The organism is Pseudomonas putida (genome assembly GCA_029953615.1).
Lineage (GTDB): Bacteria > Pseudomonadota > Gammaproteobacteria > Pseudomonadales > Pseudomonadaceae > Aquipseudomonas.
Genome location: CP124529.1, coordinates 1838901 through 1896571, shown reverse-complemented (window position 1 = coordinate 1896571; position 57671 = coordinate 1838901). Strand labels below are relative to the sequence as shown.

The window sequence follows — 57671 nt, the reverse complement described above, 5'->3', positions numbered from 1 at the left end:
CCACCACCGGCCTGTACCCGGCCACGCTGTTCGATGGCGAGCCATTGTTCAAGGACGGGCTGGAGCCGACTGGCGAGGAACACAAGCAGTATCTGGAGCAGATCTGGCGACCCTACCACGACACGATTCGTCGCGAGCTGGCGCGGCTGCGTGAGCAGTTCGGCTACGCCCTGCTGTGGGACGCCCATTCGATCCGCTCGCTGATTCCGCACCTGTTCGACGGCAAGCTGCCGGATTTCAACCTGGGCACTTTCAACGGCGCCAGTTGCGATCCGGAACTGGCCGAGCGGTTGCAAGCGGTATGTGCCCAGGCGCAAGGCTATAGCCATGTGCTCAACGGGCGTTTCAAGGGCGGGCATATCACCCGCCATTACGGCGACCCGGCCAACCATGTTCATGCGGTACAGCTGGAGCTGGCGCAAAGCACCTACATGGAGGAAACCGAGCCGTTCACCTACCGAGAAGACCTGGCCCGGCCGACGCAGCAGGTACTGAGGGGGCTGTTGCAGGCACTGCTGGCGTGGGGCGCGGAGCGGTACGGGCGGTAACCTTCTGCGGTTGAAAGCGGCGACGCGATGCAGGGCATGCGCGTCGCCAGTCAGCCGGCGTCAGTTGCCAGCGTTGCTGTTGATCTGCGCGAGGGTAAGTTCACGCAGCAGCTCGCGCTCTTCCTGTTGCTTGTCTTCCAGCAGACCTTGCTGCAGGTTCAACTCGTCCTGAAGCGGGTGGTCCTTGCTGGCCAGTTCAAGCACGCGCATGCGGTAGCGTGTATCTATTTCGCCAAAACGATCGGCATGTTCGATGCGCAGGCGCGTGGTCCAGTCGCTATTTGCCAGCATATAGTCGATCAGTGCATCGCTCAGTTCACTTTGGCGGACCTTTTCCAGCACGCTGGCCAGCTCACCGGCCGCCAGGTTCGCGGCACCTCGGAAACGCATGCGGTCGGAAATCGGCAGGTCCAGCTCCTTGGCCAGTTCGCGGCGGTAGGCCAGGCTCACCGAGACTTTGTCACCCGAGCCAGTCCTGTGTTTGGCCAGTTCCTCCAGCTGATTGATCCGGAATAGTTGCAACAGCCGTCGGCGCAGCGCTTTCAGCGTATCGCCAGCGTCGATCAGCAGGCGCTGGTTCATCAGGTACAGTTCGATATTGTTGAACGTCTGCAGTGCACCATCATGGCAGGTGGGCACCACTTTGGTCACAGGGTCAGGCAAGGCTTCCACGGCGATCTGCTCCATCGTTGCGCGTTCTATCTCGTTGCTGACTGCTGCTACCAGAATCAGGCGCACCCGCTCGCAGAAGGTGGTTCGGGTTTTGGGATCGGCGTAGGGAGCGGCATTGTGCAACCGGCCCACCAAGCGCAACAGGTCGCTGCCCTCCAGGCGTGCCCAGCAGTCCTGCAAAGCCTCGTTCTGTGCCTCGTTGCCGAGCATCCAGTCCTCCAGCCTGGGCGTATCGTCGCCGAGCAGGGGGAAGTGAGGGTGATCCAGGGAGCCTTCGCTCGAGGAATCGACCAACTGCAGGTTGCCTGGGATATCCAGGGCGAAGGAGTAGCTGTGCTGGCTGTCCGAGAATGCCCGCACGCGCAGGATGGTATCGAGTGGTAAGGGATTGTCGAACAGCGCGATCGACGAAATCGGCATCGGGTTGTTCAGGTTCGACAGGATGTGCTCGGGCAACTGGCTGATATTGTTCGAGCTCAAGTCAAGCAGCTCGAGGGGCAGCAGGCTGTCACACCAGCTTGGCCAAGCCTGGAGGTTCATGTTGGTCAGCGCCAGCGATTGCAGGTTGTGGGATAACTGTGCGGGCACCTGGTTGATGGTCCCCACACGGTTGCCGGACAGGTCTATCGAGGTGAGCTGTTCCAGCCCCGCGAAGACTTCCAGCATGGACTGGTCGATTTCCAGGCCCATGTTGCGAAACTCCAGGAAAGTGAGCTGCGGCAGGCACGCCAGGGCAGAGGCCAGTGCGGGGGTCGCTGCCTGATGGCCATCGATGGTCAAGCGGGTGACATTGGGAAAGCGCCGTAACAGTTCATCGAGCTGCGAAGCGCTGCCACGCAGACGGGTCAGGCTCAGCGCCCGTACGCGCTCGCCGAAGAACGCTGGAAGCCGTCGGGGGAAATGCTCGATGGCCACGTCCTCGAGTTGCAGCCGCAGGTACAGCTGCCCCCGCTCCTGCTGCTGCCAGAAATCACTGATCGCAGTTCCGATGCGCTGCCTGTCCGTCAGTGCTTCCTGGGTCAGCGGGTTGCTCGAGCTGGAGGCGTGGGCCCAGCCATCGATAGCATCACGCATCTGCTGTCGCTCATTGCGGATACGGGTCAGCTGCTCGGTGAGTGCGGCAGACTGGTCGGTGCTGATACCGGACATGTCGATGCGCTCATTGAGCAGCAAGCGCTGCAGGTCGTTTTCATTGATGCTGTTGCCCTGCAGCGAAATTACTGGCGGGGTGGCCATGCTGCCTGCTTCATTGAGCAGGAACGAAGGCAACGACCTGAGGTTGTTGTCGCGCAGGGACAAGTGGGCGATGCGCCCAAGGGCATCGCTGCCAATGCCGATGGGCCATTGGGACAACTGCATCTGGTTAAGGCCCAGGTAATCCAGGGACAGTTCGTGGAAACTCGGGCTGTTGTTCTGTGCCACGCGATTGCCGCTCAAGTCCAGGTAGCGCAATTGGCCGAGCCCCGACAGCAGGCCCAGATCGCTTTCGGACAGCGCGATGTTCTGGTTGGTAAACGTCAGCCGCTGCAAGCCGGGCAGGGCCTCGGTAATGGTAGGAATACTGAACAGGAAGGACGATGGTGTGGCTCTGGGGTCATAGGCCCGGCTGATTTCCAGGGACTCGATCTGTGGCATCTGCCTGAGCAGGCGTTGTAACAGGCGTTCGTTCTGCGCCCAGCCTGCCAGGGCCCCCGAAGGCAGGTCGACCAGGCTGAGGCTGCGCACGCGAGTATTGAAGAAGTCGGGCAATGTCAGAGGAACGTCGGCCAGAGGAACGCGAGTAATGCGTAGCTCGGCGGTATGCCCGGCGCTTTCATCCAGCGCGACGTCGTACCAATGTTGCAGGATCGCTTTGCGCAGGTTGTCGTAGTCGCGTGCTGCCTGATTGGTTGCCGGGGAAATGGCTTCGCTCCAGTCATCCAGCCGGCTTAGCAGTTCGTTGCGTTGTTCAAGCAACGCTTGCAGGTGTTCGAGGATCTGCTGCGGTGTGCGGCCGGTGCCGGTGAGTGCCAGCAGAATCTGGTCTGCCGAGCGGCCGGTATGCGTGACCAGCCCTGTGGCTTCGACGGCTTCGAGCAGGCGTTGACGGGTAACGCTTTGTGCGGCCGCGCCGCCGCCACTGAGCGGGTAGCCCAGGCGACCATCGGCCAGGCGCATGGGCGAGCGGTAGCCGGGGCGCACCGGTTGCATGCCCAGAAGTGCCCGCAGTTCCGGTCGGGGTAGCAACGGGCTTTCCTGGACCAGGCGTTCGAGCGCCTGCTGGTCGGCGATTTGCATTTCGGTCATGGCTGCCGGCAGCGCCTTGTACAAGGCCGCGTAGAGGCTTGGGTATAGGCTGATGGCTGCACCTGGCTGGCTATCGTCGTGAACGATATACCCTGCCTCGGCATGGGTAATGGTCTTGTACGGATACCCGTCCAGCGGGCCCAGCTCATAGTCCTGAGCCGGCCACGACAGGCGCTGCAGCAACCTCACCCGGGTTTCGGCCGGCCAGCCCGGTAGCTGCGCCAGGGTATGCACGATCAGTCGGTCGCTGTCCCAGTTCGGTACGCAGGGCAGGTACAGCCCTTCGTAGGCGCGGGCAAGACGGATTTGTTGCCGGTAGACACGAAGTTCTTCGCTGAGGCGCAGCGGCACCTTGCCGCTTTCGAGCAACTGCAGTTCGCTGGTACCGGCGGCGCGTGTCAGTTCGTTGGCGACCACCGCCGGCAGTTGGGGGTAAACCCGCTGGAGGGCTTCGGCGCCCGGTGCGAGGGTAATCGGCAAGGTGCTGTAAGCCCTGTGGAATTCGGCTGAGCGAGTGCTGGTATCGGGTAGCAGGCGGAGGCTTTCGTCCAGCCTGAAGCGTTGCAGGGTATCCTCGAGCAAGGCTGGCAGCCGCTGGTTCGTCGCCAGGGCCCGGCGCAGTTGGTCTTCATCGCTGCCGCTGAGGGCCACGATGCGTTGCAGGGTCGTCTCGTCGAAATGCGCGTTCAAGTGGCCGATACGACGCAACAACTGCATGCCTGACCAACTCAGCGGTCGATCCGTTCCGAGCAACCAGGCCCCGGCGCCATTGTGCCGTACGGGTGGTTGATAGCGCCGAGGATTTTGCGGGTGCTGCAGGCGATACTCGCCGGTGGCTGCGGCCTGCTCGACGATGTACTGCTCGCCCTGCACAACCAGCCAGTGCCTGCCGTTGTGCTGGCGTAGGCCCAACGCGTCTGCTTCCAGGCCTTCGGGCAGTCTCTCGCTGCTCTGATAGGGCGCCAGGTCGGGTTTCCACAGGCGAACCTGGCCATCGGCTGTTTCCACATCTTCCAGTTCCTCGATGAATGATGGCGTTTCCACCGGAATACGCTCTATTTCTGCTTCCTCATCATCGCTGGCGCCAGTCTCCTGCCCCTCCACGGCAGCGCCGGCTTCACCGCCCTTTGCGCCCCTCAAGGCTTTGGCTGTCGCGCTGAGCGCCGCCATCAGCGCCACGTTCTCGACCACATCGACCAGGTAGCCATAGGCAATGTCGCGCTCGTCGTTTTCCCAGGCCTCTATGCCGTCATACACCTCGAAGGCCAATTGAGTCACGCACACGGCCAGCATGGCCTCACCCAGCCCAGGCACGAAGAACCCGGCGATGTTCAGGGCGGTCAGCACGCGCCCCGCTATCAATTCCCGGTGCGCCTGAGCGGTGCGCCGGTCGACGATCTCGGTTGGTATGGCATGAAACAGCACATCCTGTTCATGGCGCTGGGTTTTCTGGAAGGCCATGACGCCCTGGAACGCATGGCTGAATGGTTTTGCCACCGGATACAGGGCGGCATGCAGGTCCGCAACAGGCTCGTGGATCCCTCGGGTACTCCAGCCCAGAGGCGTGAGCCGATCTTTGAGACGGGCGATGACTGATGGTTTATCGCGGTCGCCGATGTGTTTGTCCAGGTAGTGGATATCGGCCTGCAGCCTTTCGCCGAGCTCGGCTAGCAAGGCTTCCTGGCTGGTGAACTCTTTGAGGGGCAGCGTACCGTCTTCCGGGATATACAGGGCTACCGCCTGTTGATCGGCTGCCTGCAGGGTGACGAGCACGACTCCGGTCAGTTCCGCCTCCCACAAATCGAGCAAGCTGAACGTTACTTCCGAGTTGGCCGATGGCGGCTGGTCAAGGGGCGCGGCAAGGGCGGCGGAGTACAGCGTTTCGCTGATGTCTCCCTTGAGCCGGGCGAAATGCAGCGATTGCCTGAACGCCGAAACCTCGGCGCGCCCCAAGGTTTCATAGACGGCCAGTGCGGCTTGGTCGGCGTCTGCTCGCGGCATGCCCGCTGGGTAGTAGATGGCATGCACCTGCTCATGGTACTTGCCGCCGATATCCAGGGCGCGACACAAGTCGGCAAACGCTTCGGCGGTGATGTCTAGCGTGTTGCTGATCGGCACCGTGCCCATGAAGCGGCGGTGATCGAGCATGACCGACTTTTTCAGCAAGGCGTCAGGCGCATCCATGCCATGCTCCCCAGCGGCGGCCTGGTCGAAGTTGTGCAGCGCGCAGTGGAGCAGCGAACGGGTGGCCCGATCGATCGCCTGACGGCTGTCTATCGCGTTACGGCTATCGATCAGGCGGGCATCGACCAGGTAGGTGTTGCGTACGTCCAGGTCAAGCCCGAAGCGCTGCTTGATCGCCTTGGTCAGCGTTTCGCTGGCGTAGGTTTCCAGGTCTGGTAGCCGCTCGAACAGTTTGTGCACCTGCGCCTGGTGCTCGCGGTGGCGTGCATGTTCTTCCTGCCAAGCCTTGGCGACGTCCGGTTGCTGCTGGATGGCTGCCGGCAACCAGGCGTGGGCCTGCTGCCAGTTGCGCATCGCGCGATGGGTTTCGGGCGTTGCAAGCTTGAGCCAGGCGGGGATCTTGCGTTCGATGGTGGCGTAATGAACGCCAGGCTGGGAAATCGCTGGGTTTGGCATATTGCGGCCTCGCATGATAGGGCAAGGGACTATCAGCGGGTTGTCTGGCCTGTGGGAGGTAGATATGTCTGCCGCTGCGCAGCGGACGTGTCAGAGAGGACGGTGCTGAAAGCGCAATTCAGGTTTATGATGGCCCACGGCCGAATAATCCTCACACGGAGTGCGCAATGCAGACCCTGTACCCGCAGATCAAACCCTACGCCCGGCACGATCTGGCCGTGGAAGCGCCGCATGTGCTGTATGTCGACGAAAGCGGCTCGCCAGAAGGTCTGCCGGTGGTATTCATCCACGGTGGCCCGGGGGCAGGCTGCGATGCCCAGAGCCGCTGCTACTTCGACCCCACGCTGTACCGCATCATCACCTTCGACCAGCGCGGCTGCGGCCGCTCCACGCCGCACGCGAGCCTGGAGAACAACACCACCTGGCACCTGGTCGAGGACCTGGAGCGTATTCGCGAGCACCTTGGCATCGACAAGTGGGTGCTGTTTGGTGGCTCATGGGGCTCCACCCTGGCCCTGGCCTACGCCCAGACGCACCCCGAGCGGGTGCATGGCCTGATCCTGCGCGGCATCTTTCTGTGCAGGCCACAGGAAATCCAGTGGTTCTACCAGGAAGGCGCCAGCCGCCTGTTCCCCGACTACTGGCAGGATTACATCGCGCCGATCCCGCCGGAAGAGCGTGGTGACCTGGTGTCGGCCTTCCACAAGCGCCTGACCGGCACCGACCAGATCGCCCAGATGCACGCGGCCAAGGCCTGGTCCACCTGGGAGGGCCGTACCGCCACCCTGCGCCCCAACCCGCTGGTGGTCGATCGCTTCTCCGAGCCGCAGCGCGCGTTGTCGATCGCCCGCATCGAATGCCACTACTTCATGAACAATGCTTTCCTCGAGCCGGATCAGCTGATTCGCGACCTGCCGAAAATCGCGCATCTGCCGGCGGTGATCGTGCATGGCCGCTATGATGTGATCTGCCCGCTGGACAACGCTTGGGCGCTGCATCAGGCCTGGCCGAACAGCGAACTGAAGGTGATCCGTGACGCTGGCCACGCGGCTTCCGAGCCAGGCATCACCGATGCCCTGGTGCGCGCCGCCGACCAGATGGCCCGGCGCCTGCTCGACCTGCCCCTGGAAGAAGCATGAGGGGCCTGCTGCAACGTGTGCGCGGCGCACGGGTGGAAGTAGCGGGGGAGGTGGTGGGTGCCATTGACCAGGGTTTGCTGGTGCTGGTGGCCGTCGAACCTGAAGATTCCCGTGAGCAGGCCGACAAACTGTTGCACAAGCTGTTGAACTACCGGGTGTTCAGCGACGAACAGGGCAAGATGAACCTGTCGCTCAAGGATGTCGGGGGAGGTTTGTTGCTGGTGTCGCAGTTCACCCTGGCGGCAGACACCCGCAACGGCATGCGCCCGAGCTTTTCGACGGCTGCGCCACCGGCCCTTGGCGCCGTAGTTGTTCGACTATCTTTTGCAGCAGGCGAAGGCCCGGCATACCGACGTGGCCAGCGGCCAATTTGGTGCAGACATGCAGGTGCACCTGGTCAATGATGGCCCCGTGACTTTTATGTTACAAATATGAGGTCGAAAAACCCCTTGTTTATAGGAAAACAAGGGGTTTTGTACGATAAATAGTTGTTCCAGCCTGATGCGTTGTCACGCGACCTGCTGGATAATCGCGCGCTGCATGGACCTGCGTTCGCAGGTTCGTTTCACTCTGACTCGAGTATTGTCTGGATCCGTTTGGGGAATCATTACGCCCTCACGGGGTCCGAACAGTGCTCGCCAACCCGGCATTTGTCGCTGGCCGTTGGTTTCATGATCTGTTTTCGGCGAGGGTTGCTCGTGATTGTTAGTCCCCAAAAAGCATCAAGAATCCCCGGAACCGGGCTGCGCAAGGCCCTGATGGCCAGTGTGGCACTGGTCGGCCTGATGAGCGCGGGCCAGCTGTGGGCATTCAATCTTGACGATGTTGCAGCCAAGGCAAAGGATCTGGCCGGCCAGAAGTACGACGCACCGAAAAGCAACCTGCCGGCCGTATTCCGCGACATGAAGTTCGCGGACTACCAGAAGATTCACTTCCTGCAGGAAAAGGCCGAGTGGGCCAATGACAAGACCCCGTTCAAACTGTCGTTCTATCACCAGGGCATGCACTTCGATACCCCGGTGAAGATCAACCAGGTCACCGCCACCAAGGTCGAGGAAATCAAGTACGACCCGAGCCGTTTCGAGTTCGGTGACGTGCCGCACGATCCGGAAACCACCAAGAACCTGGGTTACGCCGGTTTCCGCGTGCTGTACCCGATCAACAAGGCCGACAAGCAGGACGAGATCATGACCCTGCTTGGCGCCAGTTACTTCCGCGTGGTCGGTAAGGGCCACGTGTACGGCCTGTCGGCCCGTGGCCTGGCCATCGACACTGCGCTGCCGTCGGGCGAAGAGTTCCCGCGCTTCACCGAATTCTGGGTCGAGAAGCCCAAGCCCGCCGACAAGCATCTGGTGATCTACGCCCTGCTGGACTCGCCGCGCTCCACCGGTGCCTACAAGCTGACCCTGCGCCCTGGCAACGACACCGTGGTCGATGTGCAGTCCCGCGTGTTCCTGCGTGACCATGTCAGCCGCCTGGGCATTGCCCCGCTGACCAGCATGTACCTGTTCGGCCCCAACCAGCCGTCCAAGGTCCTCAACTACCGCCCGGCCCTGCACGACTCCGAAGGCCTGTCGATCCATGCCGGCAACGGCGAGTGGCTGTGGCGCCCATTGAACAACCCGAAACACCTGGCCGTGAGCAACTTCAGCGTCGAGAACCCGCGTGGTTTCGGCCTGATGCAGCGCCAGCGCGCCTTCAGCGATTATGAAGACCTCGACGACAACTACCAGAAGCGTCCGAGCGCCTGGATCGAGCCTAAGGGTGACTGGGGCAAGGGCACCGTCGACCTGGTCGAAATCCCGACTGCCGACGAGACCAACGACAACATCGTGGCCTTCTGGAGCCCGGAAAAGCTGCCTGAGCCAGGCAAGCCATTCGAGTATGCCTATCGCCTGCACTGGACCATCGACGAGCCGAAGTTCCAGGCCTCCGAGCTGGGCTGGGTCAAGCAGACCCTGCGCTCCACCGGCGACGTCAAACAGTCCAACCTGATCCGCCAGCCAGACGGCAGCGTGGCCTTCCTGGTCGACTTCGCCGGCCCGGCGCTGGCCGCCCTGCCGGAAGACACCGCCGTGCGCAGCCAGATCAGCGTGGGCGACAACGCCGAGGTGGTCGAGAACAACCTGCGCTATAACCCTGAGACCAAGGGCTGGCGCCTGACCCTGCGTTTGAAGGTCAAGGAAGCCAACAAGTCGACCGAAATGCGTGCCGCGCTGGTGCGTGACGTGCCGGTCGAAGCCGCCAAGCCTGCCAAGGACGCCAAGCAGGACAAGGCTGCAGCCAAGCAAGCCAAGGCCGAGAAAGCCGCCAAGGCCGAACAACCTGCCGCCGATGCGGCGCCCACCAACGGGACCCCGGCCACCACCGAGAAGGTGCTGACCGAGACCTGGAGCTATCAGTTGCCTGCCGATGAGTAACTCAAGCGCAAGGCCGGAATCGCTTCGCGAGTACCTGGCCCACCTACCACTGAGCGACGAGCAACGGGCGGAACTCGCCAGCTGCACGTCATTCAGTGAGCTGCACCAACGCCTGGCGGCCAACCCGGCCGCCAGCTCTGCCGAGGCCGTGCAGGCCTCGGTGGGCCCGCGCCTGACCGTAGGCAGCGCCGCCGAGCTGGAAGACGCCGAAATGCTTGGCGTCGACGGCAGCGGCCGGCTGTGCCTGAAAATCGCCCCGCCGATCAAGCGCACCAAGGTCGTGCCCGAGCCGTGGCGCACCAACGTGCTGATCCGCATGTGGCGGCGCATGACCGGCCGCACCAACGCCCCGCAGCCGCCCAAGCGCGAGCTGCCGCCGGCCCGCTGGCGCACGGTCGGCTCGATCCGCCGTTACATCCTGCTGGCGCTGATGATCGGCCAGACCATTGTTGCCGGCTGGTACATGAAAGGCATCCTGCCGTACCAGGGCTGGTCGTTCGTGGACTTTGACGAAGTCGTCAACCAGCCGCTGTGGGACACCGTGGTGCAGGTTTGGCCGTATGCCTTGCAGACGTCCATCCTGGTTCTGTTCGGTATCCTGTTCTGCTGGGTATCGGCGGGCTTCTGGACCGCGCTGATGGGCTTCCTCGAGTTGCTGACCGGGCGTGACAAATACAAGATTTCGGGTAGCAGTGCAGGCAACGAGCCGATCGCGCCCGAGGCGCGTACCGCGCTGGTGATGCCGATCTGCAACGAAGACGTGCCGCGCGTGTTCGCCGGCCTGCGCGCAACGTTCGAGTCGGTGGCCGCCAGCGGCAACCTCGACCGCTTCGACTTCTTCGTGCTCAGCGACACCAACGACACCGACATCGCCGTGGCCGAACAGCAGGCCTGGCTGGACGTGTGCCGCGAAACCAAAGGTTTTGGCCGCATCTTCTACCGCCGCCGCCGACGCCGGGTGAAGCGCAAGAGCGGCAACCTCGACGACTTCTGCCGTCGTTGGGGCGGCGAATACAAGTACATGGTCGTGCTCGACGCCGACAGCGTAATGAGCGGCGAGTGCCTGAGCAGCCTGGTGCGCCTGATGGAAGCCAACCCGGATGCCGGCATCATCCAGACCGGGCCGAAGGCTTCGGGCATGGACACCCTGTATGCGCGCCTGCAGCAGTTCGCCACTCGCGTGTATGGCCCGCTGTTCACCGCTGGCCTGCACTTCTGGCAGCTGGGCGAATCGCACTACTGGGGCCACAACGCGATCATCCGCATGAAGCCGTTCATCGAGCACTGCGCCCTGGCGCCGTTGCCGGGCAAGGGGGCGTTCGCCGGTGCAATCCTCTCCCACGACTTCGTCGAAGCTGCGCTGATGCGCCGCGCCGGCTGGGGCGTGTGGATTGCCTACGACCTGCCAGGCAGCTATGAAGAACTGCCGCCGAACCTGCTCGACGAGCTCAAGCGCGACCGCCGCTGGTGCCACGGCAACCTGATGAACTTCCGCCTGTTCCTGGTCAAGGGCATGCACCCGGTGCACCGTGCGGTGTTCCTTACCGGGGTGATGTCGTACCTGTCGGCGCCGCTGTGGTTCCTGTTCCTGGTGCTGTCGACCGCGCTGCTGGCGACCAACACGCTGATGGAGCCACAGTACTTCATCGAGCCGTACCAGCTCTACCCGCTGTGGCCGCAGTGGCACCCGGAAAAAGCCGTGGCGCTGTTCTCCACCACCATCGTGCTGCTGTTCCTGCCCAAGCTGCTCAGTGTCATCCTGATCTGGGCCAAGGGCGCGACCGAGTTTGGCGGGCGCATCAAGGTCACCCTGTCGATGCTGATGGAGATGCTGTTCTCCATGCTGCTGGCACCGGTGCGCATGATCTTCCATACCCGTTTCGTACTGGCCGCGTTCCTCGGCTGGGCCGCGACCTGGAACTCGCCGCAGCGTGACGACGACTCCACGCCGTGGAGCGAAGCGGTGCGCCGCCATGGTCCGCAGACCCTGCTGGGCATTGCCTGGGCGGCGCTGGTGGCCTGGCTGAACCCGAGCTTCCTGTGGTGGCTGGCGCCAATCGTCGGTTCGCTGGTACTGTCGATCCCGGTTTCGGTGATCTCCAGCCGCACCCGCCTGGGCCTGGCGGCCAAGGACGAGAAGCTGTTCCTCATCCCCGAGGAATACGCCACCCCGCAAGAGCTGCTGGCCACCGACCAGTACACCCACGAAAACCGCTGGCATGCCCTGCATGACGGTTTCGTGCGGGCTGTGGTCGACCCGCGACAGAACGCCCTGGCCTGCGCCATGGCCACTGCCCGTCATGGTCAGGCGGCACCGATCGAGGCACTGCGTGCCGAGCGCGTGGCCAAGGCGATCGAAGTCGGGCCGAAAGGACTGGACCTCAATACCCGCCTGGCCCTGCTCAGCGACCCGGTGGCGCTGACCCGCCTGCACGAGCAAGTGTGGGCCGAGCACAACGCGGCGTGGATCGATGTGTGGCGTGCGTCGATCAAGAACGACCCGCATTCGCCGCTGTTGCCGCTGCATCCGGAGAATGAAGGCCAACCGGCACTCGTCGGCGCCTGATCGGGCCTCTTCGCGGGCACGCCCGCTCCCACAGGTACAGCGCATGCCTCAACGGCTGTGCAGTACCTGTGGGAGCGGGCGTGCCCGCGAAGCTTTTAGGGCCTTCCCTCTATTTTGGCCAACAAAGTCCCCCCCGGCTCTAGGTCCCCGGGCCGCCATGCGTTAGCATCCCCCTCGATATGACGCATCGGCCGCCAGGGCCATGCCAACAATAAGATTCGCTACTTTTCTTGCTAGGGGACTTGGTGATGATCAAGAAATACCTTTCGCGACTGCTGGTCGGTGTCACCGCCCTGGTCGCCGTGACAGCGGCCCAGGCCGGCGCCATCGATGACGCGGTCAAGCGCGGCACCCTGCGGGTGGGCATGGACCCGACCTACATGCCGTTCCAGATGACCAACAAGCGTGGCGAAATCATCGGCTTCGAGGTCGATATCCTCAAAGCCATGGCCAAGTCCATGGGCGTCAAGTTCGAGGCGGTCTCCACCGCCTATGACGGCATCATCCCGGCCCTGCTGACCGACAAGTTCGACATGATCGGCAGCGGCATGACCCTGACCCAGGAGCGCAACCTGCGCCTGAACTTCAGCGAACCTTTCATCGTGGTTGGCCAGACCCTGCTGATCCGCAAGGAGCTGGCGGGCGAGATCAAGTCGTACAAGGACCTGAACAACGAGAAGTACCGCCTGACTTCCAAGCTCGGTACCACGGGTGAAATGGTTTCCAAGAAGCTGATCGGCAAAGCCAAGTACCACGGCTACGACAACGAGCAGGAAGCGGTGATGGATGTGGTCAACGGCAAGGCTGATGCCTTTGTCTATGACGCGCCCTACAACGTGGTGGCCGTGGAGAAGGCCGGTGCCGGCAAGCTGCTGTTCCTCGAAGAACCCTTCACCTACGAGCCGCTGGCCTTCGGCCTGAAGAAAGGCGACTACGACAGCATCAACTTCATCAACAACTTCCTGCACCAGATCAAGCATGACGGGACCTACGATCGTATTCACGACAAGTGGTTCAAGAACAAGGACTGGCTGAAGGACATGGAATAAGGCCCAGGCCACAAGCCCGGCTTTATGACCCCGACGCGCAGGCAAACCCTGCGCGTTCGCATTTACGGAAGTACCCCACGTGATCAAACACAAGAAAGCCCAGTGGCCCTGGCACGGTTTGACTGCCCTGGTCCTGGTGGGCCTGGCGTTCAGCCTGTACATGGCCACCTCGATGATTTCCTACGAGTGGCGCTGGAACCGCGTACCGCAGTACTTCGCCTACAAGGCCGAGGAAGCACAGCGCGCCGCCGGTTACGGCACCGTGCAGGAGATCGTCATCTCGGGTGACAATGCCCGTGTCACGCTGAAAGACGAGAATGGTGACGAGCAGGTACTCGACGTGGCCAAGGACAGCCTGCAGCTGTCTCGTGGCGATGATGTTTCCGAAGGCGACCAGATTGGCGTCACCCGCCACTGGGCGGCCGGCCCGCTGCTTTGGGGGCTATGGACCACCCTGTGGATTTCGGTGGTGTCCGGTGCCCTGGGCCTGCTGATCGGCCTGTTCGCCGGCCTCTGCCGACTGTCCAGCAACCCCACCCTGCGTGACCTGACGACGGTATATGTCGAACTGGTGCGTGGTACCCCGCTGTTGGTGCAGATCTTCATCTTCTACTTCTTCATCGGTACCGTGCTCAACCTGTCCCGCGAGTTTGCCGGGGTGGCGGCACTGGCGCTGTTCACCGGCGCCTACGTGGCCGAAATCGTGCGTGCCGGCGTGCAGTCCATCGCCAAGGGCCAGAACGAGGCGGCCCGCTCGCTGGGCCTGAACGCGGGCCAGTCGATGCGCCACGTGATCCTGCCGCAGGCCTTCAAGCGTGTGCTGCCGCCTTTGGCCGGCCAGTTCATCAGCCTGGTCAAGGACACCTCGCTGGTCTCGGTGATCGCCATCACCGAACTGACCAAGAGCGGCCGCGAGGCCATTACCACCTCGTTCTCGACCTTCGAGATCTGGTTCTGCGTGGCAGGCCTGTACCTGCTGATCAACCTGCCGCTGTCGCACCTGGCCAGCCGGCTCGAGCGGAGGCTTGCGCAAAGTGATTGAAGTCCGTGACCTGCTGAAAGTCTTCGACACCCGTGGCCACGTGGTACGGGCTGTGGATAATGTCACCACCCAGGTCGCCAAGGGCGAAGTGGTGGTGGTGCTCGGCCCATCGGGTTCGGGCAAGTCGACCTTCCTGCGCTGCCTTAACGGCCTGGAGCATTTCGACGAAGGCCATGTGGCCATCGACGGCCTGCAACTGGCTGACCCGAAGACCGACATCAACGCATACCGCCGCGAAGTCGGCATGGTGTTCCAGCACTTCAACCTGTTCCCGCACATGACCGTGCTGGAGAACCTGTGCCTGGCGCAGAAGGTGGTGCGCAAGCGCAACAAGGCCGACCGCGAAGCCAAGGCCAGGGCTCTGCTGGAGAAGGTGGGCATTGCGCAGAAGGCCAATGAATACCCGTCACGCCTGTCCGGCGGCCAGCAGCAGCGGGTGGCGATCGCCCGTGCTTTGGCCATGGACCCGAAAGTGATGCTGTTCGACGAGCCGACCTCGGCGCTCGACCCGGAAATGGTCGGCGAGGTGCTGGACGTGATGAAGACCCTGGCTCAGGAAGGCATGACCATGGTCTGCGTCACTCACGAAATGGGCTTTGCCCGCGAAGTGGCGGACCGCGTGTTGTTCTTCGACCATGGCAAGTTGCTGGAAGATTCGGCGCCGGCCGCGTTCTTCGCCTCGCCGAAAGACCCGCGTGCGCAGGCGTTCCTGCGCCAGGTGCTGTAACCCGCACTGGCCTCTTCGCGGGCATGCCCGCTCCCACAAGGGTAGCGATATACCTGTGGGAGCGGGCGTGCCCGCGAAGAGGGCGACGCGGTTTCAGATGTTGAACCGCCCGACCATCCCCCGCAGCTGCTGCCCCAACTGCTCCAGCTCGCCACTAGAAGCCGCCGTCTGTTCACTGGCCGCACTGGTCTGATCCGACACATCGCGCACATTCAGCACACTACGGTTGATCTGCTCGGCCACCACACTCTGCTCCTCGCTGGCCGTGGCAATCTGCTGGTTCATGCCCTGGATGCTCGACACCGTGTCGGTGATCTGGCTCAACGCATGCCCGGCCTTGCGGCTCAGCTCGACGCTCTGCTCGGTCAGGTTCTTGCTGCTGTCCAGCAGGCGGGTCACTTCGTCAGTGCCGTTGTGCAAGCTGTCGATCAGTTGGCCAATTTCCTCGGTTGCCGTCGAGGTCCGCTGGGCCAGGCCACGCACTTCATCGGCCACCACGGCAAAGCCACGCCCGGCTTCACCCGCCCGTGCCGCTTCGATCGCCGCGTTCAGGGCCAGCAGGTTGGTCTGCTCGGACACCGACTTGATCACATCGAGGATGCTGCCAATGCGCTGGCTTTCGCCCGCCAGGTGCTGCATGGCGGCCAGGCAATGGTCCATCTGCCCGGCCAGTTGCTCGATACGGCCGATAGCCTCGGCCACCACCTGGTCGCCCATCTGCGCCTGCTGGTCGGCATTGGTCGCGGCCAGCGAGGCCTGTTCGGCGTTCTGCGCCACTTCCTGCACGGTGGCGCTCATCTGATTCATGGCAGTCGCCACCTGGTCGGTTTCCTCGCGCTGCTGGTTGATGCGCAGCTTGGTATCCTCGCTGCTGCCTGCCAGCTCCGAGGCAGCTTGTGACAGTTGGCTGACGCCCTGGTCGATACCCCCGATAAGCTCGCGCAGGCTCAAGGTCATTTCACGCATGCTGGCCTGCAATTGCCCCATCTCGTCGCGGCGTTGCACTGTTTCGACCTGGCTCAGGTCGCCCTTGGCAATGCGTGCGGCCACGGCCAGGGTCTGACGCAAGGGTTGGGTGATCTGCAGGGTGATCAGCCAGGCGGCCAATACGCCCACCACCAGCGCCAGCAGCGCCACGCTGGTCAGCAACGAGCGGGCAGCCAGGGCTTCGCTGTCACGTTGCTCGATCTTGCGCTTGCCAAGCTCCAGGCTTACCGCGCGCAACTCATTGCCCATCTTTTCCAGGCTGTTCTGCAATTGCTCGACGTGCACCGCGGCGCGTCGGTACTGGTCCAGGCTGGCGCGGTATTTGCCCAGCTCGACACCGGGTTGCTCGGTAACGGCACGTGGCAGACGCAGCGGTGCAAGGCTCTTGAGCAGTTGCCCCAAGCTGGCATCGGCAGCGTTCAGGGCGTTGTCGCCAACCTTGGCGAAGTCCTCGACAGGGGTGAAAGTGTAGGCAGGTACCAAGCTCTGCTGGTTGGCGCCATCGACATGCCGGCTGAGGGTATCCATCAGGCCCAGCACAGCGCCTTGCTGACTGTCGGCAGGCATCTCCAGCAAGGCCTGGGTCTGCAGTTTGTCGATCGCCTCGTTGAGCGTCTGCTCCTGCAGCTGCATGGCCTCGCGCAGGGCGACACGGTTGGCGACGCTGCGTTGCAGTTCGCTGAAGTCATCGCGCAAGCGTTGCAGCAGCGTCAGCTTTTCGGTCAGCAATTGCCGCGATTCATCGACGCTGCTGCGTTGTTGCAGGGTGGTCAGCATGTTGTGCAGTTGTTCGAGGATGCTGGCTATCCGCGATTTGCTGGCATCGTCGTTGAGCACGCGGTAGGTAATGCTTTCCGCGCGCAGGTCTTTGGTCAGGTCGTTGATCAGGCCTATTTCACTGAGTTGCTGTGAGCGCACGATGGCGTCATCCAGCGCGCGCCAGCCACTGATGGTGGTGGCCAGGGTGAGCAGCAGAACCACGGCGAAGCCGAGGGCCAGCTTGGCAGCGACACTGATGTTGCCAAGCTTGCGGTTGAGGTAGCCGAGCATGGTGAGCCTCCGGGCGATTGAGAGAGGGGATGCGGGCGGATTGCCGGCATCACACCTCTGCCAATCGGCAGCGGAGCTGTAGGACTTGACCTGATAATCAGGTAGGAAATTTCACTTCAACACGTAGGAATGCTCCGCCTGTGCCGGCCTCTTCGCGGGCTTGCCCGCTCCCACAGATACTGCACAGACTTTGAGAGCTGTGCGGTCCCTGTGGGAGCGGGCAAGCCCGCGAAGAGGCCGGAAAAGGCGGCCCATTCTTCAGATCAGAGCCTGAACCGCCCCACCAACCCCTGCAAATGGGTACCCAGCCGCGCCAGCTCCACGCTGGAGCTGGCCGTCTCTTCACTGGCCGCCGAGGTCTGATCAGAAATATCCCGCACGTTCATCACGCTGCGGTTGATCTCTTCTGCAACGGCCGTCTGTTCTTCCGCCGCAGTGGCAATCTGCTGGTTCATCGCCTGGATCGACGACACGGTGCGAGTGATGGTTTCCAGTGAGCTGCCGGCGCGGCGGGTCAGTTCAACGCTGCTATCGGTCAGCTGGCGGCTGCTGTCCATCACGCTGGCCACGCGCTGGGTGCCGCTCTGCAGGCCGGCAATCAGCTCTTCGATCTCTTCGGTCGATTGCTGGGTGCGCTGCGCCAGGCTGCGTACCTCATCGGCTACCACCGCAAAGCCACGCCCGGCCTCGCCGGCACGGGCCGCTTCGATCGCCGCGTTGAGGGCCAGCAGGTTGGTCTGTTGGGCCACCGACTTGATCACGTCGAGTACGCTGCCGATCTTGTCGCTCTCGGCCTTGAGCTGGTTCATCGCTTCGCTGGAGTTGACCACTTCGCCGGCCAGGCGCTCGATCTGCGCCACCGCCTCGCCCACCACACGGTCGCCTTCACGGGCTTGCTGGTCGGCCATCAACGCGGCTTCGGAGGCCTGCTCGGCATTGCGTGCCACTTCATGCACGGTGGCGGTCATCTGGTTCATGGCGGTCGCTACCTGATCGGTCTCGACCTTCTGGTTGTTGACCCCGGCGCTGGTCTGCTCGGTCACCGCCGACAGCTCCTCGGCAGCGCTGGCGATCTGCGTGACGCCATCACCGATGCCGCCGATCAATTCACGCAGGCCCTGGGTCATGCGCTGCATGCTGGCTTGCAACTGGCCCAGTTCGTCGCGGCGTTGTACCTGCAGGTCCTGGGTCAGGTCGCCACTGGCCACGCGTTCGGCGGCGCGCAAGGTCTGGCGCAGCGGGATGATGATCTGCCGGGTGATGGCCCAGGCCGCCAGCAGGCCGAGGGCCAGAGCCAGAGCGGTGGCCACGGCGAGCAGGGTCTTGGCCTGGGCCGCGCCGGCGTCACGCACCTCGGTCTGCGAGGCGGTCATCGCCTGGCTGGTCTGCAGCAGTACCGTACCTTGCTCGGCCATGTGCTGAAGGGCTTGCTCACTGGCGGCCTGGGCATTGCCGAACTGGGTGACTGCGTCGCGGTAGCCGGCCATGGCAGTGGCGGCATCGTCCAGGCTGGCGGCATGTTCCGCCGGTACTTTGGCCGGCAGCGCGCGCAATTCGGCCAGGGCCTGGTCTATGGCCTTCAGTGCCGTTTGCTGGAAATCGGCATTGCCGCTGTAGGTGTAGCCACGCACCTGGAAGCGCGCCTGTTGCAGCAAGGCGCTCACGTCCACCGCGTGCTGGTACTGGTTGATATCGCCACCTTGCAGCAGCCCTCGCTGTACCCGGCCGATCAGTTCGGCAGCCTTATCGGCGCTGTCGCCCAGCACGTCACGGCTGGCTTCGCGGCGTTGGCCGGCCTGTTTCAGCTCGTTGAACGCCTGCTGGTACGCACGCACGGCCTCGCGTTGTTGCTCCAGGCGCTGGCGGTCGGTGGGTTGTTCGATCTGTCCGAGCATCAGCTGCACCTGGCGGTCGAGGTTGCCCAGGGCCTTTTCCAGCTCAGCCACCGAGGCTTCGTCACGCTGGCGCTGGTAATGCTGGCGGGCGATACGCAGTTCCTGGGTGTACTGCTGGATGACCGAGATGTTTCCCAGCTTGTCGCCACGGTCAATGATGCTGTCCATGCCGTGCCAGCCGGCCAGGGTGATGGCTAGCGTCAACAGCAGCACCAGACCGAAGCCCAGCCCCAGTTTGCGATTGACGCTCACATTACCCAATGATTGGGCGAACCATTGATACATGTACGACTCCCCGGCGGCTTGGCAGCACCATTAATTGTTGTGTTGCCAAGGCAATCGGCCTGGGGAAGGGAAACTTTATGGGTAAAAATTGACTTGTGTGTCAGAAAATCCGTGAAAGCAGCGCCGTTACTGCCGTCTCGACCCGCAGGATACGCTCGCCCAGTTGTACCGGTGCCAAGCCTGCCTTGCCCAGCAGGTCCACTTCATAAGGGATCCAGCCACCCTCGGGGCCGATGGCCAGGGTCACGGGCTGCTCCACGGCGCGCGGGCAGGCAGGGTAGGGGCCGGGGTGGCCGACCAGGCCCAGGGTGCCTGCGGCGATGGCCGGCAAGCGGTCTTCGACGAAGGGCTTGAAGCGCTTCTCGATGATCACCTCGGGCAGCACGGTGTCGCGCGCCTGTTCCAGGCCGAGGATGAGGTTCTCGCGTATGCTGTCCGGGTGCAGGAAGGGGGTTTGCCAGAAGCTTTTCTCGACCTTGTAGCTGTTCACCAGGATCAGCCGCGGCACACCAAGGGTGGCCACGGTCTGGAACAGCCGGCGCAGCATCTTCGGCCGGGGTACGGCGAGCACCAGGGTCAGCGGCAGTTTGGCCGGTGGCTGCTGGTCAAAGGCGACTTCCAGTTCGGCTTCGTGTTGTTCCAGGCGCAGCACCGTGGCTTTGCCCATCAGGCCGTTGATACGGCCCACGCGCAGGTTGTCGCCCACCGCCACACGGTGGATGTCCTGCATGTGGGTGAAACGCCGGTCAGCGAGAACGACGCGGTCGGCCGAGACGAAGTCGGCCTCTTCAAGGAGCAACAAGTTCACGGTTGGGTCGCTGGTGGCTGGTCGTTGTGGTCGTTGGCGGCGCTATCGTCGGCTTCACTGCGTTTGCGGATCAGGCTGCCGCACAGCACGCCGATCTCGAACAGCAGCCACATAGGTACGGCCAGCAGGGTCTGGGAGAAGATGTCCGGTGGGGTAAGGACCATGCCGACCACGAAGCAGCCGATGATCACGTAGGGGCGAATCTTCTTCAGATACTTCACGTCGACCACGCCGATCCATACCAGCAGCACCACCGCCACCGGGATTTCGAAGGCCACGCCAAAGGCGAAGAACAGCGTCATCACGAAGTCGAGGTAGCTGGCGATGTCGGTCATCATCGACACACCTTCCGGCGTGGCGCTGGCGAAGAAGCCGAAGATCAGCGGGAACACCAGGAAATAGGCGAAGGCCATGCCGGCATAGAACAGGAAGATGCTCGACACCAGTAGCGGAATGGCGATGCGCTTTTCATGGCGGTACAGCCCGGGCGCGATGAAGCCCCAGATCTGCTGGAGGATGAACGGGATCGCCAGGAACAGCGAGACGATCATGGTCAGCTTGAACGGCGTGAGGAACGGCGAGGCCACGTCGGTGGCGATCATCGTCGCATTGGCCGGCAAGTGCTCGCGCAGTGGAGCTGAGACCAGGGTGTAGATCTGCTGGGCGAAGGAGAACAGCCCGGCAAAGATCAGGAAAATGACGGCAACGCAGCGCAACAGGCGGGTGCGCAGTTCGGTCAGGTGCGAAACCAGCGGCATTGGCTGGTCGTGTTCCGGATTCTCGCTCATGGGGCTCGCGGCGGTTGAGGCGGTTCAGAAGGCGTGGCCGGGGTGGCAGTGGTTTCGACCGGCCTGGCTTCGAGCCCGGCGGGCGGCTGCACGGTGGCGGTGGTGACAGGCGGCTGCGCCGGTGGCGTCATCGGGTTGAGGATACGCTTGGCTTCCTCTTCCATCTGCAGGATGTGCTCGTTGTGCAGCTGGCGGCGGATTTCGTCGGCGCCGATTTCGCGCTCCACTTCCATCTTGATGCTGTTGAAGCTGCGCTTGAGCCGGCCGATCCACAGGCCTGCCGTGCGCGCGGCACCGGGCAGGCGCTCGGGGCCGAGCACCAGCAGGGCGACCAGGCCGACGAGCAGCAGCTCGCTGAAACTGATGCCGAACATGGGTCAGTCTTTCCGCTGCGGCTCTTGGGCCGGCTGGGCCTGGCCTTCGATGGTGTGGCCCTGGTTCTGCTGGGCAGTGTTCTGCACCGGTGGAACGGGTTGGGCAGGCGGCGGGGCCTGCTCGGCCGGCTTGTTCTCTTCGTCGCTCATGGCCTTGCGGAAGCCCTTGATCGACTCGCCCAGGTCACTGCCGAAGTTCTTCAGCTTCTTGGTGCCGAACACCAGCACCACGACCACCAGCAGGACGATCCAGTGTTTCCAGTCAAAGATACCCATTTCGTACTCCTGAAAAATGTGTGTACAGCAAATCGATCCGGCAACACGGTCCCTGTGGGAGCGGGCAAGCCCGCGAACACCGGCGCAGCCGGTGCCATGCATTGCGTCGCATGCTTCGCGGGCATGCCCGCTCCCACAGGAGGCGAGCAGCACCCGCCTCAAAATACGTCAGGCAGATGGTTGCCGCGCGGCCTTCTCATCATGCCCGGAAAGCCCGAAACGGCGGTCCAGCTCATCCAGCACGGCTTGCGGATGCTGGCCCAGCGCGCTGAGCATTACCAGGCTATGAAACCACAGGTCGGCGGTTTCGTAGATGACATCGCTGTAATCCTTGCTGATCGCGGCATCCTTGGCGGCAATGATCGTCTCGATCGACTCTTCGCCGAGCTTTTCGAGAATCTTGTTCAGGCCCTTGTGGTACAGGCTGGCCACGTAGGAGCTGTCGGGCGCCGCTTGCTTGCGTTGTTCAAGCACTTCGGCCAGGCGGTTGAGGGTGTCGCTCATGTCAGTGTCCTGCGCTGTAGATGGCATCCGGGTCTTTCAGGACCGGGTCGACGGTTTTCCACTGGCCGTCTTCGAAGACGCGGTAGAAGCAGCTTTCACGGCCGGTATGGCAGGCGATATGGCCCAATTGCTCGACCATCAGGATGATCACGTCGGCGTCGCAGTCCAGGCGCATTTCATGCAGCTTCTGCACATGGCCGGATTCCTCGCCCTTGCGCCACAGCTTGCCACGCGAACGCGACCAGTAGATGGCACGCTGTTCGGCGGCGGTCAGAGCCAGCGATTCGCGGTTCATCCAGGCCATCATCAGCACGCGTCCGGTCTTGTGGTCCTGGGCGATCGCCGGTACCAGGCCTTCGCTGTTCCACTTGATCTCGTCCAGCCAGTCTTTCATCGTCGACTCCAAAGCGGGCCCGCTCCTGTGCCGGGCCCTTTGCGCTAGTGTGCCAGCCATGGGCGCGGCTGGCTATTGGCGCACGATCAGGTAAAGGCCGGCGGCCAGCATCAGCCAGGCCGGCCACGCGGTAGGGGCGGCCAGGCTGGCGGCCTCGGCGGCACCAGCGGCCAGTACCGCGCCGCCGCCCAGCAGGCCGGCACCCAGCAGGCGCAGTGGCCAGCGGTCGCCCTGGCGACGGCGTTCGGGCAGTTGCGGGTCGTGCAGGTGCGGTTGTGACAGGCGTTCGAGGACGTCACGGGCCATGTCGGCCAGGTGCGGCAACTGCTCGACCTGGCTGTGGATGTTGCCAAACACGGCTTTGGGGCTCATGCGGTCACGCATCCAGCGTTCGAGGAATGGCTTGGCGGTGCTCCACAAGTCCAGGTCGGGGTACAACTGGCGGCCCAGGCCCTCGATGTTGAGCAGGGTTTTCTGCAGCAGGACCAGCTGCGGCTGCACTTCCATGTTGAAACGCCGTGCCGTCTGGAACAGACGCATCAGCACCTGGCCGAAGGAAATATCCTTTAACGGTTTTTCGAAGATCGGCTCACAGACGGTGCGGATCGCTGCTTCGAATTCATTGACCTTGGTGTGCGCCGGTACCCAGCCCGAGTCGATGTGCAGTTGCGCAACGCGGCGGTAGTCTCGTTTGAAGAAGGCGATCAGGTTACGCGCCAGGTAATCCTGGTCCTCGTCCGTCAGGCTGCCGACGATGCCGCAGTCGATGGCGATGTACTGCGGGCTCCAGGGGCGTACCGTGCTGACGAAGATGTTGCCGGGGTGCATGTCGGCGTGGAAGAAGCTGTCGCGGAACACCTGGGTGAAGAATACTTCCACGCCGCGTTCGGCCAGCATCTTCATGTCGGTGCGCTGATCGGCGAGCGTGGCCATGTCGGTCACCGGGACGCCATAGATGCGTTCCATCACCAGTACTTTCGGCCGGCACCAGTCCCAGTACACCTGTGGCACATACATCAGCTCGGAGCCTTCGAAATTACGGCGTAGCTGGCTGGCATTCGCCGCTTCGCGCAGCAGGTCGAGTTCGTCGTAGATGGTTTTTTCGTAATCGCCGACGATTTCCACCGGGTGCAGGCGGCGAGCGTCGGCGGAGACACGTTCGGCACCTTTGGCTATCAGGAACAGCCAGGCAATATCAGCGGCGATCACCGGTTTCAGGCCTGGCCGGACAACCTTGACCACCACCTCTTCGCCACTTTTCAGGCGGGCAGCGTGAACCTGGGCTACCGATGCGGAGGCCAGAGGCTCGACGTCGAAGCGGCTGAAGACTTCGCCCACCGTGGCTCCGAGCTGTTCTTCGATCAGCGCCACGGCCTGCTGCGGATCGAACGGTGGTACGCGGTCTTGCAGCAACATCAGCTCGTCAGCGATGTCGGTGGGCAGCAGGTCGCGGCGGGTCGACAACAACTGACCGAACTTGATGAAAATGGGACCCAGGTCTTGTAGCGCCAGTCGCAGGCGTGCGCCGCGGCTGAGCGCGGACGGGCTACGGGGTAGCCAACGCCACGGCATCAGCAGGCGCAGGCTCATCAGCCACCAGGGTAGCGGGTAGTCGAACAGCAGGTCATCCAGCCGGTAACGGATGACTACACGCTGGATGCGAAAAAGACGGCGGACGGCGAGCAGCTTCATGCGTTATCGCTGGTATCAAGGGATCGGGAGAGGCGCTTGAGGCGCGCCTCGAGGCGTTCTGTATCGAGTTTCAGGGCGTCGAGTTCGCTGAAGGCGGCTTCGGCTTCACGCTTGCCCACCAGGGTGCGGGACTCTTCGGCCAGGTACTCGGAAAGATTCTGGCTGAAGCGCGCCAGGCCCTGGCGGGTCCAGCGTGCGCGCAGGCGGATGTGGCCGGCCACCAGCGCCGTGGCAACCGGGCCGAGCCAGCGTTGCAGCTCATGCTCCCAGTCAAGTTCCAGGTCCTGCAGCACACCGAACAGGTCGAGCAGCACGGCACTGTCGCCATGCAGCTCGACCTGGGGGCTGTGCAGCACGGCAGTCTTGTCCCTGGCCAAGGCCAGTTGCGCCAGGCTGCCGGCCGGGGCGCGCAGGCTGCAGTCGACCTCGCCCTCCCAGTGGGCAGCCAGCATCAGGCCCTCTTCATCGGGCAGGATGAACACCTGCAGGGCCGGTTGGCGGCAGTCGATCTCGATGACCTTGCCTTCCAGCGCAGCCAGCCGCGGCAGGGCCGTGCTGTCCATGCGCAGGACGCGGTTCAGGCCATGTTCGACGCTGGCGAACAACCCGGCCAGCAACATCAGGGCTTGATTCCCCGGTGCACGGCGACGATGCCGCTGGTCATGTTGTGATAAGTGACGCGGTCGAAACCGGCCTCGACCATCATGGCCTTCAGCGTTTCCTGGTCGGGGTGCATGCGGATCGACTCAGCGAGGTAACGGTAGCTCTCCGAGTCGTTGGTGATCAGCTTGCCGGCCAGCGGCATGAAGGCGAACGAGTAGGCGTCGTAGGCCTTGGACATGAGCTTGTTGGTCGGTTTGGAGAATTCCAGCACCAGCAGGCGACCGCCCGGCTTGAGCACGCGCAGCATCGAGCGGATGGCTTCGTCCTTGTGGGTGACGTTGCGCAGGCCGAAAGCGATGGTCACGCAGTCGAAGTGGTTGTCCGGGAATGGCAGCTTCTCGGCGTCGGCCTGGACGAACTCGATGTTGCCGGCCACGCCACGGTCGAGCAGGCGGTCACGGCCGACCTTGAGCATCGATTCGTTGATGTCGGCCAGCACTACCTGGCCGGTCGGGCCGACCAGCCGCGAGAACTTGGCGGCCAGGTCGCCGGTACCGCCGGCGATGTCCAGTACACGGTTGCCGGCGCGTACGCCCGACAGCTCGATGGTGAAGCGCTTCCACAGGCGGTGCATGCCGCCGGAAAGCACGTCGTTCATCAGGTCGTACTTGGCCGCTACCGAGTGGAACACCTCGGCGACTTTTTTCGCCTTCTGGCTTTCAGGGACGTCCTGGTAACCGAAATGGGTGGTGGGTTCGGCGTGGTCGCCTTTGCGCTGGTCGTTCATATCGCTTCACCGGAAAAAATTACCGCCATTCTAGGGCGAACGGGCGGATTTGTCTTGGCGGGGTGTGCCAGTGGGCAGGGGCGGGCATAATGCCCATTATGTCTTCATCTTCAGGAACACCCGCATGACTCAGATCAGCGTCGAACGCAAACATTCCCTCGGGCGCGATGCCGCCCGTGCCAAGGCCGAAGCGCTGGTCGACAGGCTGACCCGCGAATACGACCTCAAGGCCACCTGGAACGGCGACCGGGTCGACGTGGCGCGCAGCGGTGCCAACGGCAGCGTGCATATCTTCGATGACCGCATCCGGGTCGAATTGAAGCTGGGCATGATGTTGTCGATGATGAGCGGCACCATCAAGGGTGAAATCGAGCGGGCACTGGACAAGGCCCTGGCCTGAGGCCAGGGCGGTCGGCAGCAAGGTGTGGCTGTCACCGGGACGGGAAGGGGATCACACCCTCGACCTGGGCCAGGCGCAAGTCGCTACGATAGATCTGCAAGCGCTCCGCTGCGCTGCTGGCCTCTTCCATTTGCGCGTCGCGGGCCTTGCCCCGCGGCTCCCAGAATTTCAGGTGGCCTTTGACAAAGGCCCGGGCCGGGGCATCTGCGCTGCGGTAGTGGAAATGCGCTTCCCAGAGCACCGCTTGGGGAGCCTGGACGTCCCTGATCTGGTACACGTCGAGATAGTCGTCGGGCTTGCTCAGCGCCTTGCGTGCGGTAGTCCGGGCAATTTGCAGGCGTTGCTGCTCGCTGAGGTAGCGTAACGCCTTGCTGTCCGGATGACGGGTGTTCAGGTAGACATTCGTGAGCAGGCGGCTTTTTTCAAGCGTGACCGTTTCGACGGCCTGGTTCAGTTCACTTGCCAGTTCGAGGTCTTTCGGTTTGCTGCTGCCGGCCAATTGCCGCGAAGCCTCACGCATATCTTCTATCTGCCAGTCCATCAGGTCGGCCAGGCTGTTCGGCTCCTCGGTATAGAGCGCGGCGATTGCCATGCGCTTGTCCTTCTGCGCCAGCAGGCGGGCTGCACGGTGCCGCAGTTGCGCCCGGTCCGGCGCCGCGGGCTGCTGTTGGCCGGGCACCTCGAACCATACGCCGTCACGTTGTTCGTACTCGCCAGCGGGTTGTTGCGTGAGCGGGTTGCGCTGGATGGCCTGGTTGCCTTCGCGCCCAGGCTCGACCAGGAGCGAACGGCCTCGAGAGGTGTGTATCACTGTTCGCCTGCCGGCCCTGACGCGGTGGGTGACACGCGGTACTGCCGGCGGTGCGCTGGTCTCGATACCGGTCAGGGCCGTGTTCAGTTCGAGTTCGGTCAGCTTCACCAGGGCTTGCAGTTGCGCGACGTAATCCGCAAGCATGGCCGCGTCGATGGCTGGGTCTTCATAGGTTTGCAGGTAGCTGGCCTTGCCCAGTACGGCTCGATACTCACGCAGTGCATCGCCGAGAATCTCCGCCTGTTGCGAGTAGGGCAGGTTGGCTGCGGCCAGGCCGTCGTGGCTCCACAGCATCGAAGAAAAATGCTGGTCGCAGAGGGCATCCTGCAATGGCAGCAGTTCGGCGGCTGTTTCAGGGGTGAGCAGGCTCTTGTCCAGTGTGAGGTAGGCCATGTCGCTGAGGGTTTGCGCACGTACGATCAGCGTCGAATAGGGGCGCAGCTCGATGGCTTGCTCGATTTTGGTTTTCTTCTGGGCATAACGGACGCGGTTATCATCGAGTGCCAGGGGCAATGTCTGGTCCAGCCTTTCGCTGACCACCAGAATGCGCCGGGCGACATCGAGAGCATCGCGCGTGGCCTTGCGCAGCTTGGCATAGCGCGACAGTTGCTCCTGCCCCACCGGGAATTTCTGCAAGCCACGGGCAAGCTCCCGAAGCTGCTCATGGTCTGGCAGCTCGAACAGGCGACGGAGCAGCAGCATGTCGTTGTCGATGGCGGTCTCGGTCCACTCGCTGAAGCTGTGTTCGATGCGGCCAGCACGGTCGTATCTGGCAAAGCGCGGTTCCAGCATCTGCCTGAATGCGTCGACGTTCTCTTTCAGCACCGTGGCCTGTTTTTCCAGAAACCAGGCTCACCCCCTTCAGGTCGAGCAAATGATGTTCGCGCAATGCCAACAGTTGCTGACGTTGCGTCTGAAGGGCCTCTGGCAGTGGGCTGCGCTGGGTTTCGGGAAGGGCCTGGTAAGCCACGTTGAACGCTGCTGCCAGGTCATCATAGTCCTGCAGCTTCAGACGGCTTTTCTCCATGAGCGGTTCCAGCCTGGATAATGTCGTTCGGTTCGCCTTGGTGGTTTCCAGCAATTGCTCGTAGGCCTGGTGGTTGTGCGAGCGGACCTGTTCGGTATTGGGCATGCCGCCGGGCCCTGAGACGTTGATCACCCATTCCTCATTCCAGCGGGTCAACCATGGGCCTCGGCTGCGCTCACGGCCGACGATGTGGTAGCCGTCGTCGGCACCACCCCATTGCGCGACCCATTCGCTGCTGCTCTCGTCCGGGCCGATGATTTGCACGCCACCCCAGGTCTGCTGCACCTCGAAGGCGATATCCTTAAGTTTCACGTAGTATCGCTGGTCCACTTCGTACAGGCCGCGCAGCCGCCCCGTGCCCAGTGGCGTATAACCCTGCAGTGACTGCCTGGCCTGCAGCCTGACCAGTGCCCGGATCCCTTCCGGCGTGACGTTGGCCAGGCGCTGGTTGGCACCCCAGCTATCCACGCTGATGGGCCGTGGTCGTGGCTCCGCCGTGGGTCTTGCCCAAGGCCGCTCTTCCATTGGTCCGGCCGAACGCCCTGATGCTGCGTTGCGCTCGACAGGTTCGCTGAAGCGCACTGCCACAGGTGCTTCGGTAGCTGATGTGGCATGCGCCACGCGATGGGCCAGCAGCATCGCCAGGTTGGTCAACAGATCGGTGGCCGCCACGATCCGCTCATCGCGACCGCCATCGGCCAGTATTGCCAGGTCGTCCTTGGCCGCCGACAGCGCCGCCAGCAGCCAGGCGACGTTGGCCAGCAATCCGGACCAGAATACCGTTGCGGTATTGAACACCGCCCATGCAGCCTCTTTCGCCAGGGCCCATCGCTCCTGCGCGTTGGACACGCTGCGGGTGGATGCGACGTGCAGGATGGCTTCGACCCTGGCGTCAAACAGGTGGCTGTCGAGGTTTTCTGTCCAGGCCTCGAACGAGGCATCCACCGGCCGCCTGAGGTTGTCCAGGGCGGTAGCTGTCAGCGCCGAGTTGACGCCGAACAGGTGCGCCAGGCTAGACAGCTTGGGGTGCAGGTGGGGGAAGTTGAAGCCATCATTTTCATACACCTCGCGTACTTCGTCCTTCAGCCAGTGCAGGACGCTGCGCTGCAGCTCGCCCTGTTTGCGGATAGCAACCATCAGCGACGCCAGGCTGGTGAATTCCTGTAGCGTCTGGTCGGCATAGAACGGTCGGTACAAGATCCAGCTGTGCAGGCCCGGCAGTTCGATGACGAACATGCCATGCGCTCGATCGCTTGCCGAGGCGCCGGGCGCGCAGCGAAAGGCCAATGGGGCGATACGCGGCTGTTCGAGGCTATCGCCAATACCTGTGCAGAAGTTCAATAGTGCCCGCCGTGTGTGTTCGCTGAGCTGCTCGCTGATACTGGCCTTGAGCACGCTGAAGCGCAGCCCGGAACGCCATTCCCAGGCGTACTGGCTGATCCGTTGCGCCCTGCGCGGCTGTACCTCGACCTGCTCTCGCAGAAAGCCCGGGTATGAGCCACCGATATCCACCTGGTGAATCAACTTGTGTACCTGATCGATGCTCAACCAGCTGCCAGCCGGGGCGCTGACCCGGGTCATGACTTCGTTCACTGGCAAGCGGGCGACGGCCAGGCTGGTCAGGCTTTCGTGGCGCAGGAACAGGTATTGCGGGTTTTCGGCTGAACTGTTCGGGATCAGTTCCGAAACGGCAATCAGCACCGTGTCAGGATCGTAGACGGCGTTGTCGGGATAGGTGGCCTGGGTCTGCTCACGTAGCCGGCGGTTGGCATATTGCTCGATGGTTTCGATATCGCCAAGCGAGGTCGCGCCCCCGCTGTGGCCTTGGCGGGCGGCGAGATCAAGCAGTGCGGCGTGGTATTCGAAGCGGTCTTCGGGCGTAGCCCCTGCGAGCCAGCCTGGCAGCTGGAGGGTTGGCACGCCTTCGACCAGGTATGGCTGCTGCAAAAAGTGCAGCGATGGATCGCTGACATGTGCATAGGCGTCTTCCATTTCGCTGACTGTCTGCACGTGTGCAAGGCTCAGGCGGCGGATATCGTCGAGGATCACGTTGAGCATTTGCCTGGCTTGGTAGGCAAACGGGTCGCCTTCCAGCGCGGTACGCGACCAGGTCAAGCGGTCGAAGTGATAACGCTCAGCCATTTCGTCCTGTAATGCGGCCGAGAACGCTGCCTGGTCCGGGTAGCTCCGAATGGTGCCGCAGGGTTTGCACCACAGCAGCTGGGAAGCACCGCGTGTCGTGCTCAGCAGCAGGTCTGGCACTGGTCGCTCGAAGGTCTGCCAGCCGACGCCGAACTCAAGCCGCATGGCGCTGATGGTAATGCCGGTTCGAGTGCCATCGAGCATGGCGTACAGCGTGGCTGTCGCATCTGCATCAAGGCCTTGGCGCTGCACATTGCTTAGCATTGCAGCCTTGATCAGCAGCTCAAGCCAATGTAGGCGGGATACCCCCGAAAGTGGGTCCGAGCCGCTCCAGTAACTGATCTGAGCCTGCTGAAACGCCTCTGTCAGGGTATCCAGAAGACCATCGAGATCGCTGGACACCTTGTACATGTCCAAGGTTATCCCTGGCTGGGCAATGCTGTTGGCACCTTGTTCCTGGGCGAGGAACACCTGCGGCGGACTGATGCTCAACGCGTCCGAACCCTTCAGTTGCAGGTGTTTGCCGGTACGCAAGTGTTCCAGTAGTGCATCCAGCAGCAAGGGTTGCCGGGCGGGTTCGCCTTGGCCGGCTGGGGCCTGGAGGATGTGGAAATCATCAAGCGATGCCAGTTGCGGGTGATTGCTGCGGATAAACGGGTAGCGGTCGACAAGGGCATTGAAGCCTTGCAGGGACAATACCTCGCGCAGGCCTGGGCGTTTACCGAAGCAGCTTGCTACCCGTTGTCGGAAAGTGGCTATGGGAGTGGAATCGGTCATGGCATCGGGCTCCAGTCAAGTGAGGCCCGGCAGGCTAGGCGATACGGCCTTCGCTGCTGCGGTATATGTATGGGTACGCCGTGCAGCTTAGGGTGAGGTTTCTAATTTTTATCCCTACCTTGTGCTCAAGCCCAACCTCCATGGGCGGTTACTCCTCCACTCATGAGCATGAGGTACAGAGCATGGCCAAAGTGACTGTGAAGAAAAAGGACGACGCCCCGGGTACGCTGGGCGAGGTGCGCGGCTACGCGCGCAAGATCTGGCTGGCGGGTATCGGCGCCTATGCACGCGTGGGCCAGGAAGGCTCCGACTACTTCAACGAGCTGGTCAAGGCCGGTGAAGGTGTCGAGAAACGCGGCAAGAAGCGTATCGACAAACAACTGGACGCGGCCAACAACCAGATCGATGAAGCGACCCAGGCCGTTAGCCGCGTCCCTGGGCGAGTCGAAATTCAACTCGACAAAATCGAAAAAGCTTTCGACGCACGGGTAGGGCGCGCCTTGAATCGCCTGGGCATTCCGTCTAAACATGACGTTGAGGCGTTGTCCATCAAGCTTGAACAGCTGCATGAGCTGCTTGAGCGCGTCGCGCACAAACCATAAGGAGAGCAGGATGGCTGGCAAGAAGAACACCGAGAAAGAAGGCAGCTCCTGGGTCGGCGGGATCGAGAAGTACTCCCGCAAGATCTGGCTGGCGGGGCTGGGTATCTATTCGAAGATCGACCAGGACGGCCCGAAGCTGTTCGACTCGCTGGTGAAGGATGGCGAGAAGGCCGAGAAGCAGGCGAAGAAGACCGCTGAAGACGTGGCGGAAACCGCCAAGTCGTCGACCACCTCGCGCGTGTCTGGCGTCAAGGACCGTGCGCTGGGCAAGTGGAGCGAACTCGAAGAGGCTTTCGACAAGCGCCTGAACAGCGCCATTTCGCGCCTTGGCGTGCCGAGCCGCAACGAGATCAAGGCCCTGCACCAGCAGGTGGACAGCCTGACCAAGCAGATCGAGAAACTTACCGGTGCTTCGGTTACGCCGGTTTCGTCGCGCGCTGCGGCCAAGCCGGCTGCGAGCAAGGCGGCGGCCAAGCCCCTGGCCAAGACGGCAGCGGCCAAGCCGGCGGCGAAAACCGCGGCGGCCAAGCCGGCGGCTAAAACTGCCGCAGCCAAGACCGCAGCGGCTAAACCTGCTGCCAAGACTGCGGCGGCCAAGCCTGCGGCGAAACCGGCAGCGGCCAAGCCGGCTGTGGCGAAGAAGCCAGCAGTGAAGAAAGCCCCGGCCAAGGCGGCCGCCGCCAAACCGGCGGCTCCAGCGGCCAGCGCCGCTCCGGCACCTACCGCAGCACCGGCACCTGCCGTCGCCCCGGCCAGCAGCACGCCGTCGGCACCGACGGGCACCGGCACTCTGATCTGATACCGCGTCGCCTTATTCGCGGGCTTGCCCGCTCCCACAGGTCCTGTGTGCACTCAAGCACTGCATTTCACCTGTGGGAGCGGGCATGCCCGCGAAAGCCGCGACACCGAAACGACAGGCTTACCCTTCCAGATACCGCACCGCCAACTGCTCCGCTGCCCCCCGCGCCTGGGCCTGCAGATGCGGCGCCACCAGCATCATTACCTGATACACCACAATTCCCACATCCCCTTCGCGCCCCAGCACCCGCTGATAATCCAGCGAGAACATCAGCGTCAATGTGATCTGCTCCACCAGTTGCCCCAGCGCCTGGGTCTCGCTCTCCACCAGCCCCTGGCCCTTGAGGCTGGCCAGCAACGCCGCCAGCGTGCGCTTGAGTGCATTGATCAGGCTGCGCATGCCGCGGGCCAGTTTGGGCAGGCGCCCGGTCAGGTTCGACAGGTCCTGGAACAGGAAGCGGTACTGCGCCATGCGTTCGACGATCAGGTGCAGGAACAGCCAGTAATCCTCGGCATCCAGGCGTACCTCCAGCGGTGGGTCGAGCAAGGGCATCAGCGCTTCTTCAAAACGCTCGAACAGCCCCAGCACCAACGGCTCCTTGCCATGGAAGTGGTAGTAAAGGTTACCGGGGCTGATGCCCAGCTCGTTGGAAATTTCCAGGGTGGATACGTTCGGTTCGCCCTGCTGGTTGAACAGTTGCAGGGCACATTCGAGGATACGGTCGCGAGTCTTCATCCGGTCGGCATGCTCATCGAGTCAGCACATAGGTGCCCGGCGCGGGGCCCAGAGGCGGGTAGGTGGCATTGCCCAGCTCGCTGCGCGGTGCCTTGAGCGGGCCGGAGCGCGGGGTGATCCACTCCAGCCACAACGGCCACCAGCTGCCTTCGCTGCGCTTGGCGTCGTGGAACCAGGCACGCGGGTCGCTGGGCAGCCTGGGGTTGGCCAGGTAATAGGCCTTGGGGTTGCCGGGCGGGTTGATGATGCTCTGGATGTGCCCGCTGTTGGCCAGCACGAAGCGCCGGTCGCCACCCAGCAGCAAGGCCGAGCGGTACACCGCGTCCCACGGGGTGATGTGGTCGTTGCTGCCGGCTACGGTGAAGCTGTCCAGCTCGACCTTCTGCAGGTCGATGGGCGTGCCGCACACCTCCAGGCCGGCGGGGCGGGTCAGCGGGTTGTGCTTGAAGAAGTCCAGCAGGTCGCCGTGCAGCGCGGCGGGCAGGCGCGTGCTGTCGGCGTTCCAGTAAAGGATGTCGAAGGCCGGTGGTGTCTTGCCAAGCAGGTAGTTGTTGACCCAGTAGTTCCAGATCAGGTCGTTGGGCCGCATCCAGGCGAAGATCCGCGCCACCTCGGCGCCATCCAGCACGCCGCGCTGGTAGGAGCGGCGCTTGGCGGCCTCGATGGTCTGCTCGTCGGCGAACAGACTGGCGGGGCTTTCGAACTTGCTGTCCAGCAGGCTGACCAGGTAGGTGGCGCTGCGCACCCGGCGCAGCTGGTGCCTGGCCTGCAGGTGGCCCTGCAGCGCGGCCATGGTCAGGCCGCCCGCGCAGGCGCCCATCAGGTTGGGGTCGCGGTTGCCGCTGATGCTACGGCAAGCGTTGAGCGCTTCTTCCAGAGCCTGCACGTAGCTGGACAGTCCCCATTCGCGGTGGCGCGGGTCGGGGTTGCGCCAGCTGACCATGAACACCTGCAGGCCATTCTTGAGCATGTACTGGACGAAGCTGTTGGTCGAGCTGAGATCGAAGATATAGAACTTGTTGATCTGCGGTGGCACCACCAGCAGTGGCCGGGCGTGTTGCTTTTCGCTCATCGGCTTGTACTGGATCAGCTCCAGCAGTTCGTTGCGAAACACCACCGCGCCGGCGGTCGCGGCCAGGTTGCCGCCCACTTCGAAGGCGCGCTCGTCGACCTGGCGTGGCAGGCCGTCGTTGTGGCGCAGATCATCGAGCAGGTGGGCCACGCCACGTACCAGGCTCAGGCCACCGCTGTTGAACATCTCCTTGACTGCCAGCGGGTTGAGTAGCGAGTTGCTTGGTGCCAGGGCGTCGTTGATCTGGTTGAACAGGAAGTGCGCACGGGCCCGGTCATCGTCGTCCAGGTGGCTTTCCTCGATCCACTGGCGGGTCTGCTTCTGCCAGGCCAGGTAGGCCTGCAGGCCGCGCCGGTAGAACGGGTTCTGGCTCCAGGTCGGGTCGTTGAAGCGCGGATCGCGCGGGTTCGGCTGAAACGGTGTGTCACCCAGCATCACCCGGCCCAGCTGGCCGCCCAGAGCCAACAGGTGGTGGGCGGTGTGCAGCGGGTGGCGCAAGCTTTGGCGGCTGACATTGCGCAGCGTGGAAATCAGGTCACGGCCACGCAGACCGAGGATGGCGTTCTGCACGTTCATGCTGGTGGCGGGAAGCGTTGTCGTTCCTTTGGCCGGTTTGTCTTTCATGGCAACACTCCCTCGTCTAAGCCGTTTCGCTGTCGAGACCTTCGCGGGCATGCCCGCTCCCACAGGTTTACAGCGCCGTCCCTGTGGGAGCGGGCGCGCCCGCGAAGAAGGCCGCATCGATCTACCCGCCCGAAGCCGGGCGAGGGTGCATGACGGCGCGCTGTCGTTCTTGCTGAAGGAACTTCATGATGATCGGAGCGACGGCCTCGGCCCGGGTGATCAGGAACAGATGGCCGTCGTCGATAATGTGTAGCTGGGCATTGGGAATTCGCCAGGCCAGCAGGCGCATGTTGATCAGCGGGATCAGCGGGTCGTCGTCGCCGGCCAGCACCAGGGTTGGCTGCTGGATCTTGTGCAGCCAGTGGATGCTGGTCCAGCCAAGCCCGGCGAACAGCTGCCAGTAGTAGCCCATCTTGCCGCCGGAGCGCACCTTGGCGGCATGCTGCATGGCCAGGTCCGGATCGCGGCGGAAGCCACCACCATAGATCAGCGGCGCAATGCGGATAACGTGCGACGGCTGCACGTAGCGCCGTGGGCTGGCCATCATCCACAGCACCTTGGGCTTGCCTGGCACCATCACGGCACCGGCGGCGGTGGCGGCGAGCACCAGCTTCTTGCAGCGCTCGGGGTAGTCGTGGGCGAACTGCTGGGCCAGGGCACCGCCCCAGGACACGCCGATGACGTTGACCTGGCCGTAATCGAGGTAATCCAGCATCCGTGCCGTGAGCTTGGCCAGCCCGGGGAACCGGTACGGGTGGCGAGGTGTTGACGAACCGCCGACCCCGGGTACATCGAAGGCGATGACTTCCAGGTCCGGATCCAGTGCTTCGATGAACGGGAACACCAGCTCCAGGTTGGCGCCGATACCGTTGAAGATCAGCAACGGCGTCAGGTGCGGCTTGCCCGGGCGGACGGCGGTACGGATGGACTGGTTATCCAGCTCTACAGTCCTGAAGATATAGGGTTGCGGCATGCGCATGACTCTCGGGTGAAATGAACACCGTGGCACCCCGCAGGGGCCACGGCGCTGCAGCTCAACGCTCGTGAACGTAGGTGCCCGGTGCGGCTTCGCCAGCGGCATAGGCTCGATTGCCCAGGCGGGTCGGCGCTTTTTTCAGCTCACCGGCACGTTCGCCCAGCCAGCTCTGCCAGTGCAGCCACCAGGAATCGGCATGCTTGGTGGCATTTTCCTGCCAGGCCAGCGGGTCACCCGGGCGGTCGGCACCGGTCATGAAGCGCGCCTTGGGGTTGCCCGGCGGGTTGAGGATGCTCTGGATATGCCCGCTGTTGGACAACACGAATTCGATCTTGCCGCCGAACAGGTGCGCCGAGCGGTAGCACGACTGCCACGGGGTGATGTGGTCAGCGGTGCCGGCCACGCTGAAGATGTCGCATTGCACCTGCTTCAGGTCGATCGGTGTGCCACACACCTCCAGGGCATTGGGGCGGGTCAGCGGGTTGCTCTTGAACATTTCGATCAGGTCGCCATGGAAGGCGGCCGGCAGGCGCGTGGTGTCGTTGTTCCAGAACAGGATGTCGAATACCGGCGGCTCGTTGCCGAGCAGGTAGTTGTTGACCCAGTAGTTCCAGATCAGGTCGTTGGGGCGCATCCAGGCGAACACCTTGGCCATCTCGCTGCCTTCCAGCACGCCAGCCTGGTAGGAGTGGCGCTTGGCGGCCTCCAGGGTTTGCTCGTCGACGAACAGCGCGACCTGGTTGTCCATGGTGGTGTCCAGCACGCTGACCAGCAGGGTCAGGGCATTGACCTTGTTCTCGCCAAGGGCGGCATAGTGGCCGACCAACGCGGTGCACGTGATGCCGCCGGAGCAGGCACCGAGCATGTTCAGGTCCTTGCTGCCGGTAATTGCCAGCACCGCGTCGACCGCTTCCTTGAGCGCATCGATATAGGTCGACAGGCCCCATTCGCGCTGGGCCTTGGTCGGGTTGCGCCAGCTGATGATGAAGGTTTGCTGCTGTGAGCGCAGGCAGTAACGCGCCAGGCTCTTTTCCGGGCTGAGGTCGAATACGTAGAACTTGTTGATCTGCGGCGGCACCACCAACAGCGGGCGGGCGTGTACCTGCTCGGTGATCGGGCTGTACTGGATCAGCTCCAGCACATCGTTGCGGTACACCACGGCACCTTCGCTGGTGCCCAGGTTCTTGCCCACTTCGAAGGCATCCATGTTCACCTGGCTGGGCATGCCACCGTTGTTGACCAAGTCCTTGGCCAGGTTTGACAGGCCATCGAGCAGGCTCTTGCCGCCGGTTTCGAAGAAGCGCTTGACCGCCGCGGGGTTGGACAGGGTATTGGTCGGCGCCATGGCCTCGGTCATCAGGTTGATGACGAACTGGCCGCGGCTGATGTCCTGGGGCGACAGGTCGCTGCTACCGATCCAGTCCTGCAGCTCCTTGCGCCAGGCCAGGTAGGTTTGCAGGTAGCGGCGGTAGAGCGGGTTGTGGCTCCAGGCCGGGTCGTTGAAGCGACGATCATCGCTTTCCGGGGCCAGGCTGGATTTGCCCAGCAGCACATTCTTCAGCTCCAGGCCGAAGTGGGCCACATGCTTGGCGCTGTGCAGCGGTTGGCGCACGGCCTGGCGCAGCACGGTGCGTGCCGAACTCAACAGGTCCTTGCGACGAATACCGATGACCGGGTTCAGCCCCAGGGTGTTTTCCGAGGCTTGCCGCTGCAGCTCATCGTTGTTCTTGTTACTCATCTACGACGCTCCGTTGTCCTGAGACGAGTACCGGTTTGCTGTGACGGGTGCACAGTGCTGAGCCCGGTACTGCTACTCGGGTGACCAGTGATAAGGAACAGCGGTGCTGCGAGGGTGCTGATTACCTGCAAGGTGATGCAGGGAACTTGCCACTCCCCATTGGTTACCCGACTTTCATGTATTGCGCAAGACAGCCCTTCATTGGGCTGTCTGTAGGGCATTCAAACAGATGATTCTAGAAAATGCGCTCTAAACCCCAGGGCCCTTGCGCTAGAGCATCAGTTTGACCACCGACTCGGCGGGGTCGCGGGATTTGCCGGCCTTGTGCAGCTCGTCGAGGTACTCGGCCCACAGTTGTTCCTGGCGCAGGCATAGCTGTTCGAGGTATTCCCAGGTGAACAGGCCGCTGTCATGGCCGTCGTCGAAGACCAGTTTCAGTGCATATTGGCCGGCAGGTTCAAGGCCGCTCAGGCCGACGTTGATCTTGCCGAACTGCAGGATGGGGTTGCCGTGGCCCTGGACCTCGGCAGAGGGGGAATGCACGCGCAGGAATTCGGCGGGCAGGTGGTAGACCTCGCCGGGGGCATAGGTGAGGCTGAGGGTTTTCGAGGCTTTGTGCAGGTTGATGGCGGTGGGCAGGCGGGCCATGGGCAGAATCTCTCGGGAGCTGATGAAGCAAGCTTCCAGCTTATGATGGAGGGATTCAAGGGCCTCTTCGCGGGCACGCCCGCTCCCACAGGATCATCACATGCTTTGGGTCTGTGGTGATCCTGTGGGAGCGGGCGTGCCCGCGAAGCAGTCGACGCCGTTTTTACAGGATGTAGCGCGACAGGTCTTCGTTCTGCGCCAGCTCACCCAGGTGGCTGTTCACATAGGCCGCGTCGATCTGGATCGGCGCTTCGTCATGGGTGCTGGCCAGGTCGCCGGCACTGAACGACACCTCTTCGAGCAGGCGCTCGAGCAAGGTGTGCAAGCGGCGGGCACCGATGTTCTCGGTCTTCTCGTTGACCTGATAGGCAATCTCGGCCAGGCGCTTGATGCCGTCCGCCAGGAACTCGATGTTCAGCCCTTCGGTCTTCAGCAGGGCCTGGTACTGTTCGGTCAGCGACGCGTGCGGCTCCTGCAGGATACGCTCGAAGTCTTCCGGGGTCAGGGCCTTGAGCTCCACGCGAATCGGCAGGCGGCCTTGCAGCTCGGGCACCAGGTCGCTCGGCTTGCTCAGGTGGAACGCACCCGAGGCAATGAACAGGATGTGGTCGGTCTTGACCATGCCCAGCTTGGTGTTGACGGTGCAGCCTTCGATCAGCGGCAGCAGGTCGCGCTGCACACCTTCGCGGGACACGTCGGCACCGCCAACATTGCCGCGCTTGGCAACTTTGTCGATTTCGTCGATGAACACGATACCGTGCTGCTCGACCGCTTCCAGGGCCTTGGCCTTGAGCTCTTCCTCGTTGACCAGGCGGCTCGCTTCTTCATCACGAACCATCTTCAGGGCTTCTTTAACCTTCAGCTTGCGCGCCTTGCGCTTGCCTTTGCCCATGTTGGCGAACAGGCTCTGCAACTGGTTGGTCATTTCTTCCATGCCGGGCGGCGCGGCAATTTCGACGCCTACGGCATCGGCCACTTCGATCTCGATTTCCTTGTCGTCCAGCTGGCCTTCGCGCAGGCGCTTGCGGAACAGCTGGCGGGTGTTGGAATCGGTGCTGGTCTGCGCGGCTTCTTCGCTGAAGCTGGTCACGCGGGCCTGTGGCAGCAGGGCATCGAGGATACGGTCTTCGGCGGCGTCTTCGGCGCGGTGGCGCACGCGAATGATCTCCTGCTCACGCAGCATCTTCAGCGCGGCATCGGCCAGGTCGCGGATGATCGACTCGACGTCGCGGCCCACGTAGCCCACTTCGGTGAACTTGGTGGCTTCGACCTTGAGGAACGGCGCGTTGGCCAGCTTGGCCAGGCGGCGGGCGATTTCAGTCTTGCCGACGCCGGTGGGGCCGATCATCAGGATGTTCTTCGGGGTCACTTCGGCGCGCAGCTCGGCGGGGAGCTGCATGCGCCGCCAGCGGTTGCGCAGGGCGATGGCCACGGCGCGCTTGGCGTCGTCCTGGCCGATGATGTGGCGGTTGAGTTCGTGGACGATCTCGCGGGGGGTCATGGACATGATCAATTGGGTCCTTGGGCAGATGAGTCAGCGTGGAAAAGCCCCCGCACCGGGCGGGGGCGCCAGAACAGCTGAATCACTCGGCCAGGTCCTGCTCCTCGATGGTCAGGTTGTGGTTGGTGAACACGCAGATGTCGCCGGCAATGTTCAAGGCGGTTTCGGCGATTTCGCGGGCCGAGAGGTCGGTCTTGTTCAGCAGGGCGCGGGCTGCGGCCTGGGCGTAGGCGCCACCGGAACCCATGGCGATCAGGCCGTCTTCGGGTTCGACCACGTCGCCGTTGCCGGTGATGATCAGCGATGCGTCCTTGTTGGCCACGGCCAGCATGGCCTCCAGGCGGCTCAGGGAACGGTCGGTACGCCATTCCTTGGCCAGTTCGACGGCGGCACGGACCAGGTGGCCCTGATGTTTCTCGAGTTGGCCCTCAAAGCGCTCGAACAGGGTGAACGCATCGGCGGTAGCGCCGGCGAAGCCCGCGATGACCTGGCCGTGGTACAGGCGGCGCACTTTCTTGGCGTTGCCTTTCATCACGGTGTTGCCGAGGGATACCTGGCCGTCGCCGCCCATGACGACTTTGCCGTTACGGCGGACAGAAACGATGGTGGTCAAGGGGAGAGTCTCCACGCAGCGGGGCGAAAGTGCCTGATGCAGACTCATATGGGGGTGGGGCGAAGGATTTCAACCGTGGGGGATGAATGGTCGCGCTTGGCAGGGGGAACCGTGCGAGGGCATTCGCGGGCATGCCCGCTCCCACAGGGTTACCACATGCCTTGGAATTGTGGTGATCCTGTGGGAGCGGGCGTGCCCGCGAACAGGGTTAGTCAGGCCTCGTGGCAGACATGCCCATCGACCAAGGTATAACGCACCGCACCCGGCAGGCAGTGACCAATGAACGGGCAGTTCTCGCCACGCGAGAACCACTGCTCGCCGGCCACGGTCGAGGCTTGTGGATCGAACAGCACCAGGTCGGCCGCACCACCCACTTTCAGCTCACCGGCCGGCAGGCGCAGGGCCGCCGCCGGGCCGCTGCTCAGGCGGGCCAGCAGGGTTGGCAGGTCGAGCAGGCCGTCCTGCACCAGGGTCATGGCCAGCGGCAACAGCAATTCGACGCTGCTGATGCCCGGCTCGGTGGCGCCGAACGGGGCCAGCTTGGCGTCGCGCTCGTGCGGCTGGTGGTGGCTGGAAATCGCCTGGATTACCCCCGACTTCACTGCCGCACGCAGGCCGTCGCGGTCTGCGGCGGTGCGCAGCGGTGGTTGCACATGGTACAGGCTGGAGAATTCACGCAGCGATTCGTCGGTAAGAATCAGCTGGTACAGCGCCACGTCGGCGGTCACCGGCAGGCCAAGCTGCTGGGCCTGCTCGATCAGCCGCGCGCCACGGGCGCTGGTGATCTGGGTGAAGTGCGCACGCACGCCGGTCTGTTCCACCAGCAGCAGGTTGCGCGCCAGGGCCACGGTTTCGGCGGTTTCCGGAATGCCCGGCAGGCCGAGGAAGCTGGCCATGGCACCTTCGTGGGCCAGGCCGCCGTGGGCCAGGTCGCGGTCCTGCGAGTGGAACACCACGGTCAGGTCGAAAGTGGCGGCGTATTCCAGGGCGCGGGCCAGGGTACGGTTGTTGGGGATTTCCTTCAGGCCATTGCCGAAGGCCACGCAGCCGGTGTCGCGCAGGGCTACCAGCTCGGCCAGCTGCTCGCCTTCCAGGCCTTTGGTCAGGGCGCCGATCGGGTAGACCTTGCTGTTGGCGGCCTCGCGGGCGCGGTCGAGGATCAGTTCGGCCACCGCCGAGGTGTCCAGCACCGGCTTGGTCTGCGGCGGGCAGCACAGGCTGGTGACGCCGCCGGCGACGGCAGCGCGGGTTTCACTGGCGATATTGCCTTTGCGGCTATAGCCCGGCTCACGCAGGGACACGCCGAGGTCGACCAGGCCGGGCGCGGCGACCAGGCCATCAGCCTGGATCGTGCGGCTGGCGCTGAACCCGGCCGGGGCGGCGCCGATGGCGGCAATGCGGCCGCCGTCCAGGTGCAGGTCGGTGACCTGGTCCAGGCCGCTGTTGGGGTCGATGACCCGGGCGCCGAGAATACTGAGGGTCACTGGGCGTTCTCCTGGTCGAATTGACGTTGCGCGTTTTGCCCGCTCATGGCCATGGACAGCACGGCCATGCGCACGGCGATGCCGTAGGTGACCTGGTTGAGGATCACCGGAGTGCTTGCCGTCGGCCACCGCCGACTCGATTTCCACGCCACGGTTGATCGGGCCCGGGTGCATGACGATGGCGTCGGGCTTGGCCCCGGCCAGGCGCGCGGTGGTCAGGCCGAACAGGCGGTAGAACTCGCCTTCGCTGGGCAGCAGGCCGCCGGCCATGCGCTCACGCTGCAGGCGCAGCATGATCACCACATCAACGTCCTTCAGGCCTTCGGCGAGGTCGGTATACACCTTCACGCCGTATTGCTCGATACCGATCGGGATCAGGGTTTTCGGGCCGACCACGCGGATGTCCGGGCAGCCCAGCGCTTTGAGCGCCAGCATGTCGGAGCGGGCCACCCGCGAATGCAGGATGTCGCCGACGATGGCCACCGACAGGTTCTCGAAGCTGCCCTTGTGGCGGCGGATGGTGAGCATGTCGAGCATGCCCTGGGTCGGGTGCGCGTGGCGGCCGTCCCCGCCGTTGATCACGGCGACTTCCGGGCACACGTGTTCGGCGATGAAGTGCGCGGCCCCGGAGTCGGAGTGGCGCACCACGAACATGTCGGCGGCCATGGCTTCGAGGTTGCGCAGGGTGTCGAACAGGGTCTCGCCCTTGCTGGTCGAGGAGGTCGACACGTTCAGGCTGATCACGTCGGCCGACAGGCGCTGGGCCGCCAGTTCGAAGGTGGTACGGGTACGGGTGGAGTTCTCGAAAAACACGTTGCATACGGTCTTGCCGCGCAGCAACGGGACTTTCTTCACGGCCCGGGCACCGACTTCCAGAAAGGAATCGGCGGTGTCGAGGATCTCGGTGAGCAGTTCGCGGGGCAAACCGTCGAGCGAGAGGAAGTGGCGCAGCTGGCCCTGATCATTGAGCTGCAGCGGGCGCTTGGCGTCGATTGGCGTCATCGCGGGGGACTCTTAAAGGGCGGAAGCGGAGGCGAGGTCCTGGCGCTCGAGGGCGAGCGGTGCGGGTCCGGTCAATTTTACCCGTTCATGGGCGGCCAGTGACAGGGTGGCGCCGAGCACATTCGGGCGGATCGGCAGTTCGCCGGCATCCAGGTCCAGCAGGCAGACCAGGGTGACGCTGGCCGGGCGGCCGTAATCGAACAGTTCGTTGAGCGCAGCGCGCACCGTGCGGCCGCTCATCAGTACGTCATCCACCAGTACCAGGTGCTGGCCCTCGACCTCGAACGGCAGCTCGGACGGGCGCACTTGCGGGTGCAGGCCGTTCTGGCTGAAGTCGTCGCGGTAGAACGAAACGTCCAGGGTGCCCATGGGGCTGGTGTCGCCCATGGCTTCCTGCAGGGCCTGGGCAACCCAGACGCCGCCAGTGCGGATACCGATGTAACGCGGCTCGCTGATTGCCCGGCGGGCCAGGTGGGCGCGAAGGTCGACAGCCATCTGCCGAATCAGCTCGGCGGGATCGGGTAGGCTCATTGCGGGCTCCTCGGGAGGGGGCGCCGGGCGCGCCCGGCGGCAAAAATGATCAGGTATTGGCCTCCAGCCAGCCTTGCAGCAGCAGGGCGGCGGCGATGGCATCGACCGGGTTGTCGCGGTAGCTGCCGCGCTGGCCGCCACGGGCCATGCGCTCACCCTTGGCCTCGAAGGTGGTCAGGCGTTCGTCGTGGGTGTGCACGGGCAGGTTGAAGCGGCCGTTCAGGCGGCGGGCGAACTTTTCCGCACGGGCGCTCATTTCGCTGGGGGTGCCGTCCATGTTCAGCGGCAGGCCGACGACGATGGCATCGGGCTTCCATTCGGCAATCAGCTTTTCAACCTGGGCCCAGTCGGGCACGCCGTTCTGCGCCTTCAGGGTGCACAACTCGCGGGCCTGGCCGGTGACCACCTGGCCGACGGCCACGCCGATCTGTTTGCTGCCGTAGTCGAAGCCCAGCAGCAGACGTGGTTCAGGGTGCAGTTCAGCCATCAGGCGTGGCCCGCCTGGCTGGTCAGCAGGTTCAGGTTGATCCCCAGGCTGGCGGCGGCGGCGTCCAGGCGCAGGTCGCTGGCCTTGCCGAAGATGATTTCCGGGTCGAACGGGCAGTTGAGCCAGGCGTTGTCGGCCAGTTCCTCCTCCAGTTGGCCCGCTTCCCAGCCGGCATAGCCCAGGGTGATCAGGCTCTGTTTTGGGCCGACACCGGCGGCGATGGCCAACAGAATGTCCTGCGAGGTGGTCAGCGACAGCCCTTCCAGCGCCACGGTGGCCTGGAAACTGCACTCGCTGCTGTGCAGCACGAAGCCACGGTCGGTCTGTACCGGGCCACCTTGGTAGATCGGCACCCGCAAGGTGCTGGCCGGTGGCATTTCGTCCGGGCGCAGCTGCTCGAGGATATCGGCCAGGTTCAGCTCCTGCGGCCGGTTGACCACCAGGCCCATGGCGCCATGGGCGTTGTGCTCGACGATGTACGTGAGGGTCTGGGCGAAGTTCGGATCGGCCATGTGCGGCATGGCGATCAGGAACTGATGCTTGAGGTAGCTCGGCGTGAGGGTTTTCATGGGGGATAGTGTGGCGCCAGGTGGCGAGGCTGACAAGGTGCGGATTTGTGTCGTTTGTGCCGGCCTCTTCGCGGGCACGCCCGCTCCCACAGGTACCCCCACAGGCTTCAGGTTCAGTGAAGATCCTGTGGGAGCGGGCGTGCCCGCGAAAGGGCCGGTACAGCCAGCAGATCAGTTACTGGACAAACGGTCCCCACGGGCAAAGCGCCAGGTGCGGATGATCTCCAGCCGGTCGAATTCGGCCAGGTCCCCGGTAAACGGTGCAAACGGCGCCGCCAGCCGCACGATGCGCTGCGCCGCCTGGTCCAGCACTGGCTGCCCGGACGACTCCAGCACCAGCACCTCGTACAGCGAACCATCGCGGTTGATCGACACCATCATGCGCAAGTTGCCGTAGATCTGCTGCCGACGCGCTTCGTCGGGGTAATTCAGGTTGCCCACCCGCTCAACCTTCTTGCGCCACTCTTCCTTGTACCAGGCGCCCTTGTCGCGCATGGTCGAGGCGGCGTTCAGGCGGTGGATGCGCGGGCGCTTGGCGTACATTTGCTGTTCGTTGGACAGCTCCGCCTCCAGGCTGGCGATCTGGCTGGACAACTGTGAGCTGTCGAAGTCCGGTGCCGGCGCGGCCGGCTTGGGCTGCGCCTTGCTTTCCTTGGGTTTGGGCTCGACCTTCTGCGGTTTGGATGCCGTGGTCGCCACTGCCGACTTCTGCGGCGTAGGGGGCGGTACCACTTCGGGCCTGGCCGCAGGTGGCGGGGTGATCTTGTTGATCTTGCTGTCCTGGAACGGTGCCAGTTCGGTGGTCTTGGGCACCGCTTTCTTGTCCAGGGTACCGCTGCCCTGCTGGTTGTCCTGGGCCTGGAAATCGGCCTTCTCCGGCGCTTTCTCGCTTTTGAAGGTGGCCAGGGTGATGTCCATGGTGTGGCGGATTTCGGCAGGCTTGACCACGCTGAAACCGACGCCAAGGATCAGCGCCAGGTGCACCAGGGCAGCCAGGAACAGGGTGAAGCCAAGCCGGTCCACCGGGCGAACACGGGGGGGCAGCATGTCGGCGGGGATGTCAGCGGGCAGCGTCATCAGGTTTCCAGCAACCGCAGGGCGGGGTAGCAGGCCAGGCTAAAAGGACCCGCATCATACCCCACTCTGGGTTGTTGCCGTGCGTCGGCGGTCAGCGCGCCTTCAACTGGCGATCAATGGCATCCATCAGCTTGCCGCCGATATCGGTGTTGTAGGCGGCATCGATCTCGCGGATGCAGGTGGGGCTGGTGACGTTGATTTCGGTGAGGTAGTCGCCGATCACGTCCAGGCCCACGAACAGCAGGCCCTTCTCGCGCAGGGTCGGGCCGACCTGGGCGGCGATCCAGCGATCGCGGTTGGTCAGCGGGCGCGCCTCGCCACGGCCGCCGGCGGCCAGGTTGCCACGGGTCTCGCCGCTGGCCGGGATGCGCGCCAGGCAGTAGTCCACCGGCTCGCCGTCGATCATCAGAATACGCTTGTCGCCGTCGACGATCTGCGGCAGGTATTCCTGCGCCATGATCTGCTGGTTGCCATGCTGGGTCAGGGTTTCCAGGATAACCGACAGGTTCGGGTCGTCCTTGCGGTGGCGGAACACCGAGGCGCCGCCCATGCCGTCCAGCGGCTTGAGGATCACGTCACCGCGGCTGTTGGCGAACTCGCGCAGGATGTCGACACGGCGGCTGACCAGGGTCGGTGCCATGCACTGCGGAAACTGGGTAGCGAACAGTTTTTCGTTGCAATCGCGCAGGCTCTGCGGGCGGTTGACCACCAGCACGCCTTCGCGCTCGGCCTGCTCCAGCAGGTAGGTGCTGTAGACGAACTCCATGTCGAAGGGCGGGTCCTTGCGCATCAGGACCACGTCCAGCTCGGCCAGCGCGCTGTCCTGCTCTTCGCCCAGCTCGAACCAGCGGGCCGGGTCGGCGAACACTTTCAGCGGGCGCATCTGCGCACGGGCCTGGCCGGCGCCCAGGTACAAGTCGCGCTGCTCCATGTAGAACAGGCTCCAGCCGCGTGCCTGAGCGGCCAGCAGCATGGCCAGCGAGCTGTCCTTCTTGTAGGAAATGGACGCGATGGGGTCCATGACAATGCCGAGGCGAACGCTCATGGGGTGGTTCCTCTTGGCGGCGCGTGGCCGCGATGGATCGAAAGAAAAGTGGCTCAGGGTGGCGCCGTGAACGCCGCCGGTCAAGGGGCGCCGCAGATGGAACGGCCACCCGGAGTGTGCTAAAAATGCCAGTCATAGTGCTATACAACAGGCCTTTGGGGCTGCTGCGCAGCCCTATCGCGACGCAAGGCCGCTCCTACAGGAGATTGCGGTCCCATGTAGGGGCGGCCTTGTGTCGCGATAGGGGCGCGCAGCGGCCCCACGATTTCGGCATGAACAGCGATGGTAGCCCAACAGATGGAACAACCCCTGAAGGTGATGGTGATCGACGATTCGCGCACGATCCGCCGCACCGCGCAGATGTTGCTCGGTGAAGCGGGCTGCGAGGTGATCACCGCCAGCGATGGCTTCGATGCCCTGGCCAAGATCGTCGACCACCAGCCCAGCATCATCTTCGTCGATGTGTTGATGCCGCGCCTGGACGGCTACCAGACCTGCGCGGTGATCAAGCACAACAGTGCCTTCAAGGACACCCCGGTCATTCTGCTGTCGTCCCGTGACGGCCTGTTCGACAAGGCCCGCGGTCGGGTGGTCGGCTCCGACCAGTTTCTGACCAAACCGTTCAGCAAGGAAGAACTGCTCGACGCGATCCGCGCCCACGTGCCCGGTTTTGCCGCAGCCCAACAACACGCACCCTGACCGTGCCCCGCCATGGCACGGTCTTTCTTTCCTGATGGGGAACCAGCATGGCCCGAGTTCTGATTGTCGACGACTCGCCGACAGAGATGTACCGATTGACCGAGTGGCTGGAAAAGCACGGCTACCAGGTGCTCAAGGCCAGCAACGGTGCCGATGGCGTGGCCCTGGCCCGGCAGGAAAAGCCTGATGCGGTGCTGATGGACATCGTCATGCCCGGCATGAATGGCTTCCAGGCTACCCGCCAGCTCAGCAAGGACCCGGAAACCAGCGCCATCCCGGTGATCGTGGTCACCACCAAGGACCAGGAAACCGACCGCATCTGGGCCACGCGCCAGGGCGCCCGTGACTTCCTGACCAAACCGGTGGAAGAGGACGCGCTGATCGCCAAGCTCAAAGAAGTGCTTGGGGCTTGACCACCCGCCCGCAGGGCGCGTCGCTGACCGCCTTCGAATTGTTGCTGGACATCGACCGGCGCTGCCGCCTGCTGGTCGCCGACCAGCCGCCGCAGGACAACCGCCTGCAACAGTGGAGCGGCATCGGCTTTCGCATTGCCGGGCAATGGTTTGTCGCGCCCATGGGCGAGGTCGCCGAGGTGTTGCGCGAACCGCGCAGCAGCCGCGTCCCGGGCGTGCAGCCATGGGTGTGCGGGGTGGCCAACCTGCGCGGCCGGCTGCTGCCGGTGATGGACCTGAGCAGCTTCTTCGGCCTGGGCCACGCCGCCCCTGGCAAGCAGCGACGAGTGCTGGTGCTGGACCATGAGGACCTGTTCGTCGGCTTGCTGGTGGACGAGGTGCTGGGCCTGCAGCACTTTGCCCTGGACAGCCTGCAACTGTCGCCGCCGCAACCCCTGATCCGCGCCGCTGCACCTTTCGTGCAGGGGCATTTCCCGCGTGAACGTAACTGGGCGATCTTCAGCCCCTTCGCCCTGGCCCAGGCGCCGGGCTTTCTCGATGTGGCGTTATAGGACCTGTGAACGTGAACAAGCCTGCCACCCCCGTCACCACCGTGACCCCACGTACCCGCAGCATCGCGCAGATCACCGTGCTGTTCCTGATCCTGATCCTGTCGATCATCCTGCTGTTCGCCAATTTCGCCTACCTGAACACCCAGTCCAACTACGACAAGCAGTACATCGGCCACGCCGGCGAACTGCGGGTGCTGTCGCAGCGCATCGCCAAGAACGCCACCGAAGCCGCCGCCGGCAAGGCCCTGGCCTTCAAGCTGTTGTCGGACGCGCGCAACGATTTTGAACGGCGCTGGGGTTACCTGCGCGAGGGTGACAAGTCCACCGGCCTGCCGCCTGCGCCGCCCACGGTGCGTGACGAGATGGAAGCGGTACGCCGCGATTGGGAAAACCTGCGCAAGAACACCGACACCATCCTGTCCAGCGAGCAGACCGTGCTGTCGCTGCACCAGGTGGCGGCGACCCTGGCCGAGACCGTGCCGCAGTTGCAGGTGGAATACGAGAAAGTGGTCGAGATCCTGCTGCAGAGCGGTGCACCGGCCAGCCAGGTGGCGGTAGCCCAGCGCCAGCTGTTGCTGGCCGAACGCATTCTGGGCTCGGTCAACACCGTGCTGGCCGGTGACGATACTGCGGCCCAGGCGGCCGATACTTTTGGCCGCGATGCGGGGCGCTTTGGCCAGGTGCTCGAGGGCATGCTCAATGGCAACGCGGCGATCCAGGTGACCCGTGTCGAAGACGCCGACGCCCGCGCGCGGCTGGCCGAAATCGCCGAACTGTTCCAGTTCGTTGCCGGCTCGGTGGACGAAATCCTCGAAACCTCGCCGGAACTGTTCCGTGTGCGCGAGGCCGCGGGCAACCTCTTCAGCCTGTCGCAAACCCTGCTCGACGAGGCCTCCCACCTGGCCAACGGTTTCGAGAACCTGGCCGGCGGGCGTACCCTCGACACCGTTGGCGGCTACGCCCTGGGCTTGCTGGCGCTGGCCTCGATCATCCTCATCGGCCTGGTCATGGTGCGCACTACCAACCGCCAGCTGCGCGAGACGGCGGAAAAGAACGAACGCAACCAGCAAGCGATCATGCGCCTGCTCGACGAGATCGAAGAGCTGGCCGACGGCGACCTGACCGTGACCGTATCGGTGACCGAAGACTTCACCGGTGCCATTGCCGACTCGATCAACTATTCCGTGGACCAGTTACGCGATCTGGTCGCTACCATCAACCACAGCGCCATGCAGGTTGCTGCCGCCGTGCAGGACACACAGAACACCGCCCGCCAGCTGGCCAAGGCCTCCGAGCACCAGGCCGAGCAGATCAGCGAGGCTTCCGAGGCGGTCGGTGACATGGTCGAGTCGATCGACCGGGTTTCCGCGCACGCCTACGAATCCGCCAAGGTGGCCGAGCGTTCGGTGGCGATCGCCAACAAGGGCAATGAGGTGGTGCATAACACCATCAACGGCATGGACAACATTCGCGAGCAGATCCAGGACACCGCCAAACGGATCAAGCGCCTTGGTGAGTCCTCCCAGGAAATCGGCGATATCGTCAGCCTGATCGACGACATTGCCGACCAGACCAACATCCTGGCCCTGAACGCGGCGATCCAGGCCTCGCTGGCCGGTGAGGCCGGCCGTGGGTTTGCCGTGGTTGCCGACGAAGTACAGCGCCTGGCCGAACGCTCATCCTCGGCCACCCGGCAGATCGAGGCGCTGGTGCGCACCATCCAGGCCGATACCAACGAGGCGGTGATCTCCATGGAGCAGACCACTGCCGAAGTGGTGCGCGGTGCCCGCCTGGCCCAGGATGCCGGGGTGGCGCTGGCCGAGATCGAAGGCGTGTCGCAGAACCTCGCCGACCTTATCCACAGCATCTCCGATGCCGCCCAGTTGCAGACATCGTCGGCCGGGCAGATTTCCCACACCATGGCGGTCATCCAGCAGATTACCGCGCAGACCTCTGCCGGCTCCGGCGCCACCGCCGACAGCATCCGCCATTTGGCGCGCATGGCCAGCGAGATGCGCCGTTCGGTGTCCGGGTTCACCCTGCCGCCACCCGCAGAGCCCAAGTGAAGAGCTCAACCGATGAGCTCGACTGAAGAGCCGCGCCGAGGAGTGCCCATGGCTGTAGCCGCAGTAAGCCCCGAGCGCCACGACACGGTGGCGCTGGCCTGGACCAAGGCCGCCATCCTCGACTGCCTGGGCCAGGCGCGCCAGGCGCTGGAGCGCTTTGCCGGCGAGCCTGGCGACTTGTCGATGCTGGCATTCGTGGTCGACAACCTGCATCAGGTGCACGGCTGCCTGCGCATGCTCGAACTGCGCGGCGCCACGCGCCTGGCCGAAGAGCTGGAGCTGTTCGCCAAAGCCCTGGCCGATGGCCAGGTCAGCCCCCGCGGTGATTGCCTGGGCGCGTTGTTCCGCGGCCTGGAGCAACTGCCGTCGTACCTGGAGCGCTTGCGCGGCGCCCGCCACGACCTGCCACTGGTGATGCTGCCACTGCTCAACCAGCTGCGTGCCTGCCGGGGGGAGGAGCCATTGGCCCAGGCCAGCCTGATCAGCGGCGCCACGCAACGCTTTGCCGGTGCCGATGACCTGGCCAATCTCGACCTGTCGCTGGGCAACTGGCGCGAGCAGTTGCAGGCCGGCCCGGGCCGCGATGCCTTGCGTTCGGTGGTGACCGCGCTTTGCGATGACCTGATGCGCATCAAGGAGCGCCTGGACCAGTTCGTGCGCGGTGACCGCCAGCACAGCGAGCAGCTCGATGCCTTGCTGGCACCCCTGCGCCACGTGGCCGATACCCTGGCAGTGCTGGGCTTTCAGCAGCCACGCCGGGTGATCATCGACCAGGTGCTGGCGCTGCAGGCTCTGGCCCAGGGCGAGCGGGTGGTGGACGACGCGGTGTTGATGGATGTCGCGGGGGCCCTGCTATACGTGGAGGCCACGCTCAATGGCATGGTCGGCCCGCTGGAGGAAAACGGCCAGGGCGGCCTGCCTGGCTCGGACCTGGTCGAGATCCGCCAACTGGTGTTGAACGAGTCGCTGAACGTGCTGCAGCAGGCCAAGGACCTGATCGGCGATTGCCTGGAGTCCGGCTGGCCGCGGCAACGCCTGCAACCCTTGCCAGGGTTGTTGCAGCAGATTCGCGGAGCGCTGGCGATGTTGATGCTGCCGGGCGTGGCCGAGCTGTTTGCCGGTTGCGCCAGCTATGTGCAGCGCTGGCTGCAGCACCTGGAGGTAGAACCGCCAGCCGACGAACTGAAGCACCTGGCCGAGGCCCTGAGCGCCGCCGAATGCTACCTGCAATGGCGGGTGGCGGACCCGTTGGCGGACGGCCAGCCGTTCATCGATATGGCGCGCGCCAGCCTGGCGACGCTGGGCGTGCACTGCGCGCAGGTCGAGGCCGCTGCCGGCCACGGTGGCAGCACAGATGGCATCGATGACGAGTTGCGCGAAGTATTTCTCGACGAGGCCGGTGAACTGCTGCCGGAAATCGAGCGCCACTGGCTGCGCTGGCGGGCCGACAACCAGCTGCGCGAGGCACTGGGTGAAGTGCGCCGCGCCTTGCATACGCTCAAGGGCAGCGGCCGCATGGTGCATGCCGAGGCGGTGGCCGAGCTGGCCTGGGGCGCCGAGCACCTGCTGAACCGGGTACTCGAAGGCCGCAGCGTGCTCAGCCCGGAAGGGGTAGTGGCGTTGCAGCAGGTGTTTGTCCACCTGCCCGACCTGCTGGCCGACTTTGCCGCCGGCCAGTTGCCGCAACTGACGGACATCGAGCAACTGGCCGGGCACCTGCACGCCCTGGCAGAAAACGATGCCCCGGTGGCGACCGACATCGATGGCCTCGACCCACAGCTGCTCGCCATTTTCCGCAGTGAGGCGCAGGGCCACCTGGCCAGCCTGGATGCTTTCCTGCAGAGCGCCGACGGCCACGACACGTCAGTCAGCGATGGCCTGCAGCGTGCCCTGCACACGCTCAAGGGCAGTGCCGCCATGGCCGGGGTGATGCCTGTCGCCGAACTGGCTACCGCCTTCGACCGCCTGGCACGTGAATACAAGGGCCACCAATTGCCCCTGCAAATGGCCGAGATCGAATGGCTGGAAGCGGCGCGCTCGCTGTTCCACCTGGGCCTGGCGCAACTCGACAGCACGCCGCTGGCGGCCATCCCCGGCGCGGCGGAGCTGATCGAACAGGTCGGCCAGGCGGTGGACGGGCACCTGGCCAGCTTGCATGACGACCCACAGCATGCGCGGCGCGGCAAGCGCGACCCGCAATTGATTGCCAGTTTCCTGGCCCAGGCCATGGACATCCTGCTGAATGCCGAGTCGTTGCTGTCGCGCTGGCAGGAACAGCCTGGCCAGCGCGATGCGCTGGACACTCTGCTCGACGAACTGACCACCCTGGGCCACGCCGCGCACCTGGCCGACCTGTGGCAGATGGATGAGGTGTGCGAAGCCTTGCTCGACCTGTATGGCGCCGTGGAGGAGGGCAGCCTGCCCGCCGATGCGCGCTTCTTCGCCCAGGCGCAGCGGGCCCATGAGGCCCTGCTGGACATGCTGGACGAAGTGGCGGCCGGGCAGGATATCCCGCCAAGGCCGGAGCTGGTCGACAGCCTGCGTGAGCTACTAAGCCAGGCCTTGGCTCCGGAGGCCACTGGCCTGGTGGGCATCGACGCGGTAACGCCGCTGCACCCGGACATGGACCTGGCCGATACCCTTGGCCTGGGGCTGGCGCACACCCCCTTGCTGCCGGCTGTGGCCGAGCCGCTGGTCGAAGAGCCGGAAAGCCCTGGCGAAGAGCTGCTGGAAGTGTTTCTCGAAGAAAGTTCGGACATCGTCGAGAGCGCTGCCGCAGCCCTGGCGCGTTGGCAGGCCGACCCACGCAGCAGCGTCGAAGTGGACAACCTGATGCGCGACCTGCACACCCTCAAGGGTGTGGCGCGCATGGTCGAAATTGCGCCGATCGGCGACCTGGCCCATGAACTGGAGTTTCTCTACGAGCTGCTGGCCGCTGGCCGCCTGCCGCCGAGCGCGCCATTGTTCGCCCTGCTGCAGAACTGCCACGACCGCCTGGCGCACATGCTCGATGCCGTGCGCCTGGGCCAGCCTCTGCATGCTGCCACGGCGCTGATCGATTACATTCGCAACTTCAGCAGTGCGGCGCTGACCGACAGCGCCGCGGGCCAGGGGCCGGTTGGCGCCGCCACCAGCGAGGTGCCGGCGGCAGCACCGGAGCGGGCGCCAGGCGACATGGTCAAGGTCGATGCCGAGTTGCTCGACGACCTGGGCAACCTGGCCGGCGAGCACTCGGTCATCCGCGGACGTATCGAGCAGCAGGTCAACGATGCGCAGTTCACCCTCAACGAGATGGAAACCACCCTTGAGCGCATGCGCGACCAGTTGCTGCGCCTGGACATTGAAACCCAAGGGCGGATCTCCAGCCGGCAGCAATTCGAAGGCGATGCCTATGACGACTTCGATCCGCTGGAAATGGACCGCCATTCGCAGCTGCAGCAGCTGTCGCGGGCCCTGTTCGAGTCCGCCTCGGACTTGCTCGACCTCAAGGAGACCCTGGCCCAGCGCGCCCAGGAGGCCTATAGCCTGCTGCAACAGCAGGCGCGGGTTAACAGCCAGTTGCAGGAAGGCCTGACCGCCACTTTGATGGTGCCTTTCGAGCGCCTGGTACCGCGCTTGCAGCGTGTGGTGCGGCAGGTGGCCAGCGAGCTGGGCAAGCAAGTGGAACTGGTGGTCGGCAACGCCGAGGGCGAGCTGGACCGCAGCGTGCTCGAACGCATGGTGGCGCCGCTGGAACACATGCTGCGCAACGCCGTCGACCATGGCCTTGAAAGCCGCGAAGCGCGCCTGGCCGCCGGCAAGCCGGAGCAGGGCACCATTCACCTGAACTTGCTGCATGAAGGCGCGGACATCGTTATCGAAATGACCGACGACGGTGCCGGCGTACCACTGGAAGCGGTACGCCGCAAGGCCATCAAGCGCGGCCTGCTGGACCCGCAGGCGCAATTGAGCGATCACGAGATCCTCCAGTTCATCCTGCGCCCGGGCTTTTCCACTGCCGAGAAGATCACCCAGATTTCCGGGCGGGGCCTGGGCATGGACGTGGTCCACGAAGAGGTCAAGCAACTAGGCGGCTCGATGAGTATCGAGTCGGCCCAGGGCAAGGGCGCGCGCTTCCTGATCCGCCTGCCATTCACCGTGTCGGTCAACCGTGCCCTGATGGTGCACCTGGGCGAAGAACAGTACGCCATTCCGCTGAACACCATCGAGGGCATCGTCCGTGTGCCGCCGGCCGAACTGGCCGCGTGTTACCAGCTGGACGCCCCGCGTTATGTGTACGCCGGCCACGAGTACGAGCTGCGCTACCTGGGTGAGCTGCTGCAGGGCATGCCACGCCCGGCGTTGCTCGGGCAGAGCGTGCCGCTACCGGTGCTGCTGGTGCATTCCCAGGAGCAGTCATTCGCTATCCAGGCCGACAGCCTGTCGCCCAGCCGCGAGATCGTGGTGAAGAGCCTGGGGCCGCAGTTTGCCGCGGTTGCCGGGTTGTCGGGGGCGACGCTGCTGGGCGATGGCCGGGTGGTGTTGATTCTCGACCTGCTGGGCCAGTTGCGTGGCCAGCAGCGGCGCCTGGCGCGCCTGCCGGGTGGCAGCGGTGCCCAGCGCCAGGTGTTCGGCCCGGCGCCACGGCGGGCGCTGCTGGTAATGGTGGTGGACGACTCGGTGACCCGTGCGCAAGGTCACCAGCCGCCTGCTGGAGCGTCATGGCATGAGCGTGCTGACGGCCAAGGACGGGGTCGACGCCATGGCCCTGCTGGAAGAACACCGGCCCGATGTGTTGCTGCTGGACATCGAGATGCCACGCATGGACGGTTTCGAGGTGGCCACACGCATTCGCCGTGACGAGCGGCTGAAAGACTTGCCGATCATCATGATCACCTCGCGCACCGGGCAGAAGCATCGCGACCGTGCAATGGCCATCGGTGTCAACGAATACCTGGGCAAGCCGTACCAGGAATCGGTCCTGTTGCAGAGCATTGCCCACTGGAGCCAGGCCCATGCTTGAACTGATCGCCGGCCAGCGCAGCAGCCTGACCGGGCTTTTGCTGCCGTTGGGCGACCGTACCCTGGTGTTGCCAAACGTGGCGGTGGCCGAACTGAGTGGCCAGCGCAACCTGGTGTGCCAGCGCGGCGAGCCGGCCTGGCACCTGGGCTGGATCGACTGGCGCCAGCAGCGCCTGCCGCTGATCGGCTTCGAGGCTGCGTGCGGAGGCGAGACGCCCTGTGGTGAGCGGGCGCGCGTGGTGGTGCTCAATGCCTTGGGCGATACCGGGCTGCGTTACCTGGCGCTGTTGCTGCAAGACATTCCGCGCTCGTGCAAGCTCGACAGCCAGCTGAACTACGTGGATGTGGCGTTGGGGCGGCTGGAGCTGGCGGCGGTGCAGGTGGGCGAACAGGTGGCGCGGGTGCCAGACCTGGTCGGGCTGGAACGGCTGGTGCGTGACGCGGAACTGCAACCTGACCTTGGGTAGGATGCAAGGCGCAGGGCCCTTTCGCGGGCACGCCCGCTCCCACAGGAAAAATCATACACTTCAAGGCAAGTGGATAACTGTGGGAGCGGGCATGCCCGCGAAGAGGCCATCAGCATCACATCAGGAACCCAGCCCACCTCAGGAGGTCTGTGTTTGCATGTACTACGGTGAACGCTTCAACGCCTGGACCCACCTGGTCGGTGCCGTCCTGGCCTGTATCGGTGCCATCTGGCTGATCGTGGTCGCGGGCCTGCAGGGCGACCCGTGGAAAATCGTCAGTTTCTCCATCTACGGCAGCACCCTGTTGTTGCTGTACAGCATTTCCACCCTGTACCACAGCACTCGCGGGCGGGCGAAGGTGATCATGCGCAAGCTCGATCACCTGTCGATCTACCTGCTGATTGCCGGCAGTTACACACCGTTCTGCCTGGTCAGCCTGCGCGGCCCCTGGGGCTGGAGCCTGTTCGGGGTGGTCTGGGGGCTGGCAGTGATCGGCATGCTGCAGGAGATCAAGCCACGCTCCGAGGCGCGCATTTTGTCGATCATCATCTATGCGGTGATGGGCTGGATCGTGCTGGTGGCGGTCAAGCCATTGCTGCACTCGCTTGGCAGCGCCGGCTTTGCCTGGCTGGCCGCCGGCGGGGTGTTCTACACCGTCGGCATCATCTTCTTCGCTTTCGACAGCCGCTTCCGCCACTGGCATGGCATCTGGCACCTGTTCGTGATCGCCGGCAGCCTCATGCACTTCGTGGCGGTGTCGTTCTACGTGCGCTAGTCAAAAGTCGCCCCACAGTTGCTGTGCCACCGACAGTGCCACCACCGGTGCGGTTTCGGTGCGCAGCACGCGTGGGCCCAGGCGTGCTGCGTGGAAACCGGCAGCCTTGGCCTGGTCGACCTCCGCCTCGCTCAGGCCGCCTTCGGGGCCGATCAGAAAGGCCAGGGTGGCAGGCTTGGCATGGCTGCTGAGCGGTTCGGCCACCGGGTGCAGGACCAGTTTCAGGTCGGCCTTGGCGCTGTTCATCCATTCGGCCAGGGTGACGGGTGGGTGGATGACCGGCAAGGTCGAGCGGCCGCATTGTTCGCAGGCACTAATCGCCACCTGCCGCCAGTGCGCCAGGCGCTTGTCGGCGCGTTCGTCCTTCAGCCGCACCTCGCAGCGTTCGCTGACGATCGGGGTAATTTCGTTTGCGCCCAACTCGGTGGCCTTCTGGATCGCCCAGTCCATGCGTTCACCTCGGGACAGACCTTGGCCGAGGTGGACATGCAGGGGGGAGTCGGCCTGGCCGGCAAGAGCCTGGTCGAGGCTGACGCGGACGGTTTTCTTGCCCACTTCGAGCAACTGGCCGCGGTATTCCTGGCCACTGCCGTCGAACAGCTGCACGGCGTCGCCGGGAGCCATGCGCAGCACGCGGCCGATGTAGTGGGCCTGGGCTTCGGGCAGGTCGTGCTCGCCAAGGCTCAGGGGGGCGTCGATGAAAAAGCGGGACAGTCTCATGGCTTTGCTCGGTAGAAGAGAGACGCAGATCCCCTGTGGGAGCGGGCATGCCCGCGAACAAGGGCGAAGCCCTTGCCAGGCACCGCGGTGCCTGCTTCGCGGGCACGCCCGCTCCCACAGGGAAAGTGGTATGGCTATCTGTCCGGGCTTAGCCCGGGTCACGGAAGTCGGGGTGGAAGTTGGCCGGTACGGCCACGCTCACGCTATCGCGGGTGGCAATGTCGATGCCTTCGCTGGCAACCTCGGCGAGGAAGTCGATCTGCTCTGGCGTAATCACATACGGTGGCAGGAAATACACCACGCTTCCCAGCGGGCGCAGCAGGGCGCCACGGGTCAGGGCGTGCTCGAACACTTTCAGGCCACGGCGCTCCTGCCATGGGTAGGCGACCTTGCCGGCCTTGTCCTGGACCATCTCGATGGCCAGGGCCATGCCGGTCTGGCGAATCTCGGCGACATGTGCGTGGTCGGCCAGGTGCGCGGTGGCACTGGCCATGCGTGTGGCCAGGGCCTTGTTGGCTTCGATCACCTTGTCCTGCTCGAAGATGTCCAGTGTTGCCAGCGCCGCGGCGCAGGCCAGCGGGTTGCCGGTGTAGCTGTGCGAGTGGAGGAATGCGCGCAGGGTCGGGTAGTCGTCGTAGAACGCCTGGTACACCTTGTCGGTGGTCAGGCAGGCGGCCAGCGGCAGGTATCCGCCGGTCAGGGCCTTGGACAGGCACAGGAAGTCCGGGCGGATGCCGGCCTGTTCACAAGCGAACATCGTGCCGGTGCGGCCGAAGCCCACGGCGAT

Annotated in this window: 44 protein-coding genes and 3 pseudogenes (2 of these 47 cut by a window edge); 18 read left to right on the top strand and 29 right to left on the bottom strand. The window is 64.1% G+C overall.

All coding sequences use genetic code 11. The features are described 5' to 3' along the window. Positions 1-548 carry the 3' portion of an N-formylglutamate deformylase gene (hutG, locus tag QIY50_08720; GenBank protein WGV22244.1) on the top strand. Its footprint begins 256 nt before the window's first position, so 548 of the gene's 804 nt are visible here — the last part of the coding sequence; its start codon lies beyond the left edge, outside the window; the stop codon is at positions 546-548. 60 nt (positions 549-608) lie between these two features. Here hutG and QIY50_08715 read toward each other — a convergent pair whose 3' ends face one another. After that, positions 609-6146 carry an NEL-type E3 ubiquitin ligase domain-containing protein gene (locus QIY50_08715; GenBank protein WGV22243.1) on the bottom strand — a complete coding sequence of 1846 codons (5538 nt, stop codon included), beginning with the start codon at positions 6144-6146 and terminating at the stop codon, positions 609-611. 167 nt (positions 6147-6313) lie between these two features. Here QIY50_08715 and pip point away from each other — a divergent pair, with 167 nt between their 5' ends. From pip to QIY50_08680, 7 genes and pseudogenes are all read left to right on the top strand, one after another. Then, positions 6314-7285, top strand: coding sequence for a prolyl aminopeptidase (pip, locus tag QIY50_08710; protein ID WGV22242.1), 972 nt, complete (start codon positions 6314-6316; stop codon positions 7283-7285). Next, positions 7282-7720: pseudogene (dtd, locus tag QIY50_08705) on the top strand (D-aminoacyl-tRNA deacylase). Before pip ends, dtd begins: the two are co-directional and overlap by 4 nt. Before the next feature lie 263 nt (positions 7721-7983). Next, the gene (locus QIY50_08700) at positions 7984-9705 is read left to right on the top strand and encodes a glucan biosynthesis protein G (GenBank protein WGV22241.1); all 1722 of its coding nucleotides are present in this window, start codon (positions 7984-7986) and stop codon (positions 9703-9705) included. After that, positions 9698-12271 (top strand): glucans biosynthesis glucosyltransferase MdoH, encoded by a 2574-nt coding sequence (gene mdoH, locus QIY50_08695; protein WGV22240.1) that lies wholly within the window; start codon positions 9698-9700, stop codon positions 12269-12271. The genes QIY50_08700 and mdoH overlap by 8 nt, the downstream gene beginning before the upstream one ends. 251 nt (positions 12272-12522) lie before the next feature. Continuing rightward, on the top strand, positions 12523-13320 hold the full coding sequence (locus QIY50_08690; protein ID WGV23021.1) for a transporter substrate-binding domain-containing protein: 798 nt from the start codon (positions 12523-12525) through the stop codon (positions 13318-13320). Between the two features lie 79 nt (positions 13321-13399). Continuing rightward, on the top strand, positions 13400-14362 hold the full coding sequence (locus QIY50_08685) for an amino acid ABC transporter permease (GenBank protein ID WGV22239.1): 963 nt from the start codon (positions 13400-13402) through the stop codon (positions 14360-14362). Further along, entirely contained in the window at positions 14355-15089 is a 735-nt protein-coding gene (locus QIY50_08680; GenBank protein WGV23020.1) for an amino acid ABC transporter ATP-binding protein, read from the top strand. The genes QIY50_08685 and QIY50_08680 overlap by 8 nt, the downstream gene beginning before the upstream one ends. A 93-nt stretch (positions 15090-15182) precedes the next feature. Here the strand turns inward: QIY50_08680 and QIY50_08675 are convergent, their stop codons facing one another. From QIY50_08675 to ubiE, 11 genes are all read right to left on the bottom strand, one after another. After that, on the bottom strand, positions 15183-17126 hold the full coding sequence (locus QIY50_08675) for a methyl-accepting chemotaxis protein (GenBank protein ID WGV22238.1): 1944 nt from the start codon (positions 17124-17126) through the stop codon (positions 15183-15185). A gap of 263 nt (positions 17127-17389) precedes the next feature. Next, complete coding sequence (locus QIY50_08670) at positions 17390-19306, bottom strand: methyl-accepting chemotaxis protein (protein ID WGV22237.1); 1917 nt, start codon at positions 19304-19306, stop codon at positions 17390-17392. Between the two features lie 100 nt (positions 19307-19406). Continuing rightward, complete coding sequence (locus QIY50_08665; GenBank protein ID WGV22236.1) at positions 19407-20114, bottom strand: 16S rRNA (uracil(1498)-N(3))-methyltransferase; 708 nt, start codon at positions 20112-20114, stop codon at positions 19407-19409. Continuing rightward, complete coding sequence (tatC, locus tag QIY50_08660) at positions 20111-20902, bottom strand: twin-arginine translocase subunit TatC (protein ID WGV22235.1); 792 nt, start codon at positions 20900-20902, stop codon at positions 20111-20113. Before tatC ends, QIY50_08665 begins: the two co-directional genes overlap by 4 nt. Beyond that, complete coding sequence (tatB, locus tag QIY50_08655) at positions 20899-21276, bottom strand: Sec-independent protein translocase protein TatB (GenBank protein WGV22234.1); 378 nt, start codon at positions 21274-21276, stop codon at positions 20899-20901. The genes tatC and tatB overlap by 4 nt, the downstream gene beginning before the upstream one ends. 3 nt (positions 21277-21279) lie before the next feature. Continuing rightward, a complete protein-coding gene (locus QIY50_08650; protein ID WGV22233.1) occupies positions 21280-21552 on the bottom strand; it encodes a twin-arginine translocase TatA/TatE family subunit in 273 nt (90 codons plus the stop codon). A gap of 168 nt (positions 21553-21720) precedes the next feature. Further along, positions 21721-22056, bottom strand: coding sequence for a phosphoribosyl-ATP diphosphatase (locus tag QIY50_08645; GenBank protein ID WGV22232.1), 336 nt, complete (start codon positions 22054-22056; stop codon positions 21721-21723). Between the two features lies 1 nt (position 22057). Next, a complete protein-coding gene (gene hisI / locus QIY50_08640; protein WGV22231.1) occupies positions 22058-22450 on the bottom strand; it encodes a phosphoribosyl-AMP cyclohydrolase in 393 nt (130 codons plus the stop codon). A 72-nt stretch (positions 22451-22522) separates the two neighbouring features. Next, the gene (ubiB, locus tag QIY50_08635) at positions 22523-24142 is read right to left on the bottom strand and encodes a ubiquinone biosynthesis regulatory protein kinase UbiB (GenBank protein ID WGV22230.1); all 1620 of its coding nucleotides are present in this window, start codon (positions 24140-24142) and stop codon (positions 22523-22525) included. Next, a complete protein-coding gene (locus tag QIY50_08630) occupies positions 24139-24762 on the bottom strand; it encodes an SCP2 sterol-binding domain-containing protein (protein WGV22229.1) in 624 nt (207 codons plus the stop codon). The genes ubiB and QIY50_08630 overlap by 4 nt, the downstream gene beginning before the upstream one ends. Continuing rightward, positions 24762-25532 (bottom strand): bifunctional demethylmenaquinone methyltransferase/2-methoxy-6-polyprenyl-1,4-benzoquinol methylase UbiE, encoded by a 771-nt coding sequence (gene ubiE / locus QIY50_08625; GenBank protein WGV22228.1) that lies wholly within the window; start codon positions 25530-25532, stop codon positions 24762-24764. The genes QIY50_08630 and ubiE overlap by 1 nt, the downstream gene beginning before the upstream one ends. A gap of 124 nt (positions 25533-25656) precedes the next feature. Between ubiE and QIY50_08620 the strand changes: the two genes are divergently transcribed. Further along, positions 25657-25932 carry a polyhydroxyalkanoic acid system family protein gene (locus QIY50_08620; protein WGV22227.1) on the top strand — a complete coding sequence of 92 codons (276 nt, stop codon included), beginning with the start codon at positions 25657-25659 and terminating at the stop codon, positions 25930-25932. Between the two features lie 1472 nt (positions 25933-27404). Here the strand turns inward: QIY50_08620 and QIY50_08615 are convergent. Beyond that, positions 27405-30689 (bottom strand): hypothetical protein, encoded by a 3285-nt coding sequence (locus tag QIY50_08615; GenBank protein ID WGV22226.1) that lies wholly within the window; start codon positions 30687-30689, stop codon positions 27405-27407. A gap of 182 nt (positions 30690-30871) precedes the next feature. On the opposite strand from QIY50_08615, the gene QIY50_08610 reads away from it, so the two are divergent. Next, on the top strand, positions 30872-31291 hold the full coding sequence (locus tag QIY50_08610) for a phasin family protein (GenBank protein ID WGV22225.1): 420 nt from the start codon (positions 30872-30874) through the stop codon (positions 31289-31291). Between the two features lie 10 nt (positions 31292-31301). Next, on the top strand, positions 31302-32090 hold the full coding sequence (locus QIY50_08605; GenBank protein WGV22224.1) for a phasin family protein: 789 nt from the start codon (positions 31302-31304) through the stop codon (positions 32088-32090). Positions 32091-32210: 120 nt separating this feature from the next. On the opposite strand, the gene QIY50_08600 is transcribed toward QIY50_08605, so the two are convergent. The 14 genes and pseudogenes from QIY50_08600 to gshB all read right to left on the bottom strand — a co-directional run bounded on the left by QIY50_08600 (position 32211) and on the right by gshB (position 46192). Beyond that, on the bottom strand, positions 32211-32825 hold the full coding sequence (locus QIY50_08600; GenBank protein WGV22223.1) for a TetR/AcrR family transcriptional regulator: 615 nt from the start codon (positions 32823-32825) through the stop codon (positions 32211-32213). 13 nt (positions 32826-32838) lie between these two features. Continuing rightward, positions 32839-34521, bottom strand: coding sequence for a class II poly(R)-hydroxyalkanoic acid synthase (phaC, locus tag QIY50_08595; protein WGV22222.1), 1683 nt, complete (start codon positions 34519-34521; stop codon positions 32839-32841). 121 nt (positions 34522-34642) lie between these two features. Beyond that, positions 34643-35494, bottom strand: a complete 852-nt coding sequence (phaZ, locus tag QIY50_08590; protein WGV22221.1) for a poly(3-hydroxyalkanoate) depolymerase — start codon at positions 35492-35494, stop codon at positions 34643-34645. 61 nt (positions 35495-35555) lie between these two features. Further along, a complete protein-coding gene (gene phaC, locus QIY50_08585; protein WGV22220.1) occupies positions 35556-37235 on the bottom strand; it encodes a class II poly(R)-hydroxyalkanoic acid synthase in 1680 nt (559 codons plus the stop codon). Between the two features lie 270 nt (positions 37236-37505). Further along, entirely contained in the window at positions 37506-37883 is a 378-nt protein-coding gene (locus QIY50_08580) for a DUF971 domain-containing protein (protein WGV22219.1), read from the bottom strand. Between the two features lie 163 nt (positions 37884-38046). Then, complete coding sequence (gene hslU, locus QIY50_08575; GenBank protein ID WGV22218.1) at positions 38047-39390, bottom strand: ATP-dependent protease ATPase subunit HslU; 1344 nt, start codon at positions 39388-39390, stop codon at positions 38047-38049. A gap of 76 nt (positions 39391-39466) precedes the next feature. Next, positions 39467-39997: an ATP-dependent protease subunit HslV gene (gene hslV / locus QIY50_08570; protein WGV22217.1), complete on the bottom strand. Its 531-nt coding sequence runs from the start codon at positions 39995-39997 to the stop codon at positions 39467-39469. Positions 39998-40209: 212 nt separating this feature from the next. Then, on the bottom strand, positions 40210-41481 hold the full coding sequence (locus QIY50_08565; protein ID WGV22216.1) for a dihydroorotase: 1272 nt from the start codon (positions 41479-41481) through the stop codon (positions 40210-40212). Next, a pseudogene (locus QIY50_08560) lies at positions 41478-42483 on the bottom strand (aspartate carbamoyltransferase catalytic subunit). The gene QIY50_08565 and the pseudogene QIY50_08560 overlap by 4 nt, the downstream one beginning before the upstream one ends. 12 nt (positions 42484-42495) lie before the next feature. Further along, positions 42496-43014 (bottom strand): bifunctional pyr operon transcriptional regulator/uracil phosphoribosyltransferase PyrR, encoded by a 519-nt coding sequence (gene pyrR, locus QIY50_08555; protein ID WGV22215.1) that lies wholly within the window; start codon positions 43012-43014, stop codon positions 42496-42498. 49 nt (positions 43015-43063) lie between these two features. After that, positions 43064-43501, bottom strand: coding sequence for a Holliday junction resolvase RuvX (gene ruvX / locus QIY50_08550; protein ID WGV22214.1), 438 nt, complete (start codon positions 43499-43501; stop codon positions 43064-43066). After that, positions 43501-44070: a YqgE/AlgH family protein gene (locus tag QIY50_08545; protein ID WGV22213.1), complete on the bottom strand. Its 570-nt coding sequence runs from the start codon at positions 44068-44070 to the stop codon at positions 43501-43503. The genes ruvX and QIY50_08545 overlap by 1 nt, the downstream gene beginning before the upstream one ends. Positions 44071-44241: 171 nt before the next feature. Next, positions 44242-45147, bottom strand: a complete 906-nt coding sequence (locus QIY50_08540) for an energy transducer TonB (GenBank protein WGV22212.1) — start codon at positions 45145-45147, stop codon at positions 44242-44244. A 91-nt stretch (positions 45148-45238) separates the two neighbouring features. Further along, on the bottom strand, positions 45239-46192 hold the full coding sequence (gene gshB / locus QIY50_08535) for a glutathione synthase (protein WGV22211.1): 954 nt from the start codon (positions 46190-46192) through the stop codon (positions 45239-45241). Between the two features lie 297 nt (positions 46193-46489). Here gshB and QIY50_08530 point away from each other — a divergent pair, with 297 nt between their 5' ends. From QIY50_08530 to QIY50_08500, 7 genes and pseudogenes are all read left to right on the top strand, one after another. After that, positions 46490-46891 carry a response regulator gene (locus QIY50_08530; protein WGV22210.1) on the top strand — a complete coding sequence of 134 codons (402 nt, stop codon included), beginning with the start codon at positions 46490-46492 and terminating at the stop codon, positions 46889-46891. A gap of 47 nt (positions 46892-46938) precedes the next feature. Then, on the top strand, positions 46939-47304 hold the full coding sequence (gene pilH, locus QIY50_08525; GenBank protein ID WGV22209.1) for a twitching motility response regulator PilH: 366 nt from the start codon (positions 46939-46941) through the stop codon (positions 47302-47304). Next, positions 47301-47855 carry a chemotaxis protein CheW gene (locus QIY50_08520; protein WGV22208.1) on the top strand — a complete coding sequence of 185 codons (555 nt, stop codon included), beginning with the start codon at positions 47301-47303 and terminating at the stop codon, positions 47853-47855. Before pilH ends, QIY50_08520 begins: the two co-directional genes overlap by 4 nt. Before the next feature lie 41 nt (positions 47856-47896). Continuing rightward, complete coding sequence (locus QIY50_08515; protein ID WGV23019.1) at positions 47897-49921, top strand: methyl-accepting chemotaxis protein; 2025 nt, start codon at positions 47897-47899, stop codon at positions 49919-49921. 48 nt (positions 49922-49969) lie between these two features. Continuing rightward, positions 49970-54923, top strand: a pseudogene (locus QIY50_08510) (Hpt domain-containing protein). Next, a complete protein-coding gene (locus QIY50_08505; GenBank protein WGV22207.1) occupies positions 54916-55389 on the top strand; it encodes a chemotaxis protein CheW in 474 nt (157 codons plus the stop codon). The pseudogene QIY50_08510 and the gene QIY50_08505 overlap by 8 nt, the downstream one beginning before the upstream one ends. A gap of 157 nt (positions 55390-55546) precedes the next feature. Next, positions 55547-56164, top strand: a complete 618-nt coding sequence (locus QIY50_08500; protein WGV22206.1) for a hemolysin III family protein — start codon at positions 55547-55549, stop codon at positions 56162-56164. On the opposite strand, the gene QIY50_08495 is transcribed toward QIY50_08500, so the two are convergent. Both QIY50_08495 and QIY50_08490 read right to left on the bottom strand, forming a co-directional pair. After that, entirely contained in the window at positions 56165-56884 is a 720-nt protein-coding gene (locus QIY50_08495) for a 16S rRNA (uracil(1498)-N(3))-methyltransferase (GenBank protein ID WGV22205.1), read from the bottom strand. A gap of 148 nt (positions 56885-57032) precedes the next feature. Then, a protein-coding gene (locus QIY50_08490) for an adenosylmethionine--8-amino-7-oxononanoate transaminase (protein ID WGV22204.1) crosses the window boundary here: on the bottom strand, positions 57033-57671 show its end. Its footprint extends 768 nt past the window's final position; only the last 639 of its 1407 coding nucleotides appear in the window; its start codon lies off the right edge, out of view; the stop codon is at positions 57033-57035.

Coding starts and splice junctions, on each gene's coding strand:
- QIY50_08715 (WGV22243.1), bottom strand. CDS start 6,146: ATGCCAAACCCAGCGATTTCCCAGCCTGGCGTTCATTACGCCACCATC.
- pip (WGV22242.1), top strand. CDS start 6,314: ATGCAGACCCTGTACCCGCAGATCAAACCCTACGCCCGGCACGATCTG.
- mdoH (WGV22240.1), top strand. CDS start 9,698: ATGAGTAACTCAAGCGCAAGGCCGGAATCGCTTCGCGAGTACCTGGCC.
- QIY50_08675 (WGV22238.1), bottom strand. CDS start 17,126: ATGCTCGGCTACCTCAACCGCAAGCTTGGCAACATCAGTGTCGCTGCC.
- QIY50_08670 (WGV22237.1), bottom strand. CDS start 19,306: ATGTATCAATGGTTCGCCCAATCATTGGGTAATGTGAGCGTCAATCGC.
- tatC (WGV22235.1), bottom strand. CDS start 20,902: ATGAGCGAGAATCCGGAACACGACCAGCCAATGCCGCTGGTTTCGCAC.
- tatB (WGV22234.1), bottom strand. CDS start 21,276: ATGTTCGGCATCAGTTTCAGCGAGCTGCTGCTCGTCGGCCTGGTCGCC.
- QIY50_08650 (WGV22233.1), bottom strand. CDS start 21,552: ATGGGTATCTTTGACTGGAAACACTGGATCGTCCTGCTGGTGGTCGTG.
- QIY50_08645 (WGV22232.1), bottom strand. CDS start 22,056: ATGAGCGACACCCTCAACCGCCTGGCCGAAGTGCTTGAACAACGCAAG.
- hisI (WGV22231.1), bottom strand. CDS start 22,450: ATGAAAGACTGGCTGGACGAGATCAAGTGGAACAGCGAAGGCCTGGTA.
- ubiB (WGV22230.1), bottom strand. CDS start 24,142: ATGAAGCTGCTCGCCGTCCGCCGTCTTTTTCGCATCCAGCGTGTAGTC.
- QIY50_08630 (WGV22229.1), bottom strand. CDS start 24,762: ATGTTGCTGGCCGGGTTGTTCGCCAGCGTCGAACATGGCCTGAACCGC.
- ubiE (WGV22228.1), bottom strand. CDS start 25,532: ATGAACGACCAGCGCAAAGGCGACCACGCCGAACCCACCACCCATTTC.
- QIY50_08620 (WGV22227.1), top strand. CDS start 25,657: ATGACTCAGATCAGCGTCGAACGCAAACATTCCCTCGGGCGCGATGCC.
- QIY50_08615 (WGV22226.1), bottom strand. CDS start 30,689: ATGACCGATTCCACTCCCATAGCCACTTTCCGACAACGGGTAGCAAGC.
- QIY50_08610 (WGV22225.1), top strand. CDS start 30,872: ATGGCCAAAGTGACTGTGAAGAAAAAGGACGACGCCCCGGGTACGCTG.
- QIY50_08605 (WGV22224.1), top strand. CDS start 31,302: ATGGCTGGCAAGAAGAACACCGAGAAAGAAGGCAGCTCCTGGGTCGGC.
- QIY50_08600 (WGV22223.1), bottom strand. CDS start 32,825: ATGAAGACTCGCGACCGTATCCTCGAATGTGCCCTGCAACTGTTCAAC.
- phaC (WGV22222.1), bottom strand. CDS start 34,521: ATGAAAGACAAACCGGCCAAAGGAACGACAACGCTTCCCGCCACCAGC.
- phaZ (WGV22221.1), bottom strand. CDS start 35,494: ATGCCGCAACCCTATATCTTCAGGACTGTAGAGCTGGATAACCAGTCC.
- phaC (WGV22220.1), bottom strand. CDS start 37,235: ATGAGTAACAAGAACAACGATGAGCTGCAGCGGCAAGCCTCGGAAAAC.
- QIY50_08580 (WGV22219.1), bottom strand. CDS start 37,883: ATGGCCCGCCTGCCCACCGCCATCAACCTGCACAAAGCCTCGAAAACC.
- hslU (WGV22218.1), bottom strand. CDS start 39,390: ATGTCCATGACCCCCCGCGAGATCGTCCACGAACTCAACCGCCACATC.
- pyrR (WGV22215.1), bottom strand. CDS start 43,014: ATGAGCCTACCCGATCCCGCCGAGCTGATTCGGCAGATGGCTGTCGAC.
- ruvX (WGV22214.1), bottom strand. CDS start 43,501: ATGGCTGAACTGCACCCTGAACCACGTCTGCTGCTGGGCTTCGACTAC.
- QIY50_08545 (WGV22213.1), bottom strand. CDS start 44,070: ATGAAAACCCTCACGCCGAGCTACCTCAAGCATCAGTTCCTGATCGCC.
- QIY50_08540 (WGV22212.1), bottom strand. CDS start 45,147: ATGACGCTGCCCGCTGACATCCCCGCCGACATGCTGCCCCCCCGTGTT.
- gshB (WGV22211.1), bottom strand. CDS start 46,192: ATGAGCGTTCGCCTCGGCATTGTCATGGACCCCATCGCGTCCATTTCC.
- QIY50_08530 (WGV22210.1), top strand. CDS start 46,490: ATGGAACAACCCCTGAAGGTGATGGTGATCGACGATTCGCGCACGATC.
- pilH (WGV22209.1), top strand. CDS start 46,939: ATGGCCCGAGTTCTGATTGTCGACGACTCGCCGACAGAGATGTACCGA.
- QIY50_08505 (WGV22207.1), top strand. CDS start 54,916: ATGCTTGAACTGATCGCCGGCCAGCGCAGCAGCCTGACCGGGCTTTTG.
- QIY50_08500 (WGV22206.1), top strand. CDS start 55,547: ATGTACTACGGTGAACGCTTCAACGCCTGGACCCACCTGGTCGGTGCC.
- QIY50_08495 (WGV22205.1), bottom strand. CDS start 56,884: ATGAGACTGTCCCGCTTTTTCATCGACGCCCCCCTGAGCCTTGGCGAG.